54 protein-coding genes and 4 pseudogenes (1 of these 58 cut by a window edge) are annotated in these 56860 nt (G+C 69.7%); 44 read left to right on the top strand and 14 right to left on the bottom strand.

Annotation, left to right across the window (positions count from 1 at the left end):
* On the bottom strand, positions 1–212 hold a 212-nt coding region (locus PGN37_RS18130), incomplete at its 3' end, for a GlsB/YeaQ/YmgE family stress response membrane protein (RefSeq protein WP_335332395.1).
* Positions 213–442: 230 nt separating this feature from the next.
* Between PGN37_RS18130 and alaS the strand changes: the two genes are divergently transcribed.
* From alaS to aroB, 8 genes and pseudogenes are all read left to right on the top strand, one after another.
* Positions 443–3508, top strand: a complete 3066-nt coding sequence (alaS, locus tag PGN37_RS18135; protein WP_335332396.1) for an alanine--tRNA ligase — start codon at positions 443–445, stop codon at positions 3506–3508.
* Between the two features lie 5 nt (positions 3509–3513).
* Positions 3514–4044, top strand: coding sequence for a Holliday junction resolvase RuvX (gene ruvX / locus PGN37_RS18140; protein WP_335332397.1), 531 nt, complete (start codon positions 3514–3516; stop codon positions 4042–4044).
* On the top strand, positions 4037–5284 hold the full coding sequence (locus PGN37_RS18145; RefSeq protein WP_335332398.1) for an endolytic transglycosylase MltG: 1248 nt from the start codon (positions 4037–4039) through the stop codon (positions 5282–5284). Before ruvX ends, PGN37_RS18145 begins: the two co-directional genes overlap by 8 nt.
* Before the next feature lie 4 nt (positions 5285–5288).
* Positions 5289–6098 carry a shikimate dehydrogenase gene (locus tag PGN37_RS18150; protein WP_335332399.1) on the top strand — a complete coding sequence of 270 codons (810 nt, stop codon included), beginning with the start codon at positions 5289–5291 and terminating at the stop codon, positions 6096–6098.
* A gap of 9 nt (positions 6099–6107) precedes the next feature.
* Positions 6108–6554 carry an A24 family peptidase gene (locus tag PGN37_RS18155; protein WP_335332400.1) on the top strand — a complete coding sequence of 149 codons (447 nt, stop codon included), beginning with the start codon at positions 6108–6110 and terminating at the stop codon, positions 6552–6554.
* Positions 6555–6604: 50 nt separating this feature from the next.
* The gene (aroC, locus tag PGN37_RS18160) at positions 6605–7819 is read left to right on the top strand and encodes a chorismate synthase (RefSeq protein WP_335332401.1); all 1215 of its coding nucleotides are present in this window, start codon (positions 6605–6607) and stop codon (positions 7817–7819) included.
* Positions 7819–8480: pseudogene (locus tag PGN37_RS18165) on the top strand (shikimate kinase). Before aroC ends, PGN37_RS18165 begins: the two are co-directional and overlap by 1 nt.
* Positions 8477–9557 (top strand): annotated as a pseudogene (aroB, locus tag PGN37_RS18170) (3-dehydroquinate synthase). Before PGN37_RS18165 ends, aroB begins: the two co-directional pseudogenes overlap by 4 nt.
* Positions 9558–9564: 7 nt before the next feature.
* Here the strand turns inward: aroB and PGN37_RS18175 are convergent.
* On the bottom strand, positions 9565–10176 hold the full coding sequence (locus tag PGN37_RS18175; protein WP_335332402.1) for a B-4DMT family transporter: 612 nt from the start codon (positions 10174–10176) through the stop codon (positions 9565–9567).
* A gap of 33 nt (positions 10177–10209) precedes the next feature.
* Between PGN37_RS18175 and PGN37_RS18180 the strand changes: the two genes are divergently transcribed.
* The 4 genes from PGN37_RS18180 (at position 10210) to PGN37_RS18195 (ending at position 13330) form a co-directional block, all read left to right on the top strand.
* A complete protein-coding gene (locus tag PGN37_RS18180; RefSeq protein ID WP_335332403.1) occupies positions 10210–11295 on the top strand; it encodes a M24 family metallopeptidase in 1086 nt (361 codons plus the stop codon).
* Between the two features lie 21 nt (positions 11296–11316).
* The gene (gene efp / locus PGN37_RS18185; protein ID WP_335332404.1) at positions 11317–11880 is read left to right on the top strand and encodes an elongation factor P; all 564 of its coding nucleotides are present in this window, start codon (positions 11317–11319) and stop codon (positions 11878–11880) included.
* Entirely contained in the window at positions 11873–12388 is a 516-nt protein-coding gene (nusB, locus tag PGN37_RS18190; protein ID WP_335332405.1) for a transcription antitermination factor NusB, read from the top strand. Before efp ends, nusB begins: the two co-directional genes overlap by 8 nt.
* A 75-nt stretch (positions 12389–12463) precedes the next feature.
* Entirely contained in the window at positions 12464–13330 is an 867-nt protein-coding gene (locus tag PGN37_RS18195) for an HpcH/HpaI aldolase/citrate lyase family protein (RefSeq protein WP_335332406.1), read from the top strand.
* On the opposite strand, the gene PGN37_RS18200 is transcribed toward PGN37_RS18195, so the two are convergent.
* From PGN37_RS18200 to PGN37_RS18210, 3 genes are read right to left on the bottom strand one after another with little or no spacing between them, the layout of a single operon-like run.
* Positions 13290–14495 carry an FAD-dependent monooxygenase gene (locus PGN37_RS18200; protein WP_335332407.1) on the bottom strand — a complete coding sequence of 402 codons (1206 nt, stop codon included), beginning with the start codon at positions 14493–14495 and terminating at the stop codon, positions 13290–13292. The genes PGN37_RS18195 and PGN37_RS18200 overlap by 41 nt on opposite strands.
* Positions 14496–14531: 36 nt before the next feature.
* Positions 14532–15830 (bottom strand): HNH endonuclease, encoded by a 1299-nt coding sequence (locus tag PGN37_RS18205; protein WP_335332408.1) that lies wholly within the window; start codon positions 15828–15830, stop codon positions 14532–14534.
* Positions 15831–15840: 10 nt separating this feature from the next.
* Positions 15841–16263: a helix-turn-helix domain-containing protein gene (locus tag PGN37_RS18210; protein WP_335332498.1), complete on the bottom strand. Its 423-nt coding sequence runs from the start codon at positions 16261–16263 to the stop codon at positions 15841–15843.
* A 189-nt stretch (positions 16264–16452) separates the two neighbouring features.
* Here PGN37_RS18210 and PGN37_RS18215 point away from each other — a divergent pair.
* Positions 16453–16764, top strand: a pseudogene (locus PGN37_RS18215) (class I SAM-dependent methyltransferase); the annotation flags it as partial.
* A 66-nt stretch (positions 16765–16830) separates the two neighbouring features.
* Positions 16831–17187: a hypothetical protein gene (locus PGN37_RS18220; protein WP_335332506.1), complete on the top strand. Its 357-nt coding sequence runs from the start codon at positions 16831–16833 to the stop codon at positions 17185–17187.
* A 23-nt stretch (positions 17188–17210) separates the two neighbouring features.
* On the opposite strand, the gene PGN37_RS18225 is transcribed toward PGN37_RS18220, so the two are convergent.
* A complete protein-coding gene (locus PGN37_RS18225; RefSeq protein WP_335332409.1) occupies positions 17211–18416 on the bottom strand; it encodes a serine hydrolase domain-containing protein in 1206 nt (401 codons plus the stop codon).
* Positions 18417–18529: 113 nt separating this feature from the next.
* On the opposite strand from PGN37_RS18225, the gene pyrR reads away from it, so the two are divergent.
* The 12 genes from pyrR (at position 18530) to metK (ending at position 31360) form a co-directional block, all read left to right on the top strand.
* The gene (gene pyrR, locus PGN37_RS18230; RefSeq protein ID WP_335332410.1) at positions 18530–19099 is read left to right on the top strand and encodes a bifunctional pyr operon transcriptional regulator/uracil phosphoribosyltransferase PyrR; all 570 of its coding nucleotides are present in this window, start codon (positions 18530–18532) and stop codon (positions 19097–19099) included.
* Positions 19096–20043, top strand: coding sequence for an aspartate carbamoyltransferase catalytic subunit (locus PGN37_RS18235; RefSeq protein ID WP_335332411.1), 948 nt, complete (start codon positions 19096–19098; stop codon positions 20041–20043). The genes pyrR and PGN37_RS18235 overlap by 4 nt, the downstream gene beginning before the upstream one ends.
* A complete protein-coding gene (locus PGN37_RS18240; RefSeq protein ID WP_335332412.1) occupies positions 20040–21329 on the top strand; it encodes a dihydroorotase in 1290 nt (429 codons plus the stop codon). Before PGN37_RS18235 ends, PGN37_RS18240 begins: the two co-directional genes overlap by 4 nt.
* A complete protein-coding gene (locus PGN37_RS18245) occupies positions 21326–21829 on the top strand; it encodes a PH-like domain-containing protein (RefSeq protein WP_335332413.1) in 504 nt (167 codons plus the stop codon). The genes PGN37_RS18240 and PGN37_RS18245 overlap by 4 nt, the downstream gene beginning before the upstream one ends.
* Positions 21826–22950: a glutamine-hydrolyzing carbamoyl-phosphate synthase small subunit gene (gene carA, locus PGN37_RS18250; RefSeq protein ID WP_335332414.1), complete on the top strand. Its 1125-nt coding sequence runs from the start codon at positions 21826–21828 to the stop codon at positions 22948–22950. Before PGN37_RS18245 ends, carA begins: the two co-directional genes overlap by 4 nt.
* Complete coding sequence (gene carB, locus PGN37_RS18255; RefSeq protein WP_335332415.1) at positions 22951–26289, top strand: carbamoyl-phosphate synthase large subunit; 3339 nt, start codon at positions 22951–22953, stop codon at positions 26287–26289.
* A 3-nt stretch (positions 26290–26292) separates the two neighbouring features.
* Entirely contained in the window at positions 26293–27108 is an 816-nt protein-coding gene (pyrF, locus tag PGN37_RS18260) for an orotidine-5'-phosphate decarboxylase (RefSeq protein WP_335332416.1), read from the top strand.
* Between the two features lie 367 nt (positions 27109–27475).
* Entirely contained in the window at positions 27476–27793 is a 318-nt protein-coding gene (mihF, locus tag PGN37_RS18265) for an integration host factor, actinobacterial type (RefSeq protein WP_003932123.1), read from the top strand.
* Between the two features lie 9 nt (positions 27794–27802).
* Positions 27803–28414, top strand: coding sequence for a guanylate kinase (gene gmk, locus PGN37_RS18270; RefSeq protein WP_335332418.1), 612 nt, complete (start codon positions 27803–27805; stop codon positions 28412–28414).
* A gap of 44 nt (positions 28415–28458) precedes the next feature.
* The gene (gene rpoZ, locus PGN37_RS18275) at positions 28459–28773 is read left to right on the top strand and encodes a DNA-directed RNA polymerase subunit omega (RefSeq protein WP_335332419.1); all 315 of its coding nucleotides are present in this window, start codon (positions 28459–28461) and stop codon (positions 28771–28773) included.
* Positions 28774–28788: 15 nt separating this feature from the next.
* Positions 28789–30033: a bifunctional phosphopantothenoylcysteine decarboxylase/phosphopantothenate--cysteine ligase CoaBC gene (gene coaBC, locus PGN37_RS18280; protein ID WP_335332420.1), complete on the top strand. Its 1245-nt coding sequence runs from the start codon at positions 28789–28791 to the stop codon at positions 30031–30033.
* Between the two features lie 118 nt (positions 30034–30151).
* Entirely contained in the window at positions 30152–31360 is a 1209-nt protein-coding gene (gene metK / locus PGN37_RS18285; protein ID WP_335332421.1) for a methionine adenosyltransferase, read from the top strand.
* Positions 31361–31370: 10 nt separating this feature from the next.
* Here metK and PGN37_RS18290 read toward each other — a convergent pair whose 3' ends face one another.
* On the bottom strand, positions 31371–32288 hold the full coding sequence (locus PGN37_RS18290; RefSeq protein WP_335332422.1) for an alpha/beta hydrolase: 918 nt from the start codon (positions 32286–32288) through the stop codon (positions 31371–31373).
* Positions 32289–32330: 42 nt separating this feature from the next.
* On the opposite strand from PGN37_RS18290, the gene PGN37_RS18295 reads away from it, so the two are divergent.
* The 9 genes from PGN37_RS18295 to PGN37_RS18335 all read left to right on the top strand — a co-directional run bounded on the left by PGN37_RS18295 (position 32331) and on the right by PGN37_RS18335 (position 41814).
* Positions 32331–33038, top strand: a complete 708-nt coding sequence (locus PGN37_RS18295; protein WP_335332423.1) for a lysoplasmalogenase — start codon at positions 32331–32333, stop codon at positions 33036–33038.
* 50 nt (positions 33039–33088) lie between these two features.
* A complete protein-coding gene (locus PGN37_RS18300; protein WP_442932963.1) occupies positions 33089–35035 on the top strand; it encodes a primosomal protein N' in 1947 nt (648 codons plus the stop codon).
* A 5-nt stretch (positions 35036–35040) separates the two neighbouring features.
* Positions 35041–36867: a DUF2207 domain-containing protein gene (locus PGN37_RS18305; RefSeq protein ID WP_335332425.1), complete on the top strand. Its 1827-nt coding sequence runs from the start codon at positions 35041–35043 to the stop codon at positions 36865–36867.
* Positions 36861–37397 carry a LemA family protein gene (locus PGN37_RS18310; protein WP_335332426.1) on the top strand — a complete coding sequence of 179 codons (537 nt, stop codon included), beginning with the start codon at positions 36861–36863 and terminating at the stop codon, positions 37395–37397. Before PGN37_RS18305 ends, PGN37_RS18310 begins: the two co-directional genes overlap by 7 nt.
* A gap of 20 nt (positions 37398–37417) precedes the next feature.
* A complete protein-coding gene (fmt, locus tag PGN37_RS18315; protein WP_335332427.1) occupies positions 37418–38344 on the top strand; it encodes a methionyl-tRNA formyltransferase in 927 nt (308 codons plus the stop codon).
* Positions 38341–39753, top strand: coding sequence for an RsmB/NOP family class I SAM-dependent RNA methyltransferase (locus tag PGN37_RS18320; RefSeq protein WP_335332428.1), 1413 nt, complete (start codon positions 38341–38343; stop codon positions 39751–39753). The genes fmt and PGN37_RS18320 overlap by 4 nt, the downstream gene beginning before the upstream one ends.
* Before the next feature lie 4 nt (positions 39754–39757).
* Complete coding sequence (gene rpe, locus PGN37_RS18325; protein ID WP_335332429.1) at positions 39758–40453, top strand: ribulose-phosphate 3-epimerase; 696 nt, start codon at positions 39758–39760, stop codon at positions 40451–40453.
* Positions 40450–41451: a bifunctional diaminohydroxyphosphoribosylaminopyrimidine deaminase/5-amino-6-(5-phosphoribosylamino)uracil reductase RibD gene (gene ribD, locus PGN37_RS18330; protein WP_335332430.1), complete on the top strand. Its 1002-nt coding sequence runs from the start codon at positions 40450–40452 to the stop codon at positions 41449–41451. Before rpe ends, ribD begins: the two co-directional genes overlap by 4 nt.
* A gap of 177 nt (positions 41452–41628) precedes the next feature.
* Positions 41629–41814, top strand: coding sequence for a hypothetical protein (locus PGN37_RS18335; RefSeq protein ID WP_335332431.1), 186 nt, complete (start codon positions 41629–41631; stop codon positions 41812–41814).
* On the opposite strand, the gene PGN37_RS18340 is transcribed toward PGN37_RS18335, so the two are convergent.
* On the bottom strand, positions 41781–43364 hold the full coding sequence (locus PGN37_RS18340; protein WP_335332432.1) for an MFS transporter: 1584 nt from the start codon (positions 43362–43364) through the stop codon (positions 41781–41783). The two genes, PGN37_RS18335 and PGN37_RS18340, sit on opposite strands and share 34 nt — an antisense overlap.
* Positions 43364–44068, bottom strand: a complete 705-nt coding sequence (locus PGN37_RS18345; protein ID WP_335332433.1) for an LppX_LprAFG lipoprotein — start codon at positions 44066–44068, stop codon at positions 43364–43366. The genes PGN37_RS18340 and PGN37_RS18345 overlap by 1 nt, the downstream gene beginning before the upstream one ends.
* Before the next feature lie 61 nt (positions 44069–44129).
* Here PGN37_RS18345 and PGN37_RS18350 point away from each other — a divergent pair, with 61 nt between their 5' ends.
* Entirely contained in the window at positions 44130–44723 is a 594-nt protein-coding gene (locus PGN37_RS18350; RefSeq protein WP_335332434.1) for a riboflavin synthase, read from the top strand.
* 23 nt (positions 44724–44746) lie between these two features.
* Here PGN37_RS18350 and PGN37_RS18355 read toward each other — a convergent pair whose 3' ends face one another.
* Both PGN37_RS18355 and PGN37_RS18360 read right to left on the bottom strand, forming a co-directional pair.
* On the bottom strand, positions 44747–45055 hold the full coding sequence (locus PGN37_RS18355; protein WP_335332435.1) for a hypothetical protein: 309 nt from the start codon (positions 45053–45055) through the stop codon (positions 44747–44749).
* 21 nt (positions 45056–45076) lie between these two features.
* A complete protein-coding gene (locus PGN37_RS18360; protein ID WP_335332436.1) occupies positions 45077–45439 on the bottom strand; it encodes a DJ-1/PfpI family protein in 363 nt (120 codons plus the stop codon).
* Between the two features lie 111 nt (positions 45440–45550).
* Here PGN37_RS18360 and PGN37_RS18365 point away from each other — a divergent pair, with 111 nt between their 5' ends.
* From PGN37_RS18365 to PGN37_RS18375, 3 genes are read left to right on the top strand one after another with little or no spacing between them, the layout of a single operon-like run.
* Complete coding sequence (locus tag PGN37_RS18365) at positions 45551–46822, top strand: bifunctional 3,4-dihydroxy-2-butanone-4-phosphate synthase/GTP cyclohydrolase II (protein WP_335332437.1); 1272 nt, start codon at positions 45551–45553, stop codon at positions 46820–46822.
* Positions 46819–47301 carry a 6,7-dimethyl-8-ribityllumazine synthase gene (ribH, locus tag PGN37_RS18370; protein ID WP_335332438.1) on the top strand — a complete coding sequence of 161 codons (483 nt, stop codon included), beginning with the start codon at positions 46819–46821 and terminating at the stop codon, positions 47299–47301. Before PGN37_RS18365 ends, ribH begins: the two co-directional genes overlap by 4 nt.
* Positions 47298–47783, top strand: a complete 486-nt coding sequence (locus tag PGN37_RS18375; RefSeq protein ID WP_335332439.1) for a PH domain-containing protein — start codon at positions 47298–47300, stop codon at positions 47781–47783. The genes ribH and PGN37_RS18375 overlap by 4 nt, the downstream gene beginning before the upstream one ends.
* On the opposite strand, the pseudogene PGN37_RS18380 reads toward PGN37_RS18375, so the two are convergent.
* A pseudogene (locus tag PGN37_RS18380) lies at positions 47764–49648 on the bottom strand (gamma-glutamyltransferase family protein). The gene PGN37_RS18375 and the pseudogene PGN37_RS18380 sit on opposite strands and share 20 nt — an antisense overlap.
* Positions 49649–49736: 88 nt before the next feature.
* On the opposite strand from PGN37_RS18380, the gene uvrC reads away from it, so the two are divergent.
* From uvrC to whiA, 4 genes are read left to right on the top strand one after another with little or no spacing between them, the layout of a single operon-like run.
* Positions 49737–51782, top strand: a complete 2046-nt coding sequence (uvrC, locus tag PGN37_RS18385) for an excinuclease ABC subunit UvrC (protein WP_335332440.1) — start codon at positions 49737–49739, stop codon at positions 51780–51782.
* On the top strand, positions 51779–52669 hold the full coding sequence (gene rapZ / locus PGN37_RS18390) for an RNase adapter RapZ (protein ID WP_335332441.1): 891 nt from the start codon (positions 51779–51781) through the stop codon (positions 52667–52669). The genes uvrC and rapZ overlap by 4 nt, the downstream gene beginning before the upstream one ends.
* Positions 52666–53709: a uridine diphosphate-N-acetylglucosamine-binding protein YvcK gene (gene yvcK / locus PGN37_RS18395; RefSeq protein WP_335332442.1), complete on the top strand. Its 1044-nt coding sequence runs from the start codon at positions 52666–52668 to the stop codon at positions 53707–53709. Before rapZ ends, yvcK begins: the two co-directional genes overlap by 4 nt.
* Positions 53706–54683 (top strand): DNA-binding protein WhiA, encoded by a 978-nt coding sequence (whiA, locus tag PGN37_RS18400; protein ID WP_110797908.1) that lies wholly within the window; start codon positions 53706–53708, stop codon positions 54681–54683. Before yvcK ends, whiA begins: the two co-directional genes overlap by 4 nt.
* A 2-nt stretch (positions 54684–54685) precedes the next feature.
* Here the strand turns inward: whiA and PGN37_RS18405 are convergent, their stop codons facing one another.
* Both PGN37_RS18405 and PGN37_RS18410 read right to left on the bottom strand, forming a co-directional pair.
* Positions 54686–55330: a hypothetical protein gene (locus PGN37_RS18405; protein ID WP_335332443.1), complete on the bottom strand. Its 645-nt coding sequence runs from the start codon at positions 55328–55330 to the stop codon at positions 54686–54688.
* Positions 55327–56571 carry a threonine/serine ThrE exporter family protein gene (locus tag PGN37_RS18410; RefSeq protein WP_335332444.1) on the bottom strand — a complete coding sequence of 415 codons (1245 nt, stop codon included), beginning with the start codon at positions 56569–56571 and terminating at the stop codon, positions 55327–55329. The genes PGN37_RS18405 and PGN37_RS18410 overlap by 4 nt, the downstream gene beginning before the upstream one ends.
* Positions 56572–56603: 32 nt before the next feature.
* On the opposite strand from PGN37_RS18410, the gene PGN37_RS18415 reads away from it, so the two are divergent.
* On the top strand, positions 56604–56860 hold the beginning of the coding sequence (locus PGN37_RS18415) for a transporter substrate-binding domain-containing protein (protein ID WP_335332445.1). 391 nt of this gene lie beyond the right edge of the window; only the first 257 of its 648 coding nucleotides appear in the window; its start codon is at positions 56604–56606; its stop codon lies beyond the right edge, outside the window.

The following is a 56860-nucleotide window of genomic DNA, read 5'->3' on the forward strand; positions in this document are numbered from 1 at the left end:
ACCTGGACGAGGAGTTCCATCCAGTCGATCCCGTTGGTGGCGGTCGGAATTCCGACCGCACGAGCGATCGCAGTACCCACGAACGCGGAGACGATGCCCACCAGAATGGTGAGCAGCATCCCGATGGGCTGCTTACCCGGCAGAACCAGCCGGCCGAGAGCGCCGACGACGATGCCGATGAGAATTGCGGTGAAGATGCCGGTGACGGTCATGGTTCCTCCAAGAGTTGCGGCTGAGCGGTGGCTACCCGAGCCCGCCAGGCAATAAACGCTCGCGTCAATCCCGCGCGGTATCCGTAGGGTCGACGCAATGGACACTCACGTGCTCTCGGTGGACACCAGCCGCCGACGGACGGTGGACCTGACCGACGAGGTCCGCGACTTCTGCGCCTCCCGCGGCGACGGGTTGTGCAACGTCTTCGTCCCGCACGCCACCGCGGGGGGTGGCGATCCTCGAGACCGGCGCCGGCTCCGACCACGACCTGGTGGACACGCTGGAGCGCCTGCTGCCGCGCGACGACCGCTACCGCCACGCGCACGGCTCACCGGGGCACGGCGCCGATCACGTGCTGCCCGGGCTCGTCGCGCCGTCGGTGACGCTGCCCGTGAGCGGCGGAGAACCCCTGCTCGGCACCTGGCAGAGCGTGGTGCTGGTGGATCTGAACAGGGACAACACCCGGCGCAGCGTCCGCCTCAGCTTCGTGTCGGGGGTGAACGTCTGCCGCGGTAGGGGCCCGGTACTGTGGTGCGGTCGAGTATTCGCAGGTGGCGGCCGATCGGCCCCCGCTGACCAGACCCGAAGGGCAGCAGGAGTGCAGACACACGAGATCAGGAAGCGGTTCCTTGATCACTTCGTGAACGCCGGACACGCCGAGGTGCCCAGCGCATCGGTGATCCTCGACGACCCCAACCTGCTGTTCGTCAACGCCGGCATGGTGCAGTTCGTCCCCTTCTTCCTCGGCGCCAGGACCCCGCCGTGGGACCGTGCCGTGAGCATCCAGAAGTGCATCCGCACCCCGGATATCGACGAGGTGGGCATCACCACCCGGCACAACACCTTCTTCCAGATGGCCGGGAACTTCAGTTTCGGCGACTACTTCAAGAAGGGCGCCATCGAGTTCGCCTGGTCGCTGTTGACCAACCCCGTCGAGCAGGGCGGCTACGGCTTCGATCCGGAAAAACTCTGGGCCACGGTCTATCTCGATGACGACGAGGCGATCGGCTACTGGCAGGAGGTCGCCGGCCTGCCCCTCGAGCGCATCCAGCGGCGCGGTATGGCCGACAACTACTGGTCGATGGGAATCCCCGGCCCGTGCGGACCGTCGTCGGAGATCTACTACGACCGCGGTCCCGAGTACGGCATCGAGGGCGGCCCGGAAGCCAACGAGGACCGCTACATCGAGATCTGGAACCTCGTGTTCATGCAGAACGAGCGCGGCGAGGGCACCTCGAAAGAGAGCTTCGAGATCCTCGGCCCGCTGCCGCGCAAGAACATCGACACCGGAATGGGCATCGAGCGGGTGGCGTGCCTGCTGCAGGGCGTGGACAACGTCTACGAAACCGACCTGCTGCGACCTGCGATCGACCTGATGGCCGCCCGTGCGCCGCGCGGCTACGGCCAGGGCAACCACACCGACGACGTCCGCTACCGCATCATCGCCGACCACAGCCGCACCGCGGCGATCATCATCGGCGACGGGGTCAGCCCCGGTAACGAGGGTCGCGGCTACGTGCTGCGCCGGTTGCTGCGCCGAATCATCCGGGCAGCCAAGCTGCTCGGCATCGAGGACGCCTTCATGGCAGACCTGATGGCGACCGTGCGGGACGCCACCGGGCCGTCGTACCCGGAACTCGTGACCGACTTCGACCGCATCTCGCGTATCGCCGTCGCCGAAGAGGCGGCGTTCACCCGTACGTTGGCGTCGGGGTCGAAGCTCTTCGACGACGCGGCGCAATCGACACGGGCAGCGGGATCCAGCGTGTTGTCGGGCACCGACGCGTTCACCCTTCACGACACCTACGGCTTCCCGCTCGAGTTGACGTTGGAGATGGCCGCCGAGGCGGGTCTGAGCGTCGACGAAGAGGGTTTCCGCGGACTGATGGCCGAGCAGCGCCAGCGAGCCAAAGCCGACGCCGCCGCGCGCAAACACGCCCACGCCGATCTGAGCGCCTACCGCGAACTCGTCGACGCCGGGCCCACGGAGTTCACCGGCTTCGACGAATTGACCAGTGAGGCACGAATTCTCGGGATCTTCGTCGACGGCAAGCGGGTGCCGGTGGTATCGCACACCGGCCGCGACGGCGCGCAGGAGCGGGTGGAACTGATCCTGGACCGCAGCCCGTTCTACGCCGAGTCGGGCGGGCAGATCGCCGACGAAGGCCACATCAGCGGAACCGGCTCGTCGGAGACGGCGAAGGCGGCGGTCACCGACGTGCAGAAGATCGCCAAAACACTGTGGGCGCACCGGATCAACGTCGAATCGGGCGAATTCGTCGAGGGCGACACCGTGACCGCGTCCGTGGACCCGCAGTGGCGCCGCGGCGCGACCCAGGGCCACTCCGGCACCCACATGGTGCACGCGGCACTGCGACAGGTGTTGGGCCCCAACGCTGTTCAGGCTGGCTCGCTGAACCGGCCCGGCTATCTGCGGTTCGACTTCAACTTCCAGGGCGCGCTCAGCGATGAGCAGCGAGCCCAGGTCGAGGAGGTCACCAACGAGGCGGTGCAAGCCGACTTCGAGGTGCACACGTTCACCGAGAAGTTCGAGAAGGCAAAAGCGATGGGCGCGATGGCGATGTTCGGCGAGTCCTACCCCGACGAGGTCCGCGTCGTCGAGATCGGCGGGCCGTTCTCACTGGAGCTGTGCGGCGGTACGCACGTCGGACGCTCCGCGCAGATCGGCCCGGTCACGATCCTCGGCGAATCGTCGGTTGGCTCCGGTGTGCGCCGCGTCGAGGCGTACGTCGGGTTGGACTCCTTCCGGCACCTCGCCAAGGAACGCGCGCTGATGGCGGGGCTGGCCTCCACGTTGAAGGTGCCGTCGGACGAGGTTCCTGCCCGCGTCGCGACTCTGGTCGACCGCCTCCGGACCGCAGAGAAAGAACTGGACCGGTTGCGGCTGGCCGGCGCGCGCGCCGCGGCGGTGAACGCTGCCGCAGGCGCCGAGGAAATCGGTAAGGTGCGCCTCGTGGCGCAGCGGATGGCCGGCGGAATCTCGGCAGGCGACCTGCGGTCCCTCGTCGGGGACATCCGCGGCAAGCTCGGCAGCGATCCGGCCGTCGTCGCACTGATCGCCGAAGGGGACGACGACACGGTCCCGTTCGTGGTGGCGGTCAACCCGGCCGCGCAAGATCTCGGACTGCGCGCCAACGATCTCGTCACGGTCCTGGGCGGCGCGGTCAACGGCCGCGGCGGCGGCAAGGCCGACCTCGCGCAGGGTTCCGGTCGGGGCGCTGCGGGCATCGACGCGGCACTCGCGGCGCTGCGCGCGGAGATCGGCCGGAGCTGACCAGAGTGCCCGACGCCTCAAACGACGCCGACCGCGCACCGGACCGACCGGGTGACCCGGCCACGGCGCCGGATCCGGGACGGGGCCGTCGGCTCGGGGTGGACGTCGGTTCCGTGCGCATCGGGGTGGCGGTCAGCGATCCCGACGCCATGCTGGCCACCCCCGTGGAGACGGTGTCCCGCGACCGGCGCGGCAACCGGCACGTCACACGGCTGGCCGGGCTGGTCGACGAGTACCAGGCCGTCGAGGTCGTGGTCGGTCTCCCGCGCACGTTGGCCGACCGGGCCGGTTCCTCGGCGCGCGACGCGGTCGACGTCGCCGACAAACTGGCCGAACGGATCGCCCCGGTGCCGATCCGCTTCGTCGACGAACGCTTCACCACCCTGACCGCGCAGCGCGCGCTGCGCGAGGCCGGGGTCCGGGCCCGCGGCCAGCGGGCCTTCATCGATCAAGCTGCAGCGGTGGGGATTCTGCAGAACTGGCTGGACCAGCGGCGGGCGGCGCTGTCCCCACACGGAGAGGCCAGGGATGGCTGACGACTGGCACGGCGACCGGGCCGAACCGCTGGCGGTGGGGCCGCCGCGGCAGCGGATGACCCGCCGACAGCGTGCGCGGGAGAACCGGCTGCGCCGCCGGCGGCGGGTGGCTGCGGTGACCGCGGTGTCGGTGGTGGTCGTCGTCGCGGTCGTCGCGGTGCTCCTCGGTTCGCGGATGTGGAACTCGCTGTTCGGTACCGCGGACAACGACTACACCGGCAGCGGCGTCAACGACGTCGTCATCCAGATCCACGACGGCGACTCCACGACCGCCATCGGAAAGACGTTGCTGGACAACAAGGTCGTCGCCACCGTGAAGGCGTTCGTCGACGCCGCCGACGGCAACGATGCGATCGCGGCGATCCAGCCGGGCTTCTACAAGGTGCGCACGGAGATCCCGGCATCGAGCGCGGTGACGCGGCTCGCCGACCCGGCCAATCGCGTCGGCAAGCTGGTGATCCCGGAGGGCCGTCAGCTCGACGACGTGTCCGACGTCAAGACCAACGCGGTCACCGACGGCATCTTCACGCTGATCTCCAAGGCGACGTGCGTCGACCTCGACGACAACCAGCGGTGTGTGGCGGCGGGCGACCTCAAGGCCATCGCCGGCACCGCAGCTCCCGCGGCGCTGGGAGTGCCCCAGTGGGCGGAGGGACCGGTGACCTCGATGGGGGCCGACCACCGGCGCCTCGAGGGCCTGATCGCGCCCGGCACCTGGAACATCGACCCGTCGGCGACCCCGCAGGAGATCCTGTCGACGCTGATCACCAGCAGCGCGGGGCAGTACGAACAGAGCGGACTGCTCACGACCGCGACCAGCCTCAACATGTCGCCCTATCAGATCCTGACGGTCGCCTCGCTGGTACAGCGGGAAGCCAAGCCGCAGGACTTCTCGAAGGTGGCGCGCGTCATCTACAACCGGCTCGCCGAAAACCGCACCCTGGAGTTCGACTCCACAGTGAACTTCGCGCTCGACCGCATCGAGGTGGCCACCACTGACGGCGACCGTGCGCAGGCCACGCCGTGGAACACCTACGTCCGACCCGGGCTGCCGGCCACCCCGATCTGCTCGCCCGGCGGCCCCGCGCTGACCGCGGCCGAACAGCCGGCGCCGGGCGACTGGCTGTACTTCGTGACGATCGACATGCAGGGCACCACGCTGTTCACCCGCGAGTACGAGCAGCATCTGGCCAACATCGAGTTGGCACGCCGCAACGGTGTGCTCGACTCGGCTCGCTGAGAGAGTGGGTTCCGCTCGCCGGGCGGCCGTGCTGGGTTCGCCGATCGCCCACTCGCGGTCCCCGCAGCTGCATCTGGCGGCCTACCGCGCGCTGGGCCTCGACAGCTGGACCTACGACCGCATCGAGTGCACCGGTGAGCAGCTACCGGCCATGGTGTCGGCCTTCGGGCCGGAGTGGGTCGGCGTTTCGGTCACGATGCCCGGCAAATTCGCCGCGCTGCGCTTCGCCGACGAGGCGACCGAACGGGCCCGGCTGCTGGGGTCGGCCAACACGCTGGTGCGGTCCCCGGCCGGTTGGCATGCCGACAACACCGACGTCGACGGCGTCATCGGCGCGCTGGCCGATGTGTCGACCGTCGACCGCGCCGTCGTGATCGGCTCGGGCGGCACCGCACCGGCGGCCGTGGCCGGTCTGGCCGCGCGCGGCACGCGCCACATCACCGTCGTCGCGCGCAGCGCTGAGAAGGCCGCGGGCGCTCTCGAGGTGGCGCGCCGCAGCGGTGTCCTCGCCGACTTCTGTGATCTGCAGAGCGCCGCGCTGGCCGGCGTCGTCGCCGACGCGCACGTGCTGGTGAACACCATCCCTGCCGATGTCGTGGCACCGCACGCCGACGTGCTTGCGAGCGTGCCGGCGCTGCTGGACGCGATCTACGAGCCGTGGCCCACGCCGCTCGCCGCGGCTGTCGCGGCGCGCGGAGGCCACGTGATCAGCGGGCTGCAGATGCTGCTCAACCAAGCGTTCACCCAGGTCGAACTGTTCACCGGGCTGCCCGCTCCCAAAGAGGTGATGAGGGCCGCTCTCTTCGGCGCTTAGCCTCGAGCAGTGGGGGAGGCGGCGTTCGTGGTGGTGACGGGCTGGCTGATCGCGTTGAGTGCCTACGACCTGCGGTGTCGCCGCCTGCCGAACCTGCTCACGCTGCCCGGCGCGGCGGTGATCCTGACGGCGGCCGCCGCGCTCGCCGGGCACGGTGCGGGCGCACTGGCGGGGGCGCTGGCGTTGACCGGTATCTACGCCGCGGTGCACCTGTGTGCGCCCGCTGCGCTGGGGGCCGGTGACGTCAAGCTCGCCCTCGGGGTGGGCGGCTTGACCGGGGCGTTCGGAACGCAATCGTGGGCGCTGTGCGCGGTCGGCGCCTCACTGCTGACCGGGCTGTGGGGTGCGGCGCGCGTGCTGCGCGGCGTGCGGTCGGCCGTGCCGCACGGGCCGGCGATGTGCCTGACGGCGGCCGCGGCGGTGATGACGGCGCTGGCCGACCCCGCACTGGGCTGACCTCGTCGCCGTTTTCCGGACCCCGGCCTCCTCATGCGAAACTGGGACACGTGTTGCGATGGACCACAGCAGGGGAATCCCACGGTCGTGCGTTGGTGGCGATGGTCGAGGGGATGGTCGCCGGTGTCGAGGTGACCTCTGCCGACATCGCGGCCGCACTGGCGCGTCGCCGCCTCGGCTACGGCCGCGGTGCCCGGATGAAGTTCGAGCAGGACCAGGTGACGATCCTGGCCGGAGTGCGGCACGGCGTGACGCTGGGCGGCCCGATCGCGGTCGAGATCGGCAACACCGAATGGCCGAAGTGGGAGACCGTGATGGCCGCCGATCCGGTCGATCCGGACGTGCTGGCCGACAGCGCCGCCCGCAACGCGCCGCTGACCCGGCCCCGGCCGGGCCACGCTGACTACGCCGGCATGCTCAAGTACGGCTTCGACGACGCTCGTCCCGTCCTGGAGCGGGCCAGCGCGCGCGAGACCGCGGCCCGTGTCGCCGCGGGCACCGTGGCGCGGGCGTTCCTGCGGCAGGCGCTCGGTGTGGAGGTCGTCTCGCACGTCGTGTCCATCGGCGCGTCGACACCGTACGACGGGCCTCCGCCGCAACCCAGTGACCTCGCCGCGATAGACGAGAGCCCGGTCCGCGCCTACGACGCGGCCGCCGAAGCCGCGATGATCGCCGAGATCGAAGCGGCCAAGAAGGACGGTGACACCCTCGGCGGTGTGGTCGAGGTGGTGGCCCACAATCTGCCCGTCGGACTGGGCTCGTTCACCAGCGGTGAGAATCGGCTCGACAGCCAGCTCGCGGCCGCGGTGATGGGCATCCAGGCGATCAAGGGCGTGGAGGTCGGCGACGGGTTCGAGACCGCGCGCCGGCGCGGCAGCGTGGCACACGACGAGATGTACCCCGGCCCCGACGGCGTGATGCGCTCGACCAACCGGGCAGGCGGCCTGGAGGGCGGCATGACCAACGGGCTACCGATCCGGGTGCGTGCGGCGATGAAGCCGATCTCGACGGTGCCCCGCGCCCTGGCGACCATCGACATGGCCACCGGCGAGGAAGCGGTGGCGATCCACCAGCGCTCCGACGTGTGTGCGGTGCCGGCGGCGGGCGTCGTCGTCGAGACGATGGTGGCGTTGGTGCTCGCCCGGGCCGCTCTGGAGAAGTTCGGCGGCGATTCGCTGACCGAGACCCGCGCCAACATCGAGACCTACCTGCGCGCGGTGGCTGCGCGCGAGCCCGCCACCGACGGGGTCAGGGCGTCGGGCTGATGGCGCCCAAGGCAGTGCTCGTGGGGCTGCCCGGATCGGGCAAGTCCACGATCGGCCGTCGGTTGGCCAAGGCGCTCGAGGTCGAGATGCTCGACACCGACGTCGTGATCGAGAAGAGCACCGGCCGCACCATCGCCGACATCTTCGCCAACGACGGCGAAGCCGAATTCCGGCGCATCGAAGAGGAAGCCGTCCGCGAGGCGCTGGCGTCCCCACGACGGCGTGCTGTCCCTCGGTGGCGGTGCGATCACCTCGCCTGGCGTGCGCGAGGCGTTGGCCGGGCAGACGGTCATCTACCTGGAGATCAGCGCGGCCGAGGGGGTGCGCCGCACCGGCGGCTCGACGGTGCGCCCCTTGCTGGCCGGCCCCGACCGCGCCGAGCGATTCAAAACACTGATGGCGCAGCGTGTTCCGCTGTACCGGCAGGTGGCGACCATTGCGTGTGAACACGAACCGGCGGAACCCCGCGGCGGTCGTGCGCCACATCGTCGCGCGAATGGAGAGCACGGCCGCAGCACGAGCCGATCGTCGTCGCCGCCGGCCGTCGTGGCGGCGCGCGCCGATGTCGTTGACGGCGGCGCCCTCGACGGAAGCTCCACCCAGCCCAGCCGCCGTGGCGGCCAGGAAAGGATCCCCGTGTCGACGCAAGGACGTTCCGTGACCGAACCGGTGACCGTCGAGGGTCCACACCGACCCGCCGTATCCCGTCATCATCGGGCACGGGGCTGCTCGGCGACCTCGGCCGCATCCTCGACGGCCGGCACAAAGTCGCGATCCTGCACCAGCCGACGCTCACCCCAGACCGCCGAAGCGATCCGAGCTCACCTGTCCGACAAGGGAATCGACGCGCACCGCATCGAGATCCCGGACGCCGAGGGCGGCAAGGAGCTGCCGGTCGTCGGCTTCATCTGGGAAGTGCTGGGCCGCATCGGGATCGGCCGCAAGGACGCGATCGTCAGCCTCGGCGGCGGCGCCGCCACCGACGTCGCCGGGTTCGCGGCGGCGACCTGGCTGCGCGGGATCGACATCGTGCACGTGCCCACCACATTGCTCGGCATGGTCGACGCCGCGGTGGGTGGCAAGACCGGAATCAACACCGACGCCGGCAAGAACCTCGTCGGCGCATTCCACCAGCCGACCGCCGTGCTGGCCGACCTGGCGACGCTGGACAGCTTGCCGCGCAACGAGATCGTGGCGGGGATGGCCGAGATCGTGAAGGCCGGCTTCATCGCCGACCCCCGTGATCCTCGACATGATCGAGGCCGATCCGCAGCAGTCCGTCGAACCGGGCGGGAATGTGCTGCCCGAATTGATCCGCCGCGCGGTCGCCGTCAAGGCGGCGGTGGTGGCCGCCGACGAGAAGGAATCGGCGCTGCGGGAGATCCTCAACTACGGCCACACCCTGGCGCACGCGATCGAGCGGCGGGAGCGTTACCAGTGGCGGCACGGCGCCGCCGTGTCGGTCGGGCTCGTGTACGCCGCCGAATTGGGCCGACTCGCAGGACGTTTGGACGATGCGACCGCCGAGCGGCACCGTGCGATCCTGACCTCGCTGGGGCTGCCGGTCAGCTACGACGCCGACGCACTGCCGGCGCTGATGGAATCGATGCTGGGGGACAAGAAGACTCGGGCGGGCGTGCTGCGATTCGTGGTCCTCGACGGACTCGCCAAACCGGGTCGCCTGGAGGGACCCGACCCGTCGCTACTGGCGGCGGCCTACGCCGAGGTGGCGCGCTAGACGCAGGCTAGGTGTCGCGTCTGGTGGTCTTGTCGGTGTCGTCGTGCTCGGCCACCGCGACCGGGGAGGTGTGCCGCTCGGTCTCGGAGTTGTCGTAGTCCTGCACGTCGTCCCTGCCATCCCTGTCGTCGCGCACCGCGGCGAAGACGTCGGTGTCGGCGCGGTCGTCGTCACCTTCGCGGCGGCGCGGGGTGTCGGGCGTCTTGCGGTCGACGAGCCAGCGGCCCAGCGCGACGCCGATGACCGCGAACAGGAACACCAGCAGCGCGGTGAACGCGGCGAAGGTGGTCAGCTCGTTGAGCAGGCCCTCGACGTAGAGGTTTTTGTAGAACACCCCGATGAGCCAGGCGACGGCGCCGCTGACCACTCCGGCGAACAGGCCGGCCAGCAGCCACGTCATCGCCAGATCCCCGCGGCGGTCCGGATCCGGGTTGGCGCGGGCGTCGGCGCGCCCGTCGATGTGGCCCCAGATGAAGACGACGACTGCATACAGCGCGACGAGGACGGCGCTGATCAATCCGGCCTTGGTTTCGAAGGTGTTGATCAACGCTCCCTGCAGCAATCGAACGATCACCATCAGGGCGGCGAACACCAGTCCGCGCAGCAGCCACTTGCTCATGGGGCCTCACCTTAGCGAGTAGCGTCACCGGTCGTGACCAATTCCGCCCGCCGCGACCGGCTGCGCCAGCGTCTGGCTGAGGCCGGACTCGACGCCATGCTGGTGACAGACCTGGTCAACGTTCGCTATCTGTCCGGATTCACCGGCTCCAACGCGGCCTTGTTGGTCCTCGCCGAGGGCGACACGCCGGTGCTGGCCACCGACGGCCGCTACCGGACGCAGGCGGCTGCGCAGGCGCCGGACGCCGAGGTCGTCATCGAGCGTGCCTGTGCGCCGCATCTCGCGGTGCGGGCGGCCGCGGCCGGAGTCTCCCGGCTGGGATTCGAAAGTCACGTCGTGACCGTCGACGCCTTCACGGCGCTGACCGAGACGGTCGGGGAGCGGGTCGAGTTCGTCCGGGCGGCCGGCATCATCGAGGCATTGCGCGAGGTCAAGGACGCGAGCGAGCTCGCGCTGCTGGGACGGGCCTGCGACGCCGCCGACGCGGCGTTGCACGACCTGGTCCAGCGTGGCGGTCTGCGCGCCGGGCGTACCGAGAAGCAGGTACGCAACGAGTTGGAGGCGTTGATGCTCGAGCACGGTGCCGACGGCGCGTCGTTCGAGACGATCGTCGCTACTGGCGCGAACTCAGCCATCCCGCACCACCGGCCGACGGATGCGGTGCTCGCCGCCGGCGACTTCGTCAAGATCGACTTCGGCGCGCTCGTCGGCGGCTACCACTCGGACATGACGCGCACGTTCGTGCTGGCGCCGGCCGCTCAGTGGCAGCACGACATCTACGGACTCGTGGCGCGCTCGCAGCAGGCGGGCCGGGAGGCGCTGGCGCCAGGCGTCGTACTCAAGGCCGTCGATGCGGCATCGCGGCAGGTCATCGCCGATGCCGGCTATGCCGACAACTTCGGTCACGGCCTCGGGCACGGGGTCGGCCTGCAGATCCACGAAGCACCGGGAATCAACGGCGCAGCCGCCGGTACACTGCTTGCTGGCTCCGCAGTGACCGTCGAGCCCGGTGTCTACCTGCCCGATCGCGGCGGCGTCCGCATCGAGGACACGCTGGCGGTCACCCCGGAGGGGCCCGAACTACTGACCAGGTTCGGCAAGGACCTGATGATCCTCTAGACGCTAGGAGTACACCCCACCGTGGCATCGACCGCCGACTTCAAGAATGGGCTCGTCCTGCAGATCGACGGCCAGCTGTGGCAGATCGTCGAATTCCAGCACGTCAAGCCTGGTAAGGGCCCTGCCTTCGTGCGCACCAAACTCAAGAACGTGGTGTCGGGCAAGGTGGTCGACAAGACCTACAACGCCGGGGTGAAGGTGGAGACCGCGACCGTCGACCGGCGCGACGCCACCTATCTGTACCGCGACGGCTCGGATTTCGTGTTCATGGACTCCGAGGACTTCGAGCAGAACCCGTTGCCCGAGGCGCTTGTCGGCCGGCTGGCCGGATTCCTGCTGGAAAACATGCCGGTGCAGATCGCGTTCCACAACGGAACCCCGCTGTACCTGGAGCTCCCCGTGACCGTCGAGCTGGTGGTCGCGCACACCGAGCCGGGCCTGCAGGGTGACCGTTCCAGCGCAGGCACCAAGCCCGCGACGCTGGAGACCGGTGCCGAGATCCAGGTGCCGCTGTTCATCAACACCGGCGACAAGCTGAAGGTCGATTCGCGGGACGGAAATTACCTGGGAAGGGTCAATGGCTGACCGGCGTGGTGACAAGGGCCGTCATCAGGCCCGCAAACGCGCGGTCGATCTGTTGTTCGAGGCAGAGGCGCGCGACATCACTCCCGCCGAGGTTGCCGAAGCGCGAAATGCGCTGGCGCAGAAGCAGACCGACGATTGGTCCGACGACGACGGCCTCGCGCCGCTGAACCCGTACACGGTGACGGTGGCGCGCGGCGTCACCGAACACCGCGCTCACATCGACGACCTCATCTCGTCGCACCTGCAGGGGTGGACGCTGGACCGGCTGCCCGCCGTGGACCGGGCGATCCTGCGCGTCGCGGTATGGGAGCTGCTGCACGCCGACGACGTGCCCGAGCCGGTCGCCGTCGACGAGGCGGTCGAGCTGGCCAAGCGGCTGTCGACCGACGATTCGCCGGGATTCGTCAACGGGGTGCTCGGCCAGGTGATGCTCGTGACGCCGCAGATCAGGGCGGCCGCTGCGGCGGTGCGTGCCGGGAGCAACGGCGCCAACGGCACTGATGGGTGAACTCTCGCGTCGTTCGCGATGAACTAAATGTGCGCAACCTGGTGCTGAGCGGTCCGGTCCGCGAGCATCACAGAGGTGACGGTCTTCCCTGAAGCACAGTGTGTCCACCGTCCGCACTGGTCGTTGGCGCGGACCTGGCTACTGGAGCCCGCGCGGCCTGGGTGTTGGCGCGCTCTGTCGTCGCACGCCGATGTGGTGGTTCTCGACCTCGAGGACGGGCTGCCCGATGCCGACAAGCCGGCCGGCAGGCAGGTGGTTTCCGAACTCCTGCGCGGCGACGGGCGGGCCTGGGTGCGGATCAGCAGCGCGGGCACGCCGGACTGGCATGCCGATCTGGAGGCCGCGGCGACGGCGCCGGGGCTGGACGGAGTGATGCTCGCCAAGGTCGAGTCTGCGCATGATGTGGTCTCGACGGCGCAGCGGTTGCCGGCTGGGACGCCTGTCGTCGCTCTGGTCGAGTCCGCGCTCGGGATCGAATCCGCTCTGGAGATCGCGCGCTCATGTGCCCGAATCGCGTTCGGCATCGGCGACTTCCGCCGTGACACCGGCATGTGCGCCGATCCGATGGTGCTGGCCTATCCGCGCGCCCGCCTGGTGATCGCGAGCCGGGCCGCCGGATTGCCGGCACCGATCGACGGCCCCACCCTGCGCGACAACGCCGCTGATCTGTCGCGCGACACCGAGATCACCAAGGCTGCCGGGATGACGGGCCGACTGTGCCTGGATGCCGGCCACGCGAGCACGATCAACGCGCTGCTCAGCCCGTCACCCGACGAGATCGACGCCGCGCGCGCCACCCTGGCGCGCCTCGACGCGCCGACCAGTCACTACGACGGCAGCTCCGGACCCACCCGTGCCCGCGCCGAGGCGATTCTCGAGCTGGCCGCCAAACTCGGCGTGCTCAGCGATAGTCCGGAAGTGTCATCGAATCCGCAGTGGTGAACCACCTCTTCTCGGCGACCGACCGAAACGGCCACCGCTGGCACCACTTCATCACCGCCGCCGTGATCACGATGTCGGATTCCCGCATCGGCGCGTAGCCTTCGACGCCGCGCGGCAGGTCCTGGCACCGGTCGACGAAAGGACGCATCACTTCCTCGTAGCGCGCGAGCGCGGGGGCGAGGCCTGTGGCGTCGAAGCGGTCGGCAGGTCCGAGCTCACCGGCCAGGACGTACGCGCCGACCAGTGCCAGGGTGGTGCCCATTCCCGACAGCGGGGAGGCGCAGTAGCCGGCATCTCCGACCACTGTCACCCGTCCCGACGACCACGCCGGCATGTGCACTTGCGCGAACGCGTCGAAGTAGAAGTCGTCGGCGGCAGTCGCGGCGGCGAGCAGCGCATCGCATTGCCACCCCGCCCCGGCGAAGCGCTCGACGAGGATCTGCCGCTGCTGGTCGATGTCGTGGCGGTCGTAGTCCAGCGGCCCGGATTGAAAAGCCAACCCGGCCTTGGCAATCGCCGGATCGTGCGACGGACGCATCGATGCATTCAGGCCGCCGGGCGCCTGGTAGAGCAGGAACCAGCCGTCGAGCCCGACGGTGTCCGGAGCGGAGAACCACGCGTGATAGCCGCCGATGGGGCGGATGTAGCTCTCCTCGGGACCGAACGCGATCCTTCGCACCGCCGAGTGCGGCCCATCGGCGCCGACCACCAGGTCGGCGACCACCCGGGTGCCGTTGGCCAGGGTCGCGACGACCCCGCTCTCGTCGTGCTGGAGGCCGGAGACCGTCGCGCCGAATCGGTAGTCGACATCGTGGCGGGTGGTCTCGTACAGGACCGCCGCAAGGTCGCCGCGCAGGATCTCCAATGACGACACCAACCCGTTGCCGCCGAAGGCAGTGACCGGCATCTCGGCCCGGCGGCTGCCGTCCGACTTCACCCATGCCGCGCCGCTCTGTTCGAGTGCTCGTGCCCGCATCTCGTCGAGCAGTCCCATCCGCTCGACGACCTCGCGCCCGGTGCCCCGCAGGTCCACGGTCTGCCCACCGGGCCGGATGCCGGACGCGAGCTCGAGCACGATCACCCGGTAGCCCGCGCGATTCAGCCAGAAGGCCAGCGCGGGTCCGGCGATCCCGGCACCGTTGATCAGCACAGTCGGACTCTGCATACTCCGTAATGTACTGCGCGACAGCGGCTGTCACCGTCAGGCCGAGCGTTTCAGGTGAGTGCTCAGTTCGACGATGTCGATGCTGAGTCCTCCTTCGATGACGCTGTAGCGGCGTCGTATCGGTGGTCCGGGTAGTGGTGGTGCGGTGGAGTGGTACGTCGCGCCGGTGGGGGTTCGGTAGTCGGCGCTGTGCCGGCCGTCGGTCTGGGTGGTGGTGACGGTCCAGCCGGGGGCTTCTTTGGCGTAGTTGCAGGCGGCGCAGGCACCGAGGCCGTTGAGTGCAGAGGTGTGTCCGCCGTGGCGTGCGGGGGTGGCGTGGTCGTGGTGGCGGATGGGGGCGTCGCAGTAGGGGGTGCGACAGGTCTGGTCGCGCAGTTTGATGAACATGGCCAACCCCGTGGGGAAGATCCGGGCTCGTGATTCCATCGCGACCAGCTGCCCGCTGGAGGGGTGGCGGTAGAGGCGGCGCAGCGTGGCTTTGGCCGCCTCGTCGGTCACCACATTCGACACCAGGTCGCGCACCACCGCCGCGGGGACGGGTCCGTAGCCGTCGACCCAGCCGGGTGAATCGTCGTCTCCGAAGAGGGTGGTGTCGGCCATGACGAGGTTGACTGCGATCGGCACCGGCGCTTCGGCGGGACGGGCGGTGACCCGCTGGTAGAGGGTGTCGGTCATGATCTGCCCGCGGAGGCGGCCGTCTCCACACGAATCGGCTTCACGCTTGAGTGCGGCGTACACCCCGATGCCCTGGGACAGCGGCATCACCGCGGTCAGATACACCATGCCGTTAGGTGCGGGTCGGGTCGACACCGAGGCGCTCTGGGCGGCCCGTTCTTTGAGCTCCACCACAGCGGCCGCATCCAGGCGGGCGGCGATCGCCGCGGCGGCGGCTTCGATGCGGGCGTTCCCCAACCCGACTAGGGCTGACTGGTCGGCGCACATCTCCTCATCCAAGGCCCGGCGGTCCTCGACGGTCAGGCAGGCGGACTGTTTGACGATCAGCGTGGCCCGCCACTCGGTCAGGACCCCGGCTTCCAGTGCGGCCAGAGTGTGAGGCATTTCCTCAACCAACGCCCGCGCGAATCCCAGATGCCGACCGCCGTGCGCCGGAGAATCCAGGCGCGCCAACGCCACCTCCGAGGCCAACCCCCGACCCCTTTTCGACGTCGGCATCCCGGCGGCCTCTTCTGCGGCCCGTCGCTTCTGCGCCCACAGCGCGGTCGCGCGTGCCTGCGCCGCGGCAGCCTCGGCTTTCAGTCGTTCGCAGCGGGTGACGACCTCGCGCAGCTCGGCCTCCGAGGCCGACCCATCGAATTCGAACACCTGTGCGAACATGTCACCGACACTACAACGGCCCACTGACACGTCGGGTCGCCGTCGGCGCGGCCGACGCCAGCTCGAGGTAGTGGCGGAATCTCGGGCATTCCATGTGATCGGGAGAGGGGCATGCGGCGGCGTGTTTGAGCCATCCGCTGATCGCCGTGAGCTTGCTGATGGTCGCATCGATATCGGAGGCGCGCGACGCAAGAGCGGCTCGATCGATATGAGGTGTGCCACCCGAAGCCAGCATTCTCGCGATCTCGTCCAGCGAGAAGCCAGTGGATCGCATCATCGCGATGAGCGCGAGCTGATCGAAGACGTTCTCGTCGAAGAGCCGTCGGTTGGCGCGGCGACCGACCGAGGCGATCAGCCCCTTCTGCTCGTAGAACCGCAACGTCGACGCGGGCACCCCAGAGCGTCTCGTCACCGCAGAAATGTCGATCGCCATCCGGCAACGATCCCTTGCGCTCAAGTCGACTTCAACTGTGAGGGTGACGGAAACGACCGAGATCAAGGAGTGGCGATGGAAATCCCAGAATCGAATGCAGCTCAAGCGCGCATATGGAACGAGGCCGCCGGTCGAGCCTGGGTTGACCTGGCGTCGGTGCTCGACCACACCTTCATGCCCTTCGAAGAGATGCTCGTCGACTGGGTGGCTGCACTGCCGGAGGCGCAGCGGCAACAGGTCCTGGACATCGGGTGTGGTACTGGCGCAACGACATTGGCTCTGGCTAAGCGCTTGCCCGGACAGGAGTGCACTGGCATCGACATCTCCGGGCCCATGATCGATCTGGCACGAACGCGCGCACGTACTCAGCAGATACCAGCGAACTTCGTCGTCGGAGACGCTCAATCGTTTCCCTTCGCCGACGCGAACGTCGACGTTCTGGTCTCCCGCTTCGGGGTGATGTTCTTCGATGACCCGGTCGCGGCGTTCGCACATCTCCAGAGCGCCGTCAGGGACGGTGGTCGAATCGTGTTCGTGTGTTGGCGTGCGCCGGCCGACAATTCGTTCATGTCCACGGCGGAGCGTGTTGCCGGACCTCTCCTGCCCGGCTTCTCGCCGCCCACCTCCGGTCAGCCGGGGCCGTTCGCATTCGCCGATCCGGTGCGGGTGAGGCATGTGCTCGAGGAGAGCGGATGGACGGGCGTCACGATCGCCGCAGTCGACGCCGTCTGCACGATGCAGGAAAAGGACCTGATGCCCTATCTCACGCAGATGGGACCCGTCGGCCGGATGCTGTCGACTGTCGACGAGAACACACGGGTGCGCGTGGTCGAGGCTCTGGCCGAAGGGCACGCCCAGTTCGTGACCGATGGCGAGGTTCGATACACCGCCGCGTGCTGGCTGGTGAGCGCGGCGTCGCCCTAGGTTGAGGTCACGACAAGCTGCACCTACAGGTCGAACGCCTCGTACGTCCGTCGTACGAACTTCGGTTGCGCGCTGGCGAGTTTGGCGAGCGAGGTGTTGCCCGCGATGGCGGCGGCAGCATCGGTCGTGAGGCTCGGCAGGTTCTGGATGAGGTAGATCAGGATGGCATCGGCCGTCGGATCGGCCTGCCACCACGTGCCGTACGCACCGGGCCACGAGAACGTGCCCGCCCCGCCCGGCCCGAACAGCTGGCGCGACTTCGCCGGATCGGTCACCACCGACAGGTTCAGGCCGAACCCGCGGCCGATCCAGAACGGCGCCCCGAGGAAATCGTGTCGCTTCTGCTCGTCGGTGAGGCGATCGGTGCGCATCAGCCGCACCGACTCCTCGGACAGCACCCGCACACCATCCACCGTCCCGCCCGCGAGCAGCATCCGGGCGAACGCGAGGTAGTCGTCGACGGTGGACCACAGGCCCGCCCCGCCCTGGCAGAACGGCGGATCCATGATTGGCGCCGGCCCCATCACGTCGTGGTGCAGGGTGTTGTCCGCCGTCAACTGATACATCGTCGCCGAACGGCGCCGCCCCGTCGGCCCGACGTGAAAAGCGGTGTCCGACATGCCCAGTGGCTCGAGTATGCGTTCGGTCAGCACCTGAGGCAGCGGCTTGCCGACCAGCCGGGACAACGCGATCCCGAGAACATCGGTGGCGTGACTGTAGGTCAGGCGCTCGCCGGGCTGGTGCACCAGCGGCAGGGCGGCCAGTTCGGTCAACCACCGGTCCTGATCCTGGCGGGCGGGCAGCTTGCGGTACGCGTCGGAGAGCGGGCCGCGAATCGAGAACATGTAGGCCAACCCACTGCGGTGGGTCATCAGATCCTCGATCGTGATCGGCCGCTGCGCCGGCACGGTCCGATCGAGCGGACCGCCGGGATCGGCGAGCACCCGCATGTCGGCCAGCTCGGGCAGCCACGTCGCCACCCGATCGGTCAGTGCGAGCGCGCCTTCCTCGATCAGCGTCATCGCCGCGGCCACCGTCACCGGCTTCGTCATCGACGCGATACGGAACAGGGTGTCGCGCTGCATCGGCAGCTTGGCGTCGACGTCGCGGTAGCCCAGTTCGTTGACCTGCAGGACTTCGCCTGCCCGCCACACGAGCGTGACAGCTCCGGCCAGCAGCCCTGCGTCGATCGCCTCGACGATGGAGGCCTGATTGCGGTCGAGGTTCATCGCGTCAGAGTAGGTCAGCGGTGCCGACGGCAGCGCACAGTGATAGCCTTGCCGCGATTTGACCGTCCTTTAACGACCGTCCCGTGAGGCGGAGAAGGAGGTCCGGGTTACACGTGGCTGCCACCAGTGACCGGGAACTGATGTCCGCGGCGGACGTGAGTCGAACGATCGCCCGCATCGCCCACCAGATCATCGAAAAGACCGCGCTGGACGCGGCTGACGCGCCGCGGGTCGTCCTCCTCGGAATCCCCACCCGCGGCGTGACGCTGGCCACTCGATTGGCCTCCAACATCGTCGAATTCAGTGATACCGACGTCGCGCACGGCGCACTGGACACCACCCTCTACCGCGACGACCTCATGTCGAAGCCGCCCCGGCCGCTGGCGCCGACGTCGATCCCGCAGGGCGGCATCGACGGCGCGCTGGTGATCCTGGTCGACGACGTGCTGTACACCGGCCGGTCCGTGCGGTCGGCCCTCGACGCGCTGCGCGATCTCGGTCGGCCCCGCGCCGTGCAGCTCGCGGTGCTGGTGGACCGCGGACATCGCGAACTGCCGATCCGCGCCGACTACGTCGGCAAGAACGTACCCACGTCGCGTAGTGAGAACGTCAAGGTGCGGCTCACCGAAAACGACGGAGCCGATGGGGTTTCCATCGCACCGCAGGGAGGTCCGCAACGGTGAAACACCTTCTGACGGCGGCAGACCTGAGCCGCGACGAGGCGACCGCGATCCTCGACGACGCCGACCGGTTCCGCGAGGCGCTGCTCGGGCGCGAGGTGAAGAAGTTGCCGACGCTGCGTGGCCGCACGATCATCACGATGTTCTACGAGAACTCCACCCGTACGCGGGTGTCGTTCGAGGTCGCCGGCAAGTGGATGAGTGCCGATGTGATCAACGTCAGCGCGTCGGGGTCGTCGGTGGCCAAGGGGGAGTCGCTGCGCGACACCGCCCTGACGCTGCGGGCGGCCGGAGCCGACGCCCTGATCATCCGCCATCCCGCATCCGGCGCCGCCCAGCAGCTCGCCGCGTGGACGCTGGACGAGGCCGGAGGACCCAGCGTCATCAACGCCGGTGACGGCACCCACGAGCACCCCACCCAGGCGCTGCTCGACGCGCTCACCATCCGGCAGCGGCTCGGCTCCGTCGACGGCAAGCGCGTCGTCATCGTCGGCGATGTCCTGCACAGCCGGGTCGCCCGCTCCAACGTCGCGCTGCTGCACACCCTCGGTGCCGAGGTCGTGCTCGTCGCGCCGCCCACGCTGTTGCCTGTCGGTGTCAACAACTGGCCGGTCACGGTCTCGCACGACCTCGACGCCGAGCTGCCGGTCGCAGACGCCGTCCTGATGCTGCGGGTGCAGGCCGAGCGGATGAACGGCGGTTTCTTCCCGTCGTCACGGGAGTACTCGGTGCGCTACGGACTGTCGGAGAAGCGGCAGGCGCAGCTGGCCGAGCACGCCGTCGTCCTGCATCCCGGTCCGATGCTGCGCGGTATGGAAATCGCGCACTCGGTTGCCGACTCCTCGCAATCGGCTGTGCTGCAACAGGTGTCCAACGGTGTGCACGTGCGGATGGCGGTGCTGTTCCACCTGCTCGTCGGTACCGAAGTGGAGGCGATCAGCGCATGATCCTGATCAAGGGCGTGCTGCTCTATGGCGAGGGCGACCCGGTCGACGTGCTCGTCGACGACGGTCAGATCGCCGACATCGGCTCGGGCCTGACCGCTGATGAGGGCGGCACGGTCATCGATGCGGCGGGTCAGATCCTGCTGCCCGGCTTCGTCGATCTGCACACGCATCTGCGCGAACCCGGCCGCGAGTACGCCGAGGACATCGAAACCGGTTCGGCTGCAGCGGCATTGGGTGGATACACCGCGGTGTTCGCGATGGCCAACACCGATCCGGTGGCCGACTCCGCCGTGGTCACCGACCATGTGTGGCACCGCGGTCAGCAGGTCGGGCTGGTCGACGTCCATCCCGTCGGCGCGATCACCGTCGGGCTGAAAGGCAAGCAGCTCACCGAGATGGGGCTGATGGCCGCCGGCGTCGGTAAAGTCCGGATGTTCTCCGATGACGGCATCTGCGTCGACGATCCGCTGGTGATGCGCCGGGCGCTCGAATACGCCTCCGGGCTCGGCGTGTTGATCGCCCAGCATGCCGAAGAGCCGCGGCTGACCGTCGGCGCGATCGCCCACGAAGGCCCCACCGCCGCGCTGCTCGGCCTGGCCGGGTGGCCGCGCGCGGCCGAGGAATCCATCGTCGCCCGCGACGCGCTGCTCGCCCGCGACGCCGGTGCCCGCGTACACATCTGCCACGCCTCCACCGCAGGCACGGTGGAGCTGATCCGCTGGGCCAAGGAGCAGGGCATCGCGATCACCGCCGAGGTCACTCCGCACCACCTGCTGCTCGACGACAGCCGCCTCGCCGACTACGACGGCCGCAACCGTGTCAACCCTCCGCTGCGTGAGGCCGCCGACGCCATCGCGCTGCGCCAGGCTCTGGCGGACGGCGTGATCGACTGTGTCGCAACCGATCACGCGCCCCACGCCGAGCACGAGAAGATGTGCGAGTTCGCCCATGCCCGGCCCGGCATGCTGGGGCTGCAGACCGCGCTGTCGGTCGTCGTCGAGACGATGGTGCGGCCGGGCCTGCTCACTTGGCGCGACGTCGCCCGGGTGATGAGCGAGGCGCCCGCCCGCATCGTCGGCCTGCCGGACCAGGGCCGTCCGCTGGAGGTGGGGGAGCCCGCCAACCTGACCGTCGTCGACCCGGACGCGCGATGGACCGTCACCGGCGCGGCGCTGGCCAGCCGTTCGGACAACACCCCGTACGAGGCCATGGAGCTGCCCGCCGTGGTCACGGCGACCCTGCTGCGCGGCACCGTCACCGCCCGCGACGGAAAGGCGGGCGCATGAACACCGAAACGCTGGTCGCGTCGCTGATCATGGCCGCGATCCTGGCCCTGCTGATCGCCGTGCTGATCGGCGCGATGCTGCGCGGCTGGCGCCGCCGCGCCGAACGGCAGGCGCAACTCCTCGGCACGCTGCCGCAGCTTCCCGACACCGTCGGGGCGGCGACCGTCTCACCGACCAAGGGGCTCTACATCGGTTCCACACTGGTCCCGAACTGGAACGATCGGGTCGCCGCAGCAGACCTCGGCTTCCGCGCGAAAGCCGTGCTGACCCGGTATCCCGAAGGAATCATGATGCAGCGCACCGGCGCTGGTCCGATCTGGATCCCCGACGAGATGATCACCGACATCCGCGCCGAGAAGAGTCTGGCCGGCAAAGCGCTGACCCACGACGGCATTCTGGCGATCCGCTGGCGACTGCCCACCGGGGTGGAGATCGACACCGGCTTCCGCGCCGACAACCGGCGCGACTATTCGAAATGGCTTCCCGAGGAGGTGGCATGACGGCGAACGTGGCCGTGCTCGTGCTCGAAGACGGCCGGGTCTTCACCGGCACACCGTTCGGTGCGGAGGGCGAAACCCTGGGCGAGGCGGTGTTCTCCACCGGCATGTCCGGATATCAGGAGACGCTGACCGACCCCAGCTATCACCGCCAGATCGTGGTCGCCACAGCTCCGCAGATCGGCAACACCGGCTGGAATCACGAGGACAGCGAGAGCCGCGGCGACAAGATCTGGGTCGCGGGATACGCGGTGCGCGACCCGTCGCCGCGCGCCTCGAACTGGCGAGCCAGCGGCACGCTCGACGACGAGCTGCGCCGCCAGGGTGTGGTCGGCATCGCGGGTATCGACACCCGCGCGGTGGTGCGTCACTTGCGTAGTCGCGGCTCGATGAAAGCCGGGGTGTTCTCCGGCAGAGCGCTCGCCGACACCGAGGAATTGCTGGCCCGGGTGCGCGGTCAGGCGTCGATGCTCGGCGCTGATCTGGCCGGCGAGGTCAGCACCGATGACCGCTACGTCGTCGAACCGGTTGGCGCTCAACGATTCACGGTCGTCGCTCTCGACCTGGGGATCAAGACGAACACGCCCCGCAACTTCTCCGAGCGTGGCATCCGCACCCATGTGCTGCCGTCGTCGGCCGACTTCGCCGAGATCGCCGACCTGCACCCCGACGGCGTCTTCCTGTCGAACGGACCGGGTGACCCCGCCACCGCCGATCACCTGGTGGAGGTCACCAAACAGGTGATCGACGCCGGCACACCGCTGTTCGGGATCTGCTTCGGCAATCAGATCCTGGGCCGCGCACTGGGCCGGGGCACCTACAAGATGACCTTCGGGCACCGCGGCATCAACATCCCGGTGATGGACCACGCGACCGGCCGTGTCTCGATCACCGCGCAGAACCACGGCTTCGCCCTCGAGGGGGAGGCCGGCGAAGAGTTCGACACGCCGTTCGGCGCTGCGGTTGTCACCCACACCTGCGCCAACGACGGGGTGGTCGAAGGGGTGGCGCTGGCCAACGGGCGGGCGTTCTCGGTGCAGTACCACCCGGAGGCCGCCGCAGGCCCCCGAGATGCGAACTACCTGTTCGACCAGTTCATCGAGTTGATGGCGGGAGAGAAATAGATGCCGCGTCGTACCGACCTCCAGCACATCCTGGTCATCGGATCCGGGCCGATCCTGATCGGCCAGGCCGCCGAGTTCGACTATTCGGGCACTCAGGCGTGCCGCGTGCTGCGCTCCGAGGGGCTGCAGGTCACGCTGATCAACTCGAATCCGGCGACGATCATGACCGACCCGGAGTACGCCGACCACACCTACGTCGAGCCCATTACCGCCGAGTTCGTCGAGAAGGTGATCGCCCAGCAGGCCGAGCGCGGTAACAAGATCGACGCGCTGCTGGCCACCCTGGGCGGGCAGACCGCGCTGAACACCGCGGTGAAGCTGTACGAGAGCGGCACCCTCGAGCGCTATGGCGTCGAGATGATCGGTGCCGACTTCGACGCCATCCAGCGCGGCGAGGATCGGCAGAAGTTCAAGGACATCGTCTCCAAAGTCGGAGGCGAGTCGGCGAAATCCCGCGTGTGTTTCACGATGGACGAGGTGCGCGAGACCGTCGCGGACCTCGGGCTGCCCGTGGTGGTTCGGCCCAGCTTCACGATGGGCGGCCTGGGCTCGGGCATGGCGTACTCGGCCGAGGACGTCGAGCGGATGGCCGGTGACGGCCTGGCCGCGTCGCCGAGCGCGAATGTGCTGATCGAGGAATCGATCTACGGCTGGAAGGAGTACGAACTCGAGCTGATGCGTGATCACCACGACAACGTCGTGGTGGTGTGCTCGATCGAGAACTTCGACCCGATGGGCGTGCACACCGGGGACTCGGTGACCGTCGCGCCGGCGATGACGCTGACCGACCGCGAATACCAGACCATGCGCACCCTCGGCATCGAGATCCTGCGCGAGGTCGGCGTCGACACCGGCGGCTGCAACATCCAGTTCGCGGTCAACCCCAGGGACGGCCGGCTCATCGTCATCGAGATGAACCCGCGGGTGTCCCGGTCCAGCGCGCTGGCGTCGAAGGCCACCGGTTTCCCGATCGCCAAGATCGCGGCCAAGCTCGCGATCGGTTACACGCTCGACGAGATCGTCAACGACATCACCAAGGAGACGCCGGCCTGCTTCGAGCCGACGCTCGACTACGTCGTCGTCAAGGCCCCCCGCTTCGCGTTCGAGAAGTTCCCCGGCGCGGACGGCACGCTGACCACCACGATGAAGTCGGTGGGTGAGGCGATGTCGTTGGGCCGCAACTTCGTCGAGGCTCTCGGCAAGGTGATGCGGTCCCTGGAAACCACGAAACTCGGGTTCTGGACAGGCCCCGACGATGATGCCGACGTGGATGAGGTGCTCGAGCGCCTACGTACCCCCACCGACGGGCGGCTCTACGACATCGAATACGCGCTGCGGCTGGGTGCGAGCGTCGAGCAGGTCGCCGAGGCCTCCGGGGTCGACCCCTGGTTCGTCGACCAGATCAGCGGTCTGGTGGAGCTGCGCGCCGAGATCATCGACGCTCCGGTGCTCGGCGAGGAACTGCTGCGGCGCAGCAAGCACAACGGTCTCTCCGACCGTCAGATCGCCGCGCTGCGACCGGAATTGGCGGGCGAGGTAGGGGTACGCGCGTTGCGCCGCCGCCTCGGCATCCATCCGGTGTACAAGACCGTCGACACCTGCGCCGCGGAGTTCGAGGCCAAGACGCCGTACCACTACAGCAGCTACGAACTCGATCCCGCCGCCGAAAGTGAGGTCGCACCGCAAGCCGAGAAGCCCAAGGTGCTGATCCTCGGCTCGGGCCCCAACCGCATCGGGCAGGGCATCGAGTTCGACTACAGCTGCGTGCACGCCGCGACCACGTTGAGCGAGGCCGGCTTCGAGACGGTCATGGTCAACTGCAATCCCGAAACCGTCTCCACGGACTACGACACGGCGGACCGGCTCTACTTCGAGCCGCTCACGTTCGAGGACGTCCTCGAGGTCTACTTCGCCGAGCAGTACTCCGGGCGCGGCGGACCCGGCGTCGTCGGTGTCATCGTGCAACTCGGCGGGCAGACCCCGCTGGGGTTGGCGGAGCGCCTGGAGAAGGCCGGGGTACCGATCGTCGGCACGCTGCCCGAGGCGATCGACCTGGCCGAGGACCGCGGCCGCTTCGGCGAGGTCCTCACCAACGCGGGCCTGCCCGCGCCCCGATTCGGCATGGCGACCAGCTTCGAACAGGCGCGCCGCATCGCGGCCGAGATCGGCTACCCGGTGCTGGTGCGGCCGTCCTACGTGCTCGGCGGACGCGGCATGGAGATCGTCTACGACGAGGACACGCTCGAGGGCTACATCACCCGGGCCACCCAGCTCTCACCCGAGCACCCCGTGCTGGTGGACCGCTTCCTCGAAGATGCCATCGAGATCGATGTCGACGCCCTGTGCGACGGCACCGAGGTCTACATCGGCGGCATCATGGAGCACATCGAGGAGGCCGGCATCCACTCCGGTGACTCCGCGTGTGCGCTGCCGCCGGTGACGTTGGGCCGCAGCGACATCGACGCCGTTCGGCGCGCCACCGAGGCGATCGCCTTCGGCGTCGGCGTGGTCGGCCTGCTCAACGTGCAGTACGCCCTCAAGGACGACGTGCTCTACGTGCTGGAGGCCAACCCACGCGCCAGCCGCACCGTGCCGTTCGTCTCCAAGGCCACCGCAGTGCCGCTGGCCAAGGCCTGCGCGCGGATCATGCTGGGCGCAACGATCGCCGGGTTGCGCGAGGAGGGCCTGCTGGTCGCGGAGGGGGACGGCGCCGCCGTGCCGCGTAACGCCCCGGTCGCCGTGAAGGAAGCCGTCCTTCCTTTCCATCGGTTCCGCAAGCACGACGGCAGCCAGATCGACTCGCTGCTGGGCCCGGAGATGAAGTCCACCGGCGAGGTGATGGGCATCGCCCACGACTTCGGCAGTTCGTTCGCCAAGAGCCAGACCGCCGCCTACGGTTCGCTGCCCGCACAGGGCACCGTGTTCGTGTCGGTGGCCAACCGCGACAAGCGGTCCCTGGTGTTCCCGGTCAAGCGCCTCGCCGATCTCGGGTTCCACATCCTGGCCACCGAGGGCACCGCGGAGATGTTGCGGCGCAACGGAATTCCCTGTGACGAGGTGCGCAAGCACTTCGAGGAACCCAGTCCGGACCGGCCTGCGGTGTCGGCCGTCGAGGCGATCAAGGCCGGCGACGTGCAGATGGTGATCAACACGCCGTACGGCAACTCGGGTCCGCGCATCGACGGCTACGAGATCCGCTCGGCCGCCGTGGCGATGAACATCCCCTGCGTGACGACGGTGCAGGGCGCGTCAGCGGCCGTGCAGGGCATCGAGGCCAGTCTGCGCGGCGGCATCGGCGTGATGTCGCTGCAGGAACTGCACAGCGCGCTGGGGTCCTGACCGGTGGGCGGGTTCGGTGACCGGCTGTCCGACGCGATGGCCCGCCGCGGCCCGCTGTGTCCGGGCATCGACCCGCACCCCGAACTGCTGCAGGCGTGGGGGCTGAGCACCGACGCCGACGGGCTGGCCCGGTTCAGCGACATCTGCGTGGCGGCGTTCGCCGGCTTCGCGGTGGTCAAGCCGCAGGTGGCGTTCTTCGAGGCCTACGGGTCGGCCGGCTTCGCGGTGCTCGAGCGCACGATCGCCGCGCTGCGCGCCGAGGGGGTGCTGGTGCTGGCCGACGCGAAGCGTGGCGACATCGGGTCGACGATGGCGGCCTACGCCGCGGCGTGGGCCGGGGACTCGCCGCTGGCCGCCGACGCCGTGACGGCCTCGCCGTACCTGGGATTCGGGTCACTGCAGCCGCTGCTGGACACCGCCTTGGCCCACGGCCGGGGGGTGTTCGTCCTCGCGGCCACCTCCAACCCCGAAGGTGCGTCGGTGCAGCGCGCGGACGCCGGGGGACACACGGTCGCGCAATCGATCGTCGATGCGGCATCCGCGGTGAACGCTGGGCCTGGGGCGGGGTCTGTCGGCGTGGTCGTCGGTGCGACGCTGGCCGACCCGCCGGATGTGAGCGCCCTGGGCGGGCCCGTGCTGGTGCCCGGCGTCGGCGCCCAGGGAGGCCGCCCCGAGGCGTTGGCGGGCCTGGGAGGGGCCCGGCCGGGGCAGCTGCTGCCTGCTGTGTCACGCGAGGTGCTGCGGGCCGGCCCGGACCCCGCGGCGGTGCGCGCCGCGGCCGAACGCATGCGCGACGCGGTCGCCCATCTACAGGGCTGAGCGAGGCTGCTGCGACACGCCCGACAGCGACTGACCAGGGAAAATTTCTCGGCAGACCCTCCTGTGGCGGGTGTGACAACCGATCGCAGGGCGGGCAGCGACGGCCGACACCGCGAGGTCGCGAGAAAACTGCCGATACGCAGGGGTTTCCGCTCGGCAGGGCGATTTCGGCAAGCGTGCAGCTAGCCGCCACGCCGGTCCCGCCGCGCACCCCGTTGCGCCCTACACGCTGGGCTTTTGGTCGCAGAACTCGGGGGTGGGGTTAGCTTTCGTCAGCCCGCGTGGGTACGGTCGTCCACGCTGGCTGGTTCGCGATCCACCACGACCAGTCGAGAGAAAAACAGATGGTGACGATACGGAGGAACCCGTGGCCCTTCCCCAGTTGACCGACGAACAGCGCGCGGCAGCGTTGGAGAAGGCTGCTGCCGCACGTCGAGCGCGTGCCGAACTCAAGGATCGGCTCAAGCGCGGCGGCACCAACCTCAAGCAGGTCCTCAAGGACGCCGAGACCGACGAGGTCCTGGGCAAGATGAAGGTCTCCGCTCTGCTGGAGGCCCTGCCCAAGGTCGGCAAGGTCAAGGCGCAGGAGATCATGACCGAGCTCGAGATCGCCCCGACCCGCAGGCTGCGTGGCCTGGGCGATCGTCAGCGCAAGGCCCTGCTGGAAAAGTTCGACTTCTCGTAAGGGAGGTCGGTGAGCGAAGGCGGGGGGCCGGATACGCACCCACGGGCTCCGGTCCTGGTGCTGTCCGGCCCGTCTGCCGTCGGCAAGTCGACCGTGGTGCGGTGCCTGCGGGACCGCGTGGCCGACCTGTACTTCAGCGTCTCGGTGACCACCCGGTCGCCGCGGCCTGGTGAGATCGACGGCATCGATTACTCGTTTGTGTCGCCGGAGCAGTTCCAGCGCCTCATCGACGACGGTGAGCTGCTGGAATGGGCGGAGATCCACGGCGGCCTGCATCGGTCCGGCACGCCGGCCGCTCCGGTCCGCGCCGCCACCGCCGAGGGCCGCCCCGTCCTCATCGAGGTCGATCTCGCCGGCGCGCGGGCGGTCAAGGCCGCTATGCCGGAGGCGCTCAGCGTGTTTCTCGCCCCTCCCAGTTGGGAGGCGCTCGAGCATCGATTGACCGGTCGCGGCACCGAGAGCGCCGAGGTGATGGCCCGCCGACTGGCGACAGCCCGCACCGAATTGGCGGCTCAGGGCGACTTCGACGAGGTCGTCGTCAACACGGAAGTGGAATCGGCGTGCGCTGCGTTGGTATCCTTGCTGGTGGCCCGCACACCGGTGCGGCCCGATAAGTCTTAACAAGACTCCACTTTCTCGATTCGAATCGCCAGGAGACCTTTTTCGTGAGCACCCCGCACGCCGACACGCGGCTGGCACCCGTGGACCTCGATCCGTCCGCCGCCAGCGCCTACGACACGCCGTTGGGCATCACCAACCCGCCCATCGACGAGTTGCTGGACCGCGCGTCGAGCAAGTACGCGCTGGTGATCTACGCCGCCAAACGTGCACGTCAGATCAACGATTACTACAACCAGCTGGGTGACGGAATCCTCGAGTACGTCGGTCCGCTCGTGGAGCCGGGCCTGCAGGAGAAGCCTCTCTCGATCGCGATGCGCGAGATCCACGAGGACCTGCTCGAGCACACCGAGGGCGAGTAGAAGCGGCTGCGGCCCATGGCCGATCGCAAGCGGATCATCGTCGGCGTCGCCGGCGGCATCGCCGCCTACAAGGCGGCGACCGTGGTCCGTCAGCTCACCGAGGCCGGTCACTCCGTGCGGGTGGTCCCCACCGAATCGGCCCTCAAGTTCGTCGGAGCGGCCACCTTCGAGGCGCTGTCGGGTAATCCCGTCCACACGGGCGTCTTCGACGATGTCCACGAGGTCCCCCACGTCCGGATCGGACAGGGCGCCGACCTCGTCGTCGTCGCACCGGCGACGGCGGATCTGCTGGCCAGAGCCACCGTAGGCCGCGCCGACGATCTGCTCACCGCCACTCTGCTAACTGCGCGATGTCCGGTCCTCTACGCACCGGCGATGCACACCGAGATGTGGTTCCATCCGGCGACGGTCGAGAACGTCGCCACTCTGCGTCGCCGCGGGTGTGTGGTGATGGAACCCGCCTCAGGCCGGCTCACCGGCGCTGACACCGGTCCGGGCCGACTCCCCGAGGCCGAAGAGATCAGCACCCTGGCTCAGCTGCTGCTGGTGCGCTCCGACGCGCTGCCCTACGACATGGCCGGGGTGAAGGTGTTGGTCACCGCCGGCGGTACGCGCGAACCCATCGACCCCGTCCGGTTCATCGGCAACCGGAGCTCCGGCAAACAGGGCTACGCGCTCGCGCGGGTGATGGCGCAACGCGGCGCTGACGTGACGCTGATCGCGGGGCACACCGCCGGGCTGATCGATCCGGCCGGCGTGCACGTCGAGCACGTCGGATCGGCCACCCAGCTGCGCGACGCCGTGTCCAAGCATGCCGCGGCGGCCAACGTGCTCGTGATGGCTGCGGCAGTCGCCGATTTCCGGCCCGCCAACCCGGTGCTCACCAAGATCAAGAAAGGCCCGGCAGGCGAGGGCGAGCCGACCATCGAGCTGATCCGCAACGACGACGTGCTTGCCGGCGCGGTGCGTTCACGCGCGGACGGGCAGCTGCCCAACATGCGGGCCATCGTCGGATTCGCCGCGGAAACCGGCGACGCCAACGGAGACGTGCTCTTCCATGCGCGCGCGAAGCTCGTCCGCAAAGGATGCGATCTGCTGGTCGTCAATGCCGTGGGGGAGAACCGGGCATTCGAGGTCGACAACAACGACGGTTGGCTGCTGTCCTCCGACGGTACGGAGGCCGCACTGGAGCACGGTTCGAAGACGGTGATGGCGAGCCGTATTGTGGACGCGATCGTCGGCTTCCTGCAGAGCAGGTGAGCGGCGAACGACAGATAACGGCGTGCGCGTAAAGGTTGCGCGCCGCAGGGGGACACGCTTGGGTGCTAGAGGCGCCGCCGTGTGCCGGCACAGACAGTGGAAGTGAAAGGGATCGCACGTGAGTGATGCTCGGCTGTTTACCAGTGAGTCGGTGACCGAGGGGCACCCGGACAAGATCTGCGACGCGATCAGCGATTCGGTGCTCGACGCACTGCTGGCCGGCGATCCGAAGTCCCGTGTCGCGGTCGAGACCCTGGTCACGACCGGCCAGGTGCACGTGGTGGGCGAGGTGACGACCTCGGCCAAGGAGGCGTTCGCCGACATCACCAACACCGTGCGCGCCCGCATCCTCGACATCGGCTACGACCATTCCGACAAGGGCTTCGACGGGGCCACCTGCGGCGTGAACATCGGGATCGGCGCACAGTCGCCCGACATCGCGCAGGGCGTCGACACCGCCCACGAGACCCGCGTCGAGGGGGCAGCCGACCCGCTGGACTCCCAGGGCGCCGGCGACCAGGGCCTGATGTTCGGCTATGCGATTGCCGACACCCCGGAATTGATGCCGCTGCCGATCGCGCTGGCGCACCGCCTGTCGCGCAAGCTCACCGAAGTCCGCAAGAACGGCACGCTGGACTACCTGCGCCCCGACGGCAAGACCCAGGTCACCGTTCAGTACGACGGCACCACCCCGGTGCGCCTGGACACCGTCGTGCTGTCCACACAGCACGCCGACGGCATCGATCTGGACACCCAGCTGGCCCCGGAGATCAAGCAGCACGTCATCGACGCGGTGCTCACCGAACTCGGCCACGAGACGCTGGACACCTCGAACCCGCGCATCCTGGTCAACCCGACCGGCAAGTTCGTGCTCGGCGGACCTATGGGCGACGCGGGCCTGACCGGCCGCAAGATCATCGTCGACACCTACGGCGGCTGGGCCCGCCACGGTGGCGGCGCCTTCTCCGGCAAGGACCCGTCGAAGGTGGACCGTTCGGCCGCCTACGCGATGCGCTGGGTCGCCAAGAACGTCGTCGCCGCCGGCCTGGCCGAGCGCGTCGAGGTCCAGATCGCGTACGCGATCGGCAAGGCCGCCCCGGTGGGCCTGTTCGTCGAGACGTTCGGCTCCGAAACCGTCGACCCGGTGAAGATCGAGAAGGCCATCCTCGAGGTGTTCGACCTGCGCCCCGGCGCGATCGTCCGCGACCTCGACCTGCTGCGACCGATCTACGCGCCGACCGCGGCCTACGGCCACTTCGGCCGCACCGACATCGATCTGCCGTGGGAGCAGCTGAACAAGGTCGACGACCTGAAATCTGCCGTCTAGCCCTGACCGGCTAGATCAACGCGGCGCGCAACGCCTCCAGTGCCCGGTCGGTGACCTCTGTCGCCGCAGGCACGACGCCGTAGTAGCCGAGGAAACCGTGCACCAGCGTGTCGGCGCTCTCTAGGTGAGCGTCCACCCCGGCGGCCGTCAGCAGCTCGGCGTAGCGCGCGCCGTCGTCACGCAACGGATCGTGGCCTGCGATGACGATGTGGGCGGGCGCGACACCGGTGAGGTCTCCGACGGCGGGCACCAACGTCGCCGGGGGTTGCGACAGGTCGGTGTCGCCGACGTACCAGCGGGTGAACGCCTTGCACTCGGCCAGTCCGAGAATCGGTGCCTCGGCGTTCTCGGTGAACGACGGCAACGACGTGTCGAAGGTCGTCGACGGGTACCACAGCAGCTGCACGCGCATCGCGATGCCGGCGTCGCGGGCCAGCTGCGCGACGACCGCAGCCAGGTTGCCGCCGGCTGAGTCGCCCGCCACGGCGAGGCGGGTGGCGTCGCCCCCGAGCTCTGAGGCGTGCGCGGCCACCCACTGTGTCGCCGCCCAGACGTCCTCCACGGCCGCGGGATAGGGGTGCTCAGGCGCCAAGCGGTAGTCGACCGACACCACCAGCGCCTCGGCGCGCACAGCGTGCAACCGGGCCGCTGCGTCGTAGGTGTCGAGGTCGCCCACCGACCACCCGCCACCGTGGATGAAGATCACCACCGGTAACGCCGGCCCCTCGGTCGGCGGCTGATAGATGCGGACGGGCACCGGACCGGCCGGGCCGGCGACGTCGCGTTCGGTCGCCGCGACCTCGGGGAACACCGCCGCCCGGGGCAGCTCGGCGAAACGTTGCCGCGCGAGCTCCGGCCCGCCGTCGGTGGTGAGTCGGAACGGCACCGCGTCGAGAACCTTCGCCAGCACGGGATCGAGGTCAGCCATGGCCCACACGGTAGCGCCCGCCGTTTTAGTAGGTTCGCACCTGTGACGACTCGCCGTACCGCCCTGTGGGGAGCCGCCGCCGCGGTGGCCGCGGCCTACGGGGTGTTCCTGATCGTCACCGCGACACAGGTACCCGCCGGTGCGGAGCTGACCGGGCGCTTCGCCGCCCAGCCTGCGGTCAAGGCCCTCGCCGCGGTGCTGCTCGCCGTCGCCGCGTGGGCGCACCCGATCGTCCGTGAGCGACGCTGGCTGGTGGCTGCGCTCCTGTTCTCCGCCGCCGGTGACTTCCTGCTCGCGATGCCCTGGTGGCAGCCGTCGTTCGTGCTCGGGCTGGCCGCGTTCCTGGTGGCGCACGTGTGCTTCCTCGTCCTGCTCTGGCCGCTGGTGCGGGCGACACCGGTCCGGCTGGCTGCGGCTGGGCTGACCGTGCTCGCCTGCGCGGGTCTGCTGGTGTGGTTCTGGCCGCGACTGGTCGCCGACGGGATGGCGGTTCCGGTGACGGCGTACATCGCGGTGCTGGGCGCGATGGTGTGCACGGCGCTGCTCGCCGACCTGCCGACGCCCTGGACGGCACTCGGAGCGGTCTGCTTCGCGGTGTCTGACGCGATGATCGGCATCGGCCGGTTCGTCCTCGGAGACGAGACGCTGGCGGTGCCGATCTGGTGGGTCTACGCCGCGTCGCTGCTGCTGATCAGCGCGGGCGTGCTGTTCGGCCGGTCGTCCGAGCCCTCTGCTAGACCTGCGGGGTGACCGCAGGACGGCAGGCAGCCGAGCACGAACCCATCGCGCGGGTGCTGCCGATGCTCACCGTGCCGCACCTGGACCGGGACTTCGACTACCTGGTCGCGGCCGACATGTCCGACGACGCGCAACCGGGGGTCCGCGTCAAGGTGCGGTTCAACGGCCGCCTGGTCGACGCGTTCGTGCTGGAGCGCCGCTCGGAGACCGACCACAGCGGCCGCCTCGGGTGGCTGGAAAAGGTGGTGTCCCCGCTACCGGTGCTCACACACGATGTGCGCCGGCTCGTCGACGCCGTCGCCGCCCGGTACGCCGGCACCCGCGCCGACGTGCTGCGGCTGGCGATCCCGCCGCGGCACGCGACCGTCGAGAAGAAGCCGCCGGTCCCGCTCGATCCCTTCGTCGCCGGGGACGTCGACGCCGCGGCGTGGTCGGCCTACAGCGGCGGTGGGCAGTTCATCGCCGCGCTGCGGGACGGCCGTGCCGCCCGCGCGGTCTGGCAGGCGCTGCCGGGCGACGCGTGGCCGGCACGGCTGGCCGAGGCCGCGGCGGTGACCGTGCACGCGGGCCGATCGGTCCTCGCCGTGGTGCCCGACCAGCGCGACGTCGACCGGCTCTCGGCGGCGTGCAGCGAGCTCGTGGAGCCCGCGCGGGTGGTGGCGCTGTCGGCCGGGTTAGGGCCGTCGGAGCGGTACCGCCGGTGGCTCGCGGTGCTGCGGGGGGACGCCCGGGTCGTCATCGGCACCCGCAGCGCGGTGTTCGCTCCGGTCGCCGATCTCGGGCTGGTGCTGATGTGGGACGACGGCGACGATTCGCTCGCCGAACCCCGGGCCCCCTATCCACACGCCCGTGAGGTCGCGATGCTGCGTGCCCACCAGCTGCGCTGTGCTGCGGTGATCGGTGGTCATGCCCGCACTGCCGAGGCGCAGGCGCTGGTACGCGGCGGCTGGGCTCACGACCTGACCGCACCGCGGCAGACCGTCCGCGTGTGCGCGCCGCGGGTGATCGCGCTGGAGGACAGTGCCTACGCCCAGGAGCGCGACGCCGCCGCGCGGACCGCGCGGCTGCCGTCTGTCGCGCTCGACGCTGCCCGCACCGCGCTGACGGCGGGCGCCCCGGTGCTCGTGCAGGTGCCCCGACGCGGATACGTACCGGCGCTGTCGTGCGCACGCTGCCGCACCGTCGCCCGGTGCCGGCACTGCACCGGACCGCTGTCGCTGGCCAGCCGCGACGCGGCAGGCGCGGTCTGCAGGTGGTGTGGCCGCGAGGAACTGGCGCTGCGGTGTTCCCGGTGCGGCTCGGACGCGGTCCGCGCGGTGGTCGTCGGCGCTCGGCGCACTGCGGAGGAACTCGGCCGGGCGTTCCCTGGCGTCGCCGTGGTGACCTCCGGCGGAGAGGCGGTGGTGGAGTCCGTCCCGCAGCGCGCGGCGGTGGTGGTCGCCACGCCGGGCGTCGAACCCGTCGCCGACGGCGGCTACGGGGCAGCACTGCTGCTCGACAGCTGGGCGCTGCTCGGCCGACAAGACCTCCGCGCGGCCGAGGACACGCTGCGGCGCTGGATGTCGGCCGCGGCTCTGGTTCGCCGCCGCGAGGACGGGGGAACAGTCGTGGTCGTCGCCGAGTCGGCGATCCCGACCGTGCAGGCGCTCATCCGCTGGGATCCCGTTGGCCACGCCGATGACGAGCTCGAGGCGCGCGCCGAGGTCGGGCTCCCGCCCGCGGTGCACATGGCGGCCGTCGACGGCACCGCCGACGCCGTGCACGCGCTGCTCGACGATTCGGCGCTGCCCTCAGGCACGGATCTGCTCGGGCCGGTCGACCTGCCGGTGGGCGTGCGCCGCCCGCCGGGCGTCGCGCCCGAGCACCCGGTGATCCGCATGCTGGCGCGAGCGGCGCGCGCGGACGGCCTAGCCCTGGCCGCGGCACTGCGTAAAGCCACCGCCGTGCACAGCGCCCGCCACGACCATGAGCCGGTGCGTATCCAGATCGACCCGTTGCACATAGGGTGATGCCCATGTCCGTCAGGCGGCTGGCCAAGGCGTCGATCCCGCTGCTGCTCATCGCATTCGGACTGTTGTGGCCGCTTCTGTTCACCGGTGGGGGAAGCGACGGACCGCCGCCCGAAGACCCCGTGGTGATCAGCGACTTCCAGATGGCCGCGACCGTGGACGCGGCCGGGGACATGACCGCGGTCGAGACCATCACCGCGCAGGTGTACACGACCGACCGTCACGGCATCTTCCGATACTGGGATGTGGCCAACCGCAACGATTCTCACGTCCGGCAGCCACCGGAGATCACCTCCATCCAGTTGGATGGGGCGCCCGTGCCCTACCAGATGCTGTGGGAAGACGGCCGACGCTTCCGGGTCGCCAAGATCGGTGATCCGGACCGCACCCTGTCCGACGGTGGCCACGTCTTCGAGATCGCCTACCGCATCCGCGGCGTGCTGGATCCCGGCCCCACGGGCGCCGATCGCACCTTCGCCCAGTCCGCGGGCGCTCCCGCGGACTCACCGTCGGTGTTCTTCTGGAACGTCATCGCCCCGTCGTGGAACAACCGCATCGACCGCGCGGAGATCTCCGTGACGCTGCCGGGCAGGGTCGGGGCGGTGCAGTGCTCGATCGGCTCCGGCGTGGGACGGGCGTGTGACGATCTGCGCGCGGCGGGGGACACCGTGGTCGCCGCGGCATCAGACCTGCCGCCGCGCACACCGGTCACCCTGCGCGCGGGCGTGGACGTAGCGACGCCGGCCCGCGCGACCGTGCCCTGGCCGTACACGTGGGACCGCATCCTCGGGCAGTCGGTCACCGTGGTGCTGTGGCTGCTCGGTGTCACGGTGGCCTTCGGTGCGGGCGCGGCGGTGTGGTTGCGCAGTGTGGTCGAGCCGCCGCCGGGCTTCCCGCTGCAGTACGCGCCGCCGCCGGGGCTGGGGCCGGTGCAGGTCGAGTACATCCGCACCGAGGCGGTACCCAAGAACGGGTTGACCGCGACACTGTTCTACCTCGCCGAGCGCAAACTCATCACGCTGCAGCAGCGCGGCGACAAGGAATGGAAGCTGCGCAGCATCGCCCAGCCCGGCCAGTGGTCGGGCCTCGACCCGGTCAGCCTCGCGGTCGCCTCCAGGCTCAAGCTCATGAACTCAGGCAGCGAATTCTCGGCCACGAAGTCCGTGACATCAGGTCAGAAGCTGACCAAGGCCAAGGAGGACATGACCAAGGCCGTGCAGGCATGGGCGCGTGACGACGGTCTGCTGGTGGCGCGCAAGAAGGAACTGTGGCTGCGTGCGGCCAACGCGGTCGCGTTCCTGCTGATGGTCTGCGGGTTCTTCCGCTGGGGCTTCCCGATCACGCTGTGGGCGTTGCCCTTCGCGGTGTTCTTCTTGATCACCGCGGCGTCCTGGCGGGACGGTGTCGGGTCGCGCCGCACCGCAGCGGGGCGCGAACTGTGGTCCCGGGCCGGCGGGTTCCACCGCGTGCTCGCGACGAACTCGGCCGAGACTCGCTTCGATTTCGCGGCCCGCCGCGATCTCTACACCGCCTACGTGCCGTTCGCGGTGGCCGGCGGGGTGGCGGCGGCCTGGGCCAAGAAGTATCAGACATCGATGAACGCCGCAGCGCCGCAACCCGATTGGTATGTCACCTCGGGTTCGTCGACGTCGTGGGCGGCGGCGAGTAGCTCCGGTGGTGCGAACTTCGACAGTTTCGAATCGGCGCTGTCCTCGTCGATCGGCGCGTACACCGCGTCGCAGTCGTCGTCCTCGTCGTCCTCGTCGAGTGGCGGCGGCTTCAGCGGTGGTGGCGGCGGCGGTGGCGGCGGCGGAGGAGGAGGGTCATGGTGAGCGTCGTGCTGGCCACCGTGTTGGTACTGGTCCTGCTGATCGGTGCCGGATACGTGCTCGGCTACAACAAGATCCGGTCGGCCGACGTGCGTGTCGCGGAGGCACTTGCCGGCATCGACGTCGAACTGACCCGCCGGGCGGCGTTGATTCCCAGCCTCGTCCACACGGTGGCGACCTTCGCCGCGCACGAGAAGGACGTCCTGGATCGCGTCACCGATGCGCGCGAGGCGCTCACCTCGGCGACGGCGGGTCGCTCGGTGGCGCAACGCAGCGCTGCCGAGCGGCAGCTCGACGCGGCGCTGACACCGCTGATGACCCTCGGTCAGAGCTCACCGCAGCTCAGTTCGTCCGCCAACTTCCTCGACCTGCAACGCAACCTCGCCGACACCGAGGACAAGCTCGCGTTCGCGCGTCAGTACTACAACGACGCGGTCGCTGACCTCAATCGGCTGCTCGGCACCATTCCGTGGATGTTCGTCGCACCGCTGAGCGGGGTCGGCGAGAAGGAGTACTACCAGATGGCCCGGTAGTCGGTTCCTAGACTGACCCGGTGCGTCTCGTGTTCGCCGGCACCCCGGAGCCGGCTCTTCCGTCCCTGCGTCGCCTCCTCTCGTCGCCCCGCCACGAGGTGATCGCGGTCCTGACGCGCCCCGATGCCGCAGCCGGCCGCCGCGGCACCCCGACCCCGTCGCCGGTGGCGCAGCTCGCCCTCGACGCCGGCATCCCGGTGCTGCGCCCCGCGCGCCCCAACTCCCCGGAGTTCGTCGCTGAACTCGCCGACCTGGCCCCGGACTGCTGCGCCGTGGTGGCCTACGGCGCCCTGCTCGGTGACGCGCTCCTCGACGTGCCCGCACGCGGCTGGGTGAACCTGCACTTCTCGCTGCTGCCCGCCTGGCGGGGCGCCGCACCGGTGCAGGCTGCGATCGCCGCAGGGGACACCGTGACAGGGGCGACCACGTTCCAGATCGAGCCGAGCCTGGATTCGGGCCCGGTGTACGGCGTCGTCACCGAGACGATCACCTCGCGCGACACCGCAGGCGACCTCCTCTCGCGCCTGGCCGACTCGGGTGCCGGTCTGTTGGAAGCCACCATGGACGGCATCGCCGACGGCACGCTCACCGCGGTGCCGCAGCCGAGCGAGGGCATCAGCGTTGCCCCGAAGATCACCGTCGACGACGCCCGGGTCCGGTGGGACCTGCCTGCCCATGTGGTGGACCGGCGGGTCCGCGCTGTCACCCCGAACCCGGGCGCGTGGACCATGCTCGGCGAGCAGCGCGTCAAGATCGGGCCCGTGTCGGTCGCGGACCGCGGCGATCTGGCACCGGGCCGACTCGGCATCGAGAAGAAACGAGTGCTCGTGGGTACCGGCACCGACGCCGTCGAACTGCACACCGTGCAGCCGCCCGGCAAGAAACCGATGAACGCCGCCGACTGGGCCCGCGGTGCGCGCCTCGACGAGAGCGGATCGCTCCTGTGACGCGCCCCCGCCGGCCCCAACGCCCCGAACGGCCCCGGCGCCCCCAGCGGCGCACACCGCTGGACCCGGCCCGCCGGGCCGCGTTCGACGTGCTGCGCGCGGTGTCCGAGCGCGACGCGTACGCGAACCTCGCCTTGCCGGCGATGCTGCGTGAGCGCGGAATCACCGGCCGCGACGCCGCATTCGCCACGGAGCTGACCTACGGCACCTGCCGCGCGCAGGGGCTGCTCGATGCGATCATCGGCGCCGCGGCGGGCCGCCCGGTCGACCACATCGATCCCGTGCTGCTCGACCTGCTGCGGCTGGGGGCTTACCAGATTTTGCGCACCCGGGTCGAAGACCACGCCGCGGTGTCGACGACGGTGGAGCAGGCCGGTATCGAATTCGACACGGCGCGTGCAGGTTTCGTCAACGGCGTGCTGCGCACCATCGCCCGCCGCGACGAGGCGTCGTGGGTGGCGGAACTGGCCCCGCCCGCCGCCGGCGATCCGATCGGCCACCTGGCCTTCGTGCATGCGCATCCGCGCTGGGTCGCACAGGCTTTCGCCGACGCACTGGGTGCCCGCGCCCACGAGCTGGCGGCGTTGCTGAGCAGTGACGACGCCCGCCCGGCGGTCCATCTGGTCGCCCGTCCGGGGGAGATCACCGCCGAGGAACTGGCCGGGCAGGTCGGCGGTACCGTCGGCCGATTCTCGCCGTACGCAGTCCATCTCACCGAGGGAGACCCCGGTGGGCTCGCCGCAGTCCGTGACGGCCGCGCGCTCGTGCAGGACGAGGGCAGCCAGCTGGTCGCCCGCGCGTTGACGCTGGCCGAACTCGACGGTCCCGACGGCGGCCGGTGGCTGGATCTGTGCGCCGGGCCCGGCGGCAAGACCGCACTGCTCGCCGGGTTGGGCCGGCCCGCCGGCGCAGCCGTCGCAGCGGTGGAGCCGACCCCGCGCCGTGCCGAGCTGGTCGAACAGAACACCGCGGGCCTGCCCGTCGAGGTGCTCCGGGTCGACGGGCGTGATCCCGGCCTGACACCGGGCTTCGACCGCGTGCTCGTCGACGCTCCCTGCACCGGGCTGGGCGCTCTGCGACGCAGACCCGAAGCGCGGTGGCGCCGCCAACCCGGTGACGTGGCTCCGCTGGCCAAACTCCAGCGTGAGCTGCTGGCCTCGGCGATCCGGTTGACCCGCCCCGGCGGTGTGGTGCTGTATGCGACGTGCTCGCCGCACCTGGCCGAGACCACCGGCGTGGTGGCCGACGCGCTGCGCCGCCAGCCCGTCGAAGCGCTGGACACCCGGGAGCTGTTCGCCCCGGCCGCCGACACCGGCGATTCCCTGTCGGTGCAGCTGTGGCCGCACCGGCACGGAACCGACGCGATGTTCGCCGCCGCCCTACGCGTCACCGGGCCCCCGATAGGCTGACCCCATGCCCGGACAGTCCACCCGCACCGCCCCGATGATCGCGCCGTCCATCCTGGCCGCCGACTTCGCCCGGCTCGCCGACGAAGTGGCCGCCGTCGAGGGCGCCGACTGGCTGCACGTCGACGTGATGGACAACCACTTCGTGCCCAATCTCACACTCGGACTGCCCGTCGTCGAGTCGCTGCTGAAGGTCACCGACATCCCGATGGACTGTCATTTGATGATCGACGACCCCGGCCGCTGGGCGCCGCCCTACGCCGAAGCGGGCGCCCACAACGTCACCTTCCACGCCGAGGCCACCGATGATCCCCGCGCGGTGGCCCGCGACATCCGCGCCGCGGGCGCCAAAGCCGGCCTGGCCATCAAGCCGGGCACTCCGGTCGATCCGTACCTGGAGATCCTGCGTGACTTCGACACACTGCTGGTGATGTCGGTGGAACCCGGGTTCGGGGGGCAGAAGTTCATCGCCGAGGTGCTGGCCAAGGTGGGTATCGTGCGGCGGCTGGTCGATTCCGGAGAACTGACCGTGCTCGTGGAGATCGACGGCGGGATCAACGACGACACGATCGAGGCGGCGGCCGAGGCCGGGGTCGACTGCTTCGTCGCGGGCTCGGCGGTCTACAGCGCCGAGGACCCCGCGCAGGCAGTGTCGGCGCTGCGTGCCCAGGCGGCCACGGCCGCGAGCCACTTCGCGCCGTGAACCTCGACGCCGCGATGGCCGCGGCTGTCGAGCAGGCCGAAAAGGTCAAGGGCACAACCTATCCCAATCCGCCTGTGGGGGCGGTGATCCTCGACGCCGACGGAGAGATCGCCGGCGTGGGCGCAACCGAACCGCCCGGCGGCCCGCACGCCGAGGTGTTGGCGCTGCGCCGCGCGGGGGAGCGGGCCGTCGGCGGGACCGCCGTGGTCACGCTCGAGCCGTGCAACCACGTCGGCCGCACGCCACCGTGTGTGGACGCACTTCTCGCCGCCCGGGTCGCGACGGTCGTCTTCGCTGTCACCGACCCGAATCCCGTCGCGGCCGGTGGCGCCGCGCGGCTGAGCCGTGCGGGCGTCACCGTGACCGCGGGGGTCGGCGCCGACGTGGTGTCGGGCGGCCCGCTGCGCGAGTGGCTGCACAAGCAGCGGACCGGAATGCCGCATGTGACATGGAAATTCGCGACGAGTGTGGACGGGCGTAGTGCGGCCGCCGACGGTACGAGCAGGTGGATCACCGGCGAGGCGGCCCGCGCCGACGTACACCGCAGACGCGCGATTGCCGATGCGATCGTGGTGGGCACTGGCACGGTGTTCGCCGACGACCCGGCGCTGACCGCCCGCCGCTCAGACGGCAGCCTCACTGACCACCAGCCGCTGCGGGTCGTGGTCGGCATGCGTGAGATCTCGCCTGACGCAACTGTTCTCAACGATGATTCGCGCACGATGGTGATCCGTACCCGCGATCCGCATGAAGTGATCCAGGCGCTGTCGGACCGCACCGATGTGCTGGTGGAAGGTGGCCCGACCCTGGCCGGGGCGTTCCTGCGGGCCGGCGTGATCGATCGAATCCTCGCCTACGTCGCGCCGATCCTGCTCGGCGGGCCGATCACCGCCGTCGACGACGTCGGCGTGTCGAGCATCGGGCAGGCCCACCGGTGGCGTTTCGACGGGGTTCATCCGGTCGGTCCGGATGTCTTGCTCAGCCTGATTCGGGCCTGAAAAGCCCCGTTATCGAATCGTGACCTATTGTCCATCAAGGGTTTCCGTGGACGCCGTGATGCGACGCGCCAGAAGAGCTGCGGGCCCGACCCCGCCGATTCCTCGGTAGACTGACGGGGAATATCGCGCTTTCACCGACGAGTTGCGCATGGTGAGCACGAACAAAGGACATAGAGCATGACTGCACTGCAGGACTGGCTCAGCTACAGCCCGGTCACTCCCGATTCCATCAAGGCGGTGATCCGCGACGCCTGGCGGGGGCTGACCATGGACGACACTGCCGACGACACCCGTCACGTCGACGACGTCATCGACTTCGCCGCCGAGCCTCAGCTGATGGGCCGCGGGCTCGAGCGCTGCTGAGGCCCGGGCTCGAGGTCCGGCTCGTCGGCCCGCTCATCCCGGGCACTGATCAACAACCCCAGTAAGGCCCCGACGACACACACCACAGCGGTGATCGTGAAGATCTCGCCGTACTGCAGCACATAGGCTTCCCGCGTCGCCTGGAGCTGGCGTCGGCCCTGCTCGAGGAGCATCTGGCCGGGTGACACGCCGCTCGGCGCGGGAAGCGCGGCCAGGCGCTCCTGGAAGTACTGATTGAAGCGGTAGAGGCCCCACGCCGACAGCGCCGCGATGCCGATCAGCATGCCGATCATCCGCGCCACGACCACCGCGGCCGAGGCGATGCCGTGCTGCGCCGCCGGTACCACTCGCAGGGTGGCAGAGGTCAGCGGGCCGATGACGAGCCCGAGGCCGATACCGGCGATCACGAGGTCGGTGTCGAAGGTCGGCAGCTGCACGAATCCGAGGTCGTGGTGGGCGCTCAGTACGTCGACCGTCCACTTCGAGACCAGCCAGTACCCGGCCCCGGCGATGAGCAGGCCGACGAAAGCGACGATCCGATCGCCCACCTTCGTGGCGATCCATCCGCCCACCAACGCGCCGATCGGAAGTGCGCCGAGGAACCAAACCAGCAGGAAGACCGCCTCCTGCTGTTCCTTGCCCAGGACACCCTGGGCGAAGAGCTCGATGTTGACGAGAGTGACCATGAGCGCGGCGCCCGCGCACAGCGACGCGCCCAGACCCGCCAGGAACGGCCTGAACCGCACCCCGGCGGGGTCGATCAGCCGAGTGGTGGCGAACCTCTCCCACGCGAAGAACGCGGCCGCCACGACCGCTGCGGCGATCAGCACGGGGAGGCCATAGCTCGGCAACACCTGCTTGCCGTCCGGAGCTTGGTTGTAGAGCCCGACCACGGCGAGTCCGAGCGCGACGGCGAGCAGCAACCCGCCCACGACGTCGACCTTTTCCCTCACCCGATCCTTGTCCGCGGCCGGCAGGCTGAAATGGATCATCACCATCGCCACCGCGGCCAGCGGAACGTTCACCCAGAACACCGCCTGCCAGTGGCTGAACGCCGCCACCAGGGCCACGCCGTAGAGAGGGCCGAGCACGCTGCCCAGCTCCTGGGCGGCACCGACGCCGCCGAGCACCGCGGCGCGGTTGCGGCTCGCCCACAGATCGGCGGCCAGTGCCAACGTGACGGGCAGCAGTGCGCCGCTCGCGGCGCCCTGCACGGCGCGGCCGATCACCATCATCGTCAGATCGGTCGACAGCGCGGTGATGACCGACCCCACGGCGAAACCGGCAAGGCTCACCTGGAGCAGCATCTTGCGCCCGAACCGGTCCGAGGCCCGGCCCAGCAGCGGCATCGCCGCGATGTAGCCCAGCAGGTAGCCGGTGATGATGGGGGTGACGCGCTGGATCTGATTGATGGCGATACCGACGTCGGCCATGATGTCGCGGATCACCGAGACTACGACGTAGGTGTCGAGCGCTCCCAGCAGAACCGCGAGGCCACCGGCGGCGATCGCGATACTGCGGTTCGCCGCGGGGGCGGGTGTGCTGTGCATCACACCGCCGGTTTGTCGACCGTCACCGGCTCACCCCACTTCGACAATGTCATCGTCACGCTGTTGCCGGGGGTGGGTTCCAGGCGGGCCTGCATGAGCTCGTGGTTGCCGTCCTCGGCGACCCACGCGGTGCCCGGGACGGGGCCTTTCGCGGCGATCTGCGGCGCGATCTTGTTGACCGCGTCGGCCCGCACGTTTCCGGTGATGCGGACCGTCTTGACGCCTTCGATCGTCTCGCGGCCCTCGGACTTCGCGTCGGAGAAGTTCGCGAGCACGTTGGCCAGGCCGTTGTCGGGGCTCAGGATCGCCGCGACGTCGTAGATGTCGGCGGCCGGCCCGAAGTTCGAGAGGCTGCCCCCCGCGGTGATCGCGGCATACAGGTCGCCGTCGGACACCACGAACTGGACGCCCTCGAGCTTCTGACCCAGGAACACGATGTCGGCGGTGCCCTTGGCGGCCACCGCCGGCTTCTGGGTCAGATCACCTTCGAGGGACTCCACCGGCAACTCGGCGATCTGCCCCTGCACGGCGAGCTTCAAATGTGCACTGGTCTGCGCTTTCGTGGTGTCGGTGGACTCCCGCAGCAACGTGGTGGCGTCGGGGAGGTCGGTCCCGGAGTCCTGGGACGACGAGCCCGAGCACCCCGCGACCAGGGTGACGACAGCGAAGAGGGCGGCGACGAGCGCCAAGAGGCGGGTCTGCATGCCTGCATCGTAGATGGTGCGCCGGACAGGGACCGTCCGCCGGTGGGCATAGGCTGGACAGGTGTTCACCGGAATCGTCGAAGAACTGGGCGAGATCGTCGGTCGGGAAAACCTCGGCGACGCCGCACGTTTGGTCATTCGTGGCCCGATCGTGACTTCAGATGCCGGACACGGGGATTCGATCGCCGTGAACGGGGTCTGTCTCACCGTGGTGGACGTGCTGGCCGACGGCTCGTTCTCCGCCGACGTGATGGCCGAGACATTGAACAGATCCAGCCTCAGCGGCGCCGACGTCGGGACCCGCGTGAACCTCGAGCGGGCGGCCGCGGTCAGCAGTCGGCTGGGCGGCCACATCGTGCAGGGCCACGTCGACGGCACCGGCCACATCGTGTCCCGCACGCCCTCGGAGCACTGGACCGTCGTGCGCATCGGGCTGCCCGAGGCGCTGTCACGCTACATCGTGGAGAAGGGCTCGATCACCGTCGACGGGGTGTCGCTGACGGTGTCGGGGCTCGGCGACGACTGGTTCGAGGTGTCGCTCATCCCCACCACGCTCGACCTGACCACGCTGGGCAGCGCCGAGGTGGGGGCCCCGGTCAACCTCGAGGTCGACGTCATCGCGAAGTACGTCGAACGGCTGATGGCGCGCGACTAATCAGGCCCAGCGGGCCTCACCAATCAGGCCCACCGTGCCGCGATACGCCGGGCCGTGTCGATGCGGTCCCGACGCATGGCGGTCATCCGGTCGGTGACGGTGTGCACCACCGCCTTGGGCGCGGTGTCCGGTGAGCCCGCGGTGAACGGCGGCTCGGGGGCGTACTGCATCGTCAGCTGCGCGGCCTGCGCTTCGTCGACGCCGCGCAGCATGGCGGCCACCACCAGCGCGGCGTCGATGCCGGCGGTGACGCCGGCCGCGAACACGAATGTGTCGTCGGTCACCACCCGCTCGGGGCGCGGAACCGCCCCGAAGATCGGCAACACATCCATCGCGGCCCAGTGCGTGGTCGCCTAGCGGCCCCGTAACAGGCCCGCAGCGCCGAGCAGCAGCGCGCCCGTACACACCGAGAGCACGCACCGGGCGCCGGTCGCCTGGTCGCCCAACCAGCCCATCAGCCGCTCGTCCTCCATCACGGCCTGCTGCCCGGGCCCGCCCGGCACGTGCAGCACGTCGAGCTGGGGTGCGTCCTCGATCACGGCGTCGGGCAGCAGCCGCAGGCCGCGGTAGTCCCGAACCGGCCTGTCGGTGAGCCCGTAGGTGGTGAACGTCACGTTCGGCAACGATGCGAGAACTTCGTAGGGGCCTGTGACGTCGATCTGGTCCATGTCGTCGAAGACGACAGCGCCGATGGTGAGCGCGTCGGTGGCGGCCATGAGAGGAAGTATCGCGGGCTGGCTCAGGCGGGCAATAATGCGGCCTGCCGCGTGGTTCATACTGAACGAGACATACGTGGTTCTCGCGCGGGAACCGGCAAGGTGGTGAGGATGACGAGGCTGGATTCGGTCGAGCGGGCGGTGGCGGACATCGCCGCAGGCAAGGCCGTCGTCGTCATCGACGACGAAGACCGCGAGAACGAAGGCGATCTGATCTTCGCCGCCGAGAAGGCCACCCCTGAGCTGGTGGCCTTCATGGTGCGCTACACCTCCGGCTACCTGTGCGTTCCCCTGGACGGGGAGATCTGCGACCGGCTGGGCCTGCTGCCGATGTACGCGGTCAACCAGGACAAGCACGGCACCGCCTACACCGTCACCGTCGACGCGAAACACGGTGTGGGAACAGGTATCTCGGCATCGGACCGGGCGACGACGATGCGGTTGCTCGCCGATCCGACCGCAGTGGCCGACGACTTCACCAAGCCCGGGCACGTGGTTCCGTTGCGCGCCAAGGACGGCGGGGTGCTGCGCCGCCCCGGCCACACCGAGGCCGCCGTCGACCTGGCCCGGCTGGCCGGGCTGCAGCCGGCGGGCACGATCTGCGAGATTGTCAGCCAGAAGGACGAGGGCGCGATGGCCCAGACCGACGAGCTGCGCATCTTCGCCGACGAGCACGACCTCGCGCTGATCTCGATCGCCGACCTGATCGAGTGGCGGCGCAAGCACGAGAAGCACATCCAGCGCATCGCCGAGGCCCGCATCCCCACCCGGCACGGCGAGTTCCGGGCCGTCGGCTACACCAGCATCTACGAGGACGTCGAGCACGTCGCCCTGGTGCGGGGCGACATCGCGGGCCCCCACGAGGACGGGCACGACGTGCTGGTCCGCGTGCATTCGGAGTGCCTGACCGGTGACGTGTTCGGTTCGCGACGCTGCGATTGCGGCCCCCAGCTCGACGCCGCGCTGGCGATGGTGGCCCGGGAGGGCCGCGGCGTGGTGCTCTACATGCGCGGTCACGAGGGTCGCGGCATCGGCCTGATGCACAAACTGCAGGCCTACCAGCTGCAGGACGCCGGCGACGACACCGTCGACGCGAACCTCAAGCTCGGTCTGCCTGCCGACGCCCGCGACTACGGCACCGGCGCGCAGATCCTCGTCGACCTCGGCGTGCGCTCGATGCGCCTGTTGACCAACAACCCGGCCAAACGCGTCGGCCTCGACGGCTACGGCCTGCACATCATCGAGCGGGTGCCGCTGCCGGTGCGGGCCAACTCGGAGAACATTCGCTACCTGATGACCAAGCGGGACCGGATGGGCCATGACCTCGTCGGTCTCGAGGATTACGACGAGGTCCGGCCCGGCGACATCGGCGGCACCAAATGAGCCCTGCCGCAGGCGTGCCCGACATGCCGGAGCTGGACGCGTCGGGGTTGTCGCTGGCGATCGTCGCGAGCACCTGGCACGAGACCATCTGCGATGCGCTGCTCGACGGCGCGCGCCGCACCGCCGCCGAGGCCGGTGTCACCGATCCGACCGTGACGCGGGTGCTCGGAGCGATCGAGATTCCGGTCGTCGCGCAGGCTCTGGCCAGGACGCACGACGCCGTCGTTGCGCTGGGCGTCGTGATCCGCGGGGAGACACCGCATTTCGACTACGTGTGCGACGCGGTCACTCAGGGCCTGACCCGGGTGTCGCTGGATGAGTCGACTCCCGTGGCCAACGGCGTGCTCACCACCAACACCGAACACCAGGCCCTCGATCGGGCCGGGTTGCCCGAGTCGGCGGAGGACAAGGGCGCCCAGGCGGCCGCCGCCGCGTTGTCGACGGCGCTGACGCTGCGCCGGCTCGCCTCGCCGTCATGAGTGCCCAGGATCGCGACGTCCCGGGGTGGGATGTGGAGGTCAAGCCGCACCTGACCCCGATCTTCGCCTACGGCGCCGCTGTCGTGATCGTCGCGGCCCACGTGATCGTGGGGGTGCTGCTCAAGGTCGGGACGACCGGGGTCATCTTCCAGACATCCGATCAGGTTGCCTTCGCCGGGCTCGGTGTGGTGTTCGGAGCCCTGGTCTGCCTGTTCGCCCGGCCGCGGCTGCGCGTCGGGGCCGCCGGTGTCGCAGTGCGAAACCTGTTCGGCTACCGCGTGTTCGACTGGGGCGTGGTGCGGGGCCTGTCGTTCCATCCGGGTGCGCGCTGGGCCCGGCTGGACCTGCCCGACGACGAGTACGTCGCGGTCATGGCGATCCAGGCCGTCGACAAAGCCCGTGCCGTCGACGCGATGGACCGCGTCCGCGCTGCCATGGAGCGTTATCAGGGCGCCGACGGGGTCAACCGACGTCACCCATGACCGCGCCCTCCCGGCGCGGATCGGCACCGCCCACCCAGCCGGGCCCGGCGCGCACGATCGCCGAGAGCCCGCTGGACTGATCGGCGAGGTCGACCTGATGACCGAGCTCCCGCAGGCCCGTCACTAACGGGTCGTTGCGGCCCTCGTCGGCGAGGTCGATCACCTGGTGCTCACCGCCCACGTTGGTGGTGGGGGAGTTCGCGGCGCCGAAGTCGACCATCGAGACGGCCTGCTGCGGATCCAGACCCCAATCGAGCATCCCGACAAGCGTTTTCACGACGAACTGGATGATCGTGGAACCGCCCGGTGAGCCGGCCACCGCGTACAGCGGGCCCCGCTGCCCGCCGGGATCGGTGTCGAAGACGAGTGTCGGAGCCATCGTGCTGCGCGGCCGTTTGCCCGGCTCCACCCGGTTGGCGACGGGCGCACCGTCGGGTCCGATGGGTTCGGCGGAGAAGTCGGTCAGCTGGTTGTTCAACACGAAGCCGTCGACCATGTGGAACGAGCCGAAGGCCGACTCGACGGTCGTCGTCAGCGATGCGGCATTGCCCTGTGCGTCGACCACACTGATGTGGCTCGTGCCGTGTTCGGGGACGGGAGGAACCGGCGCCGTGGGCGGCCCGAACTCGCCGGGCTTGGCCGTGCCCATCGTGCGGTCGGGGGGAGACGAGCGCCGCCCGGCCGGCGAGATAGTCCGCGGCCAGCAGAGCGTCCGGTGAACCCCCGGGCAGCGCGACGAAGTCGGTGTCCGCGACGTAGCGGTCGCGGTCGGCGTAGGCGAGCCTCTCTGCCTCGGCGATCAGATGCACGCCCTGCACGGTGGGGCGACCGCCATTGGCGTCGACGTCGGTGGGCCGGTGCGCGGCCATGTCGAAGTGCGAGAGGACGCCGAGCGTCTCGGCCACGGCGATGCCGCCCGACGACGGCGGGGGCATGCCGCAGATCTGTTTGCCGCGATACGGCGTGCACAGCGGCTGCCGGATCTTGGTGCGGTACCCGGCGAGGTCCTCGGTCGTCATCAGGCTCGGGGTGCGTCCACCGGTGGTGTCGGCGGCCGCGGCCACGATGTCTGCCGCGATAGGCCCGGTGTAGAGCGAAGCCGGATCGCTCGCGATCGCACCGAGCGTCTTCGCGTACGCGGGATTGGTCAACCGGGTCGTCACCGACCTCGGTGAACCGTCGGGTTCGAGGAAGTACTCGGCGGAGGCGGGGTCTGCCCGCAGCTTCGGAGTCGCATCGGCGATGGCTGCCGCCAGTCGGGGGCTGATCTCGAACCCGTCGTCGGCGAGCCGGACCGCGGGTCCGAACAGATCTCGCCAGGCTGTGCGGCCGTGCTGGGCGTGCACGTCGGCCAGCATGCGCACGATGCCGGGTACGCCGATCGAGCGGCCCGAGGCGCGCACATCGGGCTTCGGTGCGGTCCTGTCGGTGTCGGAGACCCAGCGCAGATAGTTCTCGGTGGCGGCGGCCGGGGCGATCTCACGGCCGTCATAGGCCTGGACCGATGTCGCGGCGGCGTCGTAGTACAGCAGGAAGCCTCCGCCGCCGATGCCCGAGGACTGGGGTTCGACCAGTCCGAGGACGGCCTGCGCGGTGACCAGCGCGTCGGCCGCGGTACCGCCGTCGCGCAGTACCTCGCAGGCGGCCTGGGTGGCGAGCGGGTTGGCGGTCGCGACTGCGTAGTGGCCGGTGCGTACCGCGGTCATGTCGGTGCGATAGCCGGTCGCGGTCTCCGGCGCGGACTCGTCGCGACCGCCCTGCTGCTTGCTCTGCGGGGTGCCGTTGGTCACGATGGCGCACGGGCCCGCGGGCGCTGCGTGGGACTCGCGGACGGCGCAACCGGCACAGACCAGCACGGCAGCCATCACCAACGCCAGCACCCGGGTCGAGGTCACGGTCCGCACCGCCACCTACTCGCTCTACCCCGTCAGGGGGTCGCAGTAACCTGGGTCCGTGCCGGATCCCGCGACATACCGACCTGCTCCCGGGTCGATTCCCGTGGAACCGGGGGTCTACCGGTTCCGCGATGCTCATCGCCGGGTCATCTACGTCGGTAAAGCCAAGAGCCTGCGCAGCCGGCTCAACTCGTACTTCGCCGATCTGTCGGGATTGGCGCCGCGCACACGGCAGATGGTGACGACCGCGGCGAGCGTCGAGTGGACCGTGGTGACCACCGAAGTGGAGGCCCTGCAGCTCGAATACAACTGGATCAAGGAATTCGATCCGCGGTTCAACATCCGCTACCGCGACGACAAGTCCTATCCGGTGCTCGCGGTCACGCTGAACGAGGAGTATCCGCGGCTCAAGGTGTACCGCGGTCCGCGGCGTAAGGGCGTCCGGTACTTCGGGCCGTACTCGCACGCCTGGGCGATCCGGGAAACCCTCGATTTGCTCACCCGGGTCTTCCCCGCGCGCACGTGCTCGAACGGAGTGTTCAAGCGGCACAGTCAGATCGGTCGACCCTGCCTGCTGGGCTACATCGACAAGTGCTCGGCTCCGTGTGTCGGACGGGTCAGCGCCGACGAGCACCGCCAGATCGTGGGCGACTTCTGCGACTTCCTCGCCGGCAAGACCGATCGGCTGATCCGCGACATGGAACAGCAGATGAATGCCTCCGCCGAAGAGCTCGACTTCGAGCGCGCCGCGCGACTGCGCGACAACATCGGGGCGATGCGCCGGGCGATGGAGAAGCAGGCCGTCGTGTTCGGGGACGGCACCGACGCCGACGTGGTCGCGTTCGCCGACGACGAGCTCGAGGCCGCTGTGCAGGTGTTCCACGTGCGGGGTGGCCGGGTACGCGGCCAGCGCGGATGGGTGATCGAAAAGTCCGGTGAGCCGGGCGAATCCACGCTGGAGTACCTGGTCGAGCAGTTCCTCACCCAGTTCTACGGCGACCAGGCCGAGCTCGGTGGCGCTGCCGACGACGGCGGTGACGAGACCACCAACCCGGTACCCAAGCAGGTGCTGGTGCCCGTCCTACCCGAGACGGCCCCGGAGCTGGAGACCTGGTTGTGCCAACTGCGCGGGTCGCGGGTATCGCTGCGGGTCGCCCAGCGCGGGGACAAACGTGCGCTGGCCGAGACCGTGCAGCGCAACGCCGAGCAGGCGCTGAATCAGCACAAGCTCAAGCGGGCCGGTGACTTCACCGCGAGAAGTGCTGCGCTGCAGAGTATTCAAGACGCTTTGGGGCTCGAGGATGCCCCGCTGCGTATCGAGTGTGTGGACATCAGCCACGTGCAGGGCACCGACGTGGTGGCCTCGCTCGTGGTCTTCGAGGACGGTCTGCCGCGCAAGTCCGACTACCGGCACTACGCGATTCGCGAGGCCGCCGGGGACGGGCGCTCCGACGACGTCGCCTCGATCGCCGAGGTCACCCGCCGGCGGTTCCACCGCCATCTGCGCGACATCCAGCAGCCCGGCGATCTCCTCGCAGAAGGACGGTCTCGTAGGTTCGCCTACCCGCCCAACCTCTTCGTCGTCGACGGCGGCGCCCCTCAGGTCAACGCCGCCGCGGCTGTGCTCGAGGACCTCGGCGTCACCGACGTCGCGGTGATCGGGTTGGCCAAGAGGCTCGAAGAGGTGTGGGTGCCGTCAGAGCCGGATCCGGTGATCATGCCTCGCAACAGCGACGGGCTGTATCTTCTGCAGCGGGTCCGCGACGAGGCGCACCGGTTCGCGATCAGCTACCACCGCAGCAAGCGATCGAAGCGGATGACGGCCTCGGCGTTGGATTCGGTGAGGGGGCTGGGGGAGCACCGGCGCAAGGCGCTCGTCACGCACTTCGGTTCGCTGGCGCGTCTTCGCCAGGCGTCGGTGGAGGAGATCACGACGGTGCCCGGCATCGGAGTCGCCACCGCGACTGCCGTGCTGGAGGCGCTGGGGGTGACGGCCGAGGCGCCTGCAGCGGAGGCGGTGACCGGACAGGACGCCGACGAGCACGCCGAACACCACGCAGAGGTGGCCCCCATCGACCATGATCGAAGCACGGTGACGGGATGACAGAAGCGGGCATGCACAGCGAATCGGTGGGAATCGACGTGGTCCTGGTGACCGGCCTGTCGGGTGCCGGCCGCGGCACGGCGGCCAAGGTCCTCGAAGACTTGGGCTGGTACGTGGCCGACAACCTGCCGCCGGAGTTGATCGCGCGGATGGTCGACCTCGGACTGGCGGCGGGTTCGCGGATCACGCAGCTGGCCGTGGTGATGGACGTGCGATCCCGCGGGTTCACCGGCGACCTGGCCGGGGTGCGCACCGAGTTGGCGGCCCGGAACATCACTCCCCGGGTGGTGTTCCTCGAAGCGTCCGACGACATGCTGGTGCGCCGCTACGAGCAGAACCGGCGCAGCCATCCGCTGCAGGGCAATCAGACCCTGGCCGAGGGGATCGCCGCAGAGCGTGCGCTGCTCGCCCCGGTGCGGGCAGCCGCCGACCTCGTCATCGACACCTCGTCGCTGTCGGTGCACGGTCTGCGCGACAGCATCGAGCGCGCCTTCGCCGCCGAGACAGTCGCCAACACGAACGTCACCGTCGAATCGTTCGGGTACAAGTACGGGCTGCCGATGGACGCCGACACCGTGATGGACGTGCGATTCCTGCCCAACCCGCACTGGATCGACGAGCTACGCCCGCTCACCGGGCAGCATCCGGAGGTTCGTGACTACGTCCTCGGCCAACCCGGTGCCGTGGACTTCGTGGACTCCTACCATCACCTCTTGGACGTCGTGATCGACGGATACCGGCGGGAGGGGAAGCGCTACATGACCGTGGCCATCGGCTGCACCGGGGGCAAACACCGCAGCGTCGCGATGGCCGAGGCCCTTGCCGACCGGCTCCAGGATGCGGCGCTGACGGTGCGTGTGCTGCACCGGGACCTGGGGCGCGAATGAGTGTGCGCATCGTCGCCCTCGGCGGTGGCCACGGGCTGTATGCGACCCTCTCGGCGGCGCGGCGTCTGACCCCGCACGTCACCGCGATCGTCACGGTGGCCGACGACGGCGGCTCCTCGGGCCGGCTGCGCAGCGAGCTCGACATCGTGCCGCCGGGGGACCTCCGAATGGCGTTGGCGGCCTTGGCTTCTGACAGTCCGCACGGTCGGTTGTGGGCCACCATCATCCAGCACCGCTTCGGGGGCAGCGGCGCGCTGGCCGGGCATCCGATCGGCAATCTGATGCTGGCCGGCCTCAACGAGTTGCTCGCCGATCCGGTGGCCGCGCTCGACGAACTGGGTCGCATCCTGGGCGTGAAGGGCCGGGTGCTGCCGATGTGCCCGATGGGTCTGGGCATCGAGGCCGACGTCGCGGGCCTGGAGTCCGATCCACGGGTCAGCCGCGCGATCCGCGGACAGGTCGCGATCGCGACGACGGTCGGCAAGGTGCGCAGGGTTCGGCTTCTGCCGGGTGATCCGCCGGCCACCCACCAGGCCGTCGACGCGATCATGGACGCCGACCTGGTCGTGCTCGGGCCCGGATCGTGGTTCACCAGCGTCATCCCGCACGTCCTGGTGCCACAGCTGGTGGCCGCATTGCAGAGCACCACCGCGCGGCGCGCGCTGGTGCTCAACCTGGTCGCCGAGCCCGGCGAGACGTCCGGATTCTCCGTCGAGCGTCACATCCACGTGCTGGCGCAGCACGCACCGACCTTCACGGTCAACGACATCATCGTCGACTCGTCGCGGGTGCCCAGCGAGCGCGAGCGCGACCAACTGCGCCGCACCGCGACGATGCTCGAGGCCCGCGTCGAGTTCGCTGACGTGTGCCGACCTGGTACACCTTTACATGACCCGGCGAGGCTGGCGGCGGCGCTGGAGGGCGTGTTGCTCCGGGGCGCAGTGGGGGGCGCGGCCGGGGGTACAGCACCCCCCGGCACACCGCAGACGGTGCCCACGCCGACAGTGAACCGACCGAGAGGTGACGACCCGTGGCGATGACAGCCGAGGTCAAAGACGAGCTCAGCAGGCTCGTGGTGAATTCGGTCAGCGCTCGACGCGCCGAGGTGGCCGCGCTGTTGCGGTTCGCCGGCGGCCTGCACATCGTGTCGGGGCGCGTGGTCGTGGAGGCCGAGGTGGACCTCGGCATCATCGCGCGCCGGCTGCGTAAGGACATCTACGACTTGTACGGCTACCACGCCGTGGTCCATGTGCTCTCGGCCAGCGGTATCCGCAAGAGCACCCGCTACGTGGTGCGCGTCGCCAAGGACGGTGAGGCGCTGGCGCGTCAGACCGGGCTGCTCGATCTGCGCGGCCGACCGGTGCGTGGCCTACCGGCCCAGGTGGTCGGCGGAAGCGTGGCCGACGCCGAAGCTGCTTGGCGCGGAGCGTTTCTCGCTCACGGCTCGCTGACCGAACCGGGCCGTTCCTCGGCCCTGGAGGTGAGCTGCCCCGGCCCCGAAGCGGCGCTGGCGCTCGTCGGTGCGGCCCGTCGGTTGGGCGTGAGCGCCAAGGCGCGTGAGGTGCGGGGCAGCGACCGGGTGGTGGTCCGCGACGGTGAAGCCATCGGAGCGTTGCTGACCCGGATGGGTGCCCAGGACACCCGGCTGACCTGGGAGGAGCGCCGCATGCGCCGCGAGGTGCGTGCGACGGCCAACCGGCTCGCCAATTTCGACGACGCGAACCTGCGCCGCTCCGCCCGCGCCGCGGTGGCCGCGGCCGCCCGGGTGGAGCGGGCGCTGGAGATCCTGGGTGACACCGTGCCCGACCATCTGGCCGCCGCGGGCAGCCTGCGCGTCGCGCACCGGCAGGCGTCGCTGGAGGAGCTGGGCCGGCTGGCCGACCCGCCGATGACGAAAGATGCTGTGGCGGGCCGTATCCGGCGGTTGCTGTCGATGGCCGACCGCAAGGCGAAGATCGACGGCATCCCGGACACCGAGTCGGCCGTCACGCCGGATCTGCTCGAGGACGCCTGAATCTAGCGCTCGAGGAGGTTCTCGAGCGTCTTGCGATCGATCGTGTCGAACTCGTGGTCCTCGACATGCATGTAGTGGCGCACCCGGTTGACGAAGTCGTTGATCGAGGCGTTGAACGCGTCGGTGGCGACGCTGCGCTGTTCCAGTGACAGCGCGGAGGTGATCTCCTGCGCGAACGCGGTGTAGATGACGCGTTGCGCGCTGTCGGCGATGTCGCTCGGCGCCACCAGGCGCAGCTCGGTCAGCAGCGTGATGGCTCGCTTGACGTCGTCCTCGAGGACTCCGGTGGCGCGGATGACCCGGAACAGCACGGCGAGCCGATCCATGCTCTCTGGGATGGAGGGGTCGGACTCGCGGGCCAACGCCAGGAATTCGTCATGGTCGGTGATGCGGGCCAGCCGCTGCGTCATCTGCGCCCACTCGGCTGACAGCTGTTTGAGTCCGGTGCTCGCGACCGAGATCTCCGTCATGGCGGCGACGAATCGGATCGTCGTGTCGCGCAACAGGTCGTATCGTTGCCGCTCCTCGTCGACCACGCTCTGGCGCTCGTGGGTCTTCTTCGCCGTCCAGTAGGTCGCGATGCCGCCCACCATCGTGCCGAGCAGGCTGGCTGAGGCGGTGATCGCCGGGATCACCCAATCGGTCATGGACGGCAGTATCCCGCTCGCCGCCCGAACGCGGCGGGCAACTGGCGACACGCGCTCCACACCAGCAGCCCCGCCTGGATGCCGAGGGCGATCGAGATCATCGAGACGATCGTGACCCCGACGGCGTCGGAGCTGTCGTTGCCGATCAACTCGGTGACGCCGATGAACCCCAGCGAGCCGGGCACCAGCAGCCAGAACCCGGGCAGCAGCAACGTCGCCGCCGACGGCGTGTTCGGCCGGCGCGCCACGAACAGCGCACACAGCGCCAGTGCCAGCCCACCGCCGAAGCCGCTGGCGTAACTGCCCAGCGTCACGTTGCCGGCCAGCTGGCCCGCGTAGGAGACGAACAGGATCAGCAGCATCCAGCCCATGAAGCGGGTCGGCGGGCCGTGGTAGAGGAACAGGCCGACGGCGTAGACGGCGCAGCCCAGCCACGGTGCCCACGGCCCGAAGCGATCCACCACGGCGACGCTGAGTTCACTCGCGGTGAGCCCGACCACCTGGGCGGCGATGAGAATGCCGAAAGCCAACTGCGCCAAGCGCATTGCGCCGGCGATCAGACGGGCCGAGCCCGACACCATGTCGCGGGTGCTGAGTTCGATGACCGCCAGCGTGATCGCCGTACCGGGCAGGAACATCACCAGTGCGGGAGCCAACGCCCGCAGACTGCCCTCGCCCAGGTGCAGCAGCCGGCCGAGCGTGAACGAGCACAACGCGACGGTGAAGGCGGCGAGCACGGGGAGGAGCTGGGTCAGCGGCTCGCTGCGCCGGGCCAGGACGCCCGCCACCCCGACGCCGAACCCGAACAGTGTGGCGGCGCCGAGCGCGACCAGATTGGGCTGCAGAATGAGCGCGAACGCAGCGCTCTGCAGTGTGTACCCGACCACGAACGCCCACGCGCCGAAGCGGGAACCCATCGCCTCGATGCGGGCCAGTTCGGCGAGGCCGTCGGCCGGGCTGACCTCGCCGCGGCGGGCAGCCCCGACGAGCGTGGCCAGCGGAAAAGTCTGGTCGAAGCGCACCTCGGCCTCGGCACTCCTCATCTCCAGCGAGTCACCGCCGCTCAGCTGAATGTGGTTGGGCAGCACCAGCATCTCGCCCTCGACGCCATAGCTCTCGGCGCAGGTGACCAGCGTCGTGCGCACCGTCCCGATCGGATATCCGGCGGCGATCATCGCCGCGCCCAGGCGCGCGAGGAACAGCGTCGGGGTGGCCGGCTGGGTTCTCGCTTCGTCTCCCACCGGCCGCACAGTAAACCCCCTACGGTGGGGTCATGGGCACTTTGCGGGTCGGGCTCGTCGGACCGTACCCACCGTTCGTCACCGACGACGGCGGCTTGGACGCCGAGTTGGTCGTCGCGCTGGGGGAGCGGCTCGGTGACGTGGTCGAGGTCGAGGTCGAGGTCGTCGCCGGGGTCGCGGTCGGCACAGCCGCGGACGGTGCTCTGGCCCGGTTGCGGGCCGGCGAGTACGACTGCGTGCTCGGCGGGCTCACCGTCACCACCGAAGACGGCGTCGCGTTCCTGCCGCC

It is taken from the genome of Mycobacterium kyogaense (assembly GCF_036946525.1).
GTDB classification, from domain to species: domain Bacteria; phylum Actinomycetota; class Actinomycetes; order Mycobacteriales; family Mycobacteriaceae; genus Mycobacterium; species Mycobacterium kyogaense_A.

What these genes read in the sequence shown, in the direction of transcription:
- PGN37_RS18145 (WP_335332398.1), top strand. Translation starts at nt 4,037, where the DNA reads ATGGCTGACGACTGGCACGGCGACCGGGCCGAACCGCTGGCGGTGGGG.
- PGN37_RS18175 (WP_335332402.1), bottom strand. Translation starts at nt 10,176, where the DNA reads ATGAGCAAGTGGCTGCTGCGCGGACTGGTGTTCGCCGCCCTGATGGTG.
- nusB (WP_335332405.1), top strand. Translation starts at nt 11,873, where the DNA reads ATGGCTGACCGGCGTGGTGACAAGGGCCGTCATCAGGCCCGCAAACGC.
- PGN37_RS18200 (WP_335332407.1), bottom strand. Translation starts at nt 14,495, where the DNA reads ATGCAGAGTCCGACTGTGCTGATCAACGGTGCCGGGATCGCCGGACCC.
- PGN37_RS18205 (WP_335332408.1), bottom strand. Translation starts at nt 15,830, where the DNA reads ATGTTCGCACAGGTGTTCGAATTCGATGGGTCGGCCTCGGAGGCCGAG.
- PGN37_RS18210 (WP_335332498.1), bottom strand. Translation starts at nt 16,263, where the DNA reads ATGGCGATCGACATTTCTGCGGTGACGAGACGCTCTGGGGTGCCCGCG.
- PGN37_RS18220 (WP_335332506.1), top strand. Translation starts at nt 16,831, where the DNA reads ATGTCCACGGCGGAGCGTGTTGCCGGACCTCTCCTGCCCGGCTTCTCG.
- PGN37_RS18225 (WP_335332409.1), bottom strand. Translation starts at nt 18,416, where the DNA reads ATGAACCTCGACCGCAATCAGGCCTCCATCGTCGAGGCGATCGACGCA.
- PGN37_RS18240 (WP_335332412.1), top strand. Translation starts at nt 20,040, where the DNA reads ATGATCCTGATCAAGGGCGTGCTGCTCTATGGCGAGGGCGACCCGGTC.
- PGN37_RS18245 (WP_335332413.1), top strand. Translation starts at nt 21,326, where the DNA reads ATGAACACCGAAACGCTGGTCGCGTCGCTGATCATGGCCGCGATCCTG.
- carA (WP_335332414.1), top strand. Translation starts at nt 21,826, where the DNA reads ATGACGGCGAACGTGGCCGTGCTCGTGCTCGAAGACGGCCGGGTCTTC.
- carB (WP_335332415.1), top strand. Translation starts at nt 22,951, where the DNA reads ATGCCGCGTCGTACCGACCTCCAGCACATCCTGGTCATCGGATCCGGG.
- coaBC (WP_335332420.1), top strand. Translation starts at nt 28,789, where the DNA reads ATGGCCGATCGCAAGCGGATCATCGTCGGCGTCGCCGGCGGCATCGCC.
- PGN37_RS18290 (WP_335332422.1), bottom strand. Translation starts at nt 32,288, where the DNA reads ATGGCTGACCTCGATCCCGTGCTGGCGAAGGTTCTCGACGCGGTGCCG.
- PGN37_RS18300 (WP_442932963.1), top strand. Translation starts at nt 33,089, where the DNA reads ATGCTCACCGTGCCGCACCTGGACCGGGACTTCGACTACCTGGTCGCG.
- PGN37_RS18305 (WP_335332425.1), top strand. Translation starts at nt 35,041, where the DNA reads ATGTCCGTCAGGCGGCTGGCCAAGGCGTCGATCCCGCTGCTGCTCATC.
- PGN37_RS18310 (WP_335332426.1), top strand. Translation starts at nt 36,861, where the DNA reads ATGGTGAGCGTCGTGCTGGCCACCGTGTTGGTACTGGTCCTGCTGATC.
- rpe (WP_335332429.1), top strand. Translation starts at nt 39,758, where the DNA reads ATGCCCGGACAGTCCACCCGCACCGCCCCGATGATCGCGCCGTCCATC.
- PGN37_RS18335 (WP_335332431.1), top strand. Translation starts at nt 41,629, where the DNA reads ATGACTGCACTGCAGGACTGGCTCAGCTACAGCCCGGTCACTCCCGAT.
- PGN37_RS18340 (WP_335332432.1), bottom strand. Translation starts at nt 43,364, where the DNA reads ATGCACAGCACACCCGCCCCCGCGGCGAACCGCAGTATCGCGATCGCC.
- PGN37_RS18345 (WP_335332433.1), bottom strand. Translation starts at nt 44,068, where the DNA reads ATGCAGACCCGCCTCTTGGCGCTCGTCGCCGCCCTCTTCGCTGTCGTC.
- PGN37_RS18355 (WP_335332435.1), bottom strand. Translation starts at nt 45,055, where the DNA reads ATGGATGTGTTGCCGATCTTCGGGGCGGTTCCGCGCCCCGAGCGGGTG.
- PGN37_RS18360 (WP_335332436.1), bottom strand. Translation starts at nt 45,439, where the DNA reads ATGGCCGCCACCGACGCGCTCACCATCGGCGCTGTCGTCTTCGACGAC.
- PGN37_RS18365 (WP_335332437.1), top strand. Translation starts at nt 45,551, where the DNA reads ATGACGAGGCTGGATTCGGTCGAGCGGGCGGTGGCGGACATCGCCGCA.
- ribH (WP_335332438.1), top strand. Translation starts at nt 46,819, where the DNA reads ATGAGCCCTGCCGCAGGCGTGCCCGACATGCCGGAGCTGGACGCGTCG.
- PGN37_RS18375 (WP_335332439.1), top strand. Translation starts at nt 47,298, where the DNA reads ATGAGTGCCCAGGATCGCGACGTCCCGGGGTGGGATGTGGAGGTCAAG.
- rapZ (WP_335332441.1), top strand. Translation starts at nt 51,779, where the DNA reads ATGACAGAAGCGGGCATGCACAGCGAATCGGTGGGAATCGACGTGGTC.
- yvcK (WP_335332442.1), top strand. Translation starts at nt 52,666, where the DNA reads ATGAGTGTGCGCATCGTCGCCCTCGGCGGTGGCCACGGGCTGTATGCG.
- whiA (WP_110797908.1), top strand. Translation starts at nt 53,706, where the DNA reads ATGACAGCCGAGGTCAAAGACGAGCTCAGCAGGCTCGTGGTGAATTCG.
- PGN37_RS18405 (WP_335332443.1), bottom strand. Translation starts at nt 55,330, where the DNA reads ATGACCGATTGGGTGATCCCGGCGATCACCGCCTCAGCCAGCCTGCTC.